The following is a 57,671-nucleotide window of genomic DNA, read 5'->3' as shown; positions in this document are numbered from 1 at the left end:
CCGCGGAGGCCCGCACCCCCGCCCGCGAGGCGGAGCTGCCGCGGTGGGAGAGCGTCTCGGCCACCCCCGACCCGCAGCTCGGACACCGTCCGCTCGATCCCGCCCTGGACATCGCCGGACGGACGCGCACCCTGACCACCCGGCTCCCCGCAGACTGGACGAAACCCCTGCTGACCACCGTCCCCGCCGCCTTCCACGCGGGGGTGGACGACGTCCTGCTCACCGGCTTCGCGCTGGCGGTCTCCTCCTGGCGCGCGGAACGGGCCGGCCGGGCCGGGGACACCGCCGTCCTGCTCGACCTGGAGGGCCACGGCCGCGAGCAGATCGCCGCCCACGTCGACCTGTCCCGCACGGTCGGCTGGTTCACCAGCCTCTACCCCGTGCGACTGGACGCCGGCCCCCTCGACGCCCGCGACCCCGGACGCTTCGACGCCGCACTCGTCGAAAGCGCACTCAAACGGGTCAAGGAACAACTGCGGACCGTCCCCGACCACGGCATCGGCCACGGCCTGCTGCGCCACCTCAACCCGGCGGCGCGCCACCGGCTCTCGCAGGCCCCCGACCCCCAGATCGGCTTCAACTACCTCGGCCGTTTCACCGGATCGCGCGAGGCCCGCGGGGGCGCGGGCGCCGACTGGGACGTCGTGCTCGACGCCGGAGGGCCGAGCGGCCAGGACCCGCGGATGCCCGTGCACCACGTGATCGACGTCAACGCCCACACCGAGGAACTGCCGGACGGACCGCACCTGGTCACCCGGTGGACCTGGCCCCCCGACCTCCTCGGCCACGAGGACGTGGAGGCGCTGTCCGAGGCGTTCACCCGCGCCCTGCGGGTGCTCGCCGAACACGCCGGGAACCACGGGGCGGGTGGCTGGACGCCCTCCGACCTCCCCCTGGTCCAGCTCGACCAGGCCCAGCTCGACCGACTGCAGAACAAGTGGGGTGGACGCAAGTGACCGGGTTCCGACTGGAAGACGTACTGCCGCTGACACCGCTCCAGGCGGGGATGCTGTTCCACGCGCTGTACGACTCCGAGGCGGTGGACGTCTACACCGCGCAGTTCGCCTTCGACCTCGAAGGGCACGTCGACGTCCCCGCGCTGCGGGCCGCCGTCGCCGCCCTGCTGGGGCGGCACGCGAACCTGCGGGCCGGGTTCCTCCACGAGGACCTGGACGAACCCGTGCAGGCGGTGGCCGCCGAGGTGCCCACGCCGCTGGAGGAGCGCGACCTGACCCGCGCGGACGGCGACGCCACGACCGGGCAGCGCCTCACCGCGTTCCTCGCCGCCGACCGGGTCCGGCGCTTCGACCTCACCACCCCGCCGCTGATGAGGTTCACCCTGCTGCGCACCGCGCCGCGGCGCGCCACGCTCGTCATGACGAGCCATCACCTGCTCCTCGACGGCTGGTCGATGCCCCTGCTCGTACGCGAACTCTTCGAGCTGTACGCCCGAGGGGGCGACGACGGCACCCTGCCGCGCGTCACCCCGTACCGCACCTATCTCGGGTGGCTGGCCCAGCAGGACCGCCCCGCCGCCCTGTCCGCCTGGCGCACCGCACTGGCGGGGATCGAAGGGCCGACCCTGCTGGCCGGCCGCGCCGCCGACGGAGCGGCACCCGGGGCAGGCGAACTGCCGGACACCCTCGTCCTCGAACTGGACGCGGCCACGACCGGCCGCCTGCGCGCGACGGCCCGCGCCCACCGCATCACCCTCAACACGGTGGTGCAGGGCGCCTGGGGGCTGCTGCTGGCCGCTCTCACCGGACGCCGGGACGTCGTGTTCGGAACCACCGTGTCCGGCCGGCCGCCGGAGATTCCCGGCATCGAGACGATGGTCGGCCTGTTCATCAACACCGTCCCGGTACGGCTGCGCCCGGAGCCCGGCGAGAGCGTGGCGGCACTCCTGACCCGGCTCCAGGAGGAACAGGGCCGGCTCCTCGGCAGCCAGCACGTCGGCCTGACCGAGATACGCGCCACCACCGGCCTGGACGAACTCTTCGACACCCTCACCGTGTTCGAGAACTACCCGATGGACGCCGAGGCCCTGCGCACCGCCCAGCAAGGGCTGCCCGGACTCGCCGTCACCGGATTCAGCGGCACGGACGCGGCCCACTACCCCCTCACCCTCACCGTCGCCCCCGGCGACACCCTGAAGATCACCTTCGGCTACCGGGCCTCCGTCTTCGACCGCGGCACCACGGCCGGCACGGCCGCCCGACTGCGCGGGCTGCTCACGGCGATGGCCGAGGACCTGGAGCGTCCGGCGGACACCGTTCCCGTGCTCCTGGAGGGGGAACAGGACACCCTTCTCGCCCTGGGGCGCGGCGCCGGACCGGCTCCGCACGGCACCAGCCTCCCGGAGACCGTCGCCCGGCGGGCGGCACGCCACCCCGACGCGGTGGCCGTCGCCGGACCGGCGCAGGTGCTGACGTACCGGCAACTGTGCGCGGCGTCGGACGCTCTGGCCGGGACGCTGGTCGGTGCGGGCGCGGGAGCCGAGGACGGAATCGGCATCCTGCTGGGCCGTTCGGCGGCCCAGGTCACCGCCCCCCTGGCGGCCCTGCGGGCGGGTGCGGCCTACGTGCCCCTCGATCCGAGCTGGCCCGCCGAGCGCCTCGACCGGGTCGCCGAAGCGGCCGCCCTCCGGGTGCTGATCGTCGACGCGACCACCCGGACGCACCCCTGGGTGCGCGCCCTCGGGCCCGGCACGTCCGTGGTGACCGTCGACACCGGGGGCCGGCCCCGCGAGGAGACCCCGCTCCCCGTCGGACCGCTGCCCGCCGTCACGGGCCAAGACCGTCTCGCGTACATCATGTTCACCTCCGGCTCCACCGGTCTGCCCAAGGCGGTCGGCGTCACCCACGCCGACGTCGCCGCCCTCGCCGCCGACCACCGGTGGGGCGACGGGGCGGCCGACACCGTGCTGATGCACTCCGCGTACGCCTTCGACGCCTCCACCTTCGAGATCTGGGCGCCCCTGTGCAACGGCGGCCGCGTCGTCGTCGCCCCCGAGGGCGCCCTGCAGCCCGCCGTGCTCCGCGACGCCGTCGCCCGCCACGGAGTGACGGCGGCGTTCCTGACGACCGGCCTGTTCAACGCCGTCGCCGAGACCGACCCCGACGCCCTCGGACTGCTGCGCCTGGTCGCCTCCGGCGGCGAGGCGGCCGCTCCCGACGTCCTCCAGCGCCTCGCCGCCGCCCACCCCGGCACCCGGTTCCTGAACGTCTACGGGCCCACCGAGACCACCACCTTCGCCACCGCCCACCACGTGCGGCCCGACGCCCCCGGCGGCGTGGCACCGCTGGGGGAGCCGCTCGACGGCGTGCGCGTGTACGTCCTGGACACGGCGCTGCGCCCGGCGCCCGCCGGCGCCGAGGGCGAGCTGTACGTCGCCGGGCCCGGTGTCGCACGCGGCTACCTGGGCCGTCCCGGCCTCACCGCGAGCCGCTTCGTCGCCGACCCCTTCGCGGGGGACGGGACGCGCATGTACCGCACCGGCGACCTGGTCCGCCGGGACGCCGACGGATCCCTGCACTACGTCGCACGGGCCGACCAGCAGATCAAACTGCGCGGCCACCGCATCGAGCCCGCCGAGATCGAGGCGGTGCTCCTCACCGACCCCTCCGTGCGCGCCGCCTGCGTCCTGGTCAGGGAGGACCTGCCCGGCGACCGCACCCTCACCGCCTACGTCGTCCCCGCACCCGGCCACACCCCGGACCCCGCCCGGCTGACCGCCCACGTCGGACGCCGGCTGCCCGCCCCCATGGTGCCGAGCCTCGTCCAGACGCTCGACGCGCTGCCGCTGACGCCCAACGGCAAAGTCGACCGGGCCGCCCTGCCCGCACCCGCCGGCCCCCGGCCCACCGGAGGCAGGCCGCCGCGCGACGGCCGCGAGGAGATCCTCGCCGGGCTGTTCGCCGACGTCCTCGGCGTGGCCCGGGTCGGCGTCGACGACAACTTCTTCGCCCTCGGCGGCCACTCCCTGCTCGCCACCCGCCTCGCCGGCCGCGTCCGCGCCGCGCTCGGCACCGAGACCGACATCCGCACCCTCTTCGACCACCCGACGGTCGCCTCGCTCGCCGCCGTCCTGGAGGGCGCCGCCCGGCCCGTGCGCCCCGCACTCGTCCCGCAGGAGCGGCCCTCCGCGCTGCCGCTGTCGCACGCCCAGCGGCGCCTGTGGTTCCTGCACCGGCTGGAAGGCCCCTCCGCCACCTACCACATCCCCTTCGCCGTACGCCTGGACGGCGCACTCGACACGGACGCGCTGCGCCGGGCCGTGCGGGACGTCGTCGACCGGCACGCCGCGCTGCGCACCGTGTTCCCCGAGACCGACGGCGGTCCGTGCCAGCACGTCACGGCGACCGACGACGTCCGCCTCCCCTTCGTCCTCGAAACCGTCGACGAGGACAAGCTGGCCGACCGGATCACCGCCGCCGCCACGGAGCCGATCGACGTCGAACAGCGCATCCCGCTCCGGGCGACCCTGCTGCGCACGGCCCCGCACACCCACGTCCTGGTCCTGGTGATCCACCACATCGCCGCGGACGGCTCGTCACTGGCGCCCCTCGGCCGGGACCTCGCCACCGCCTACCGCGCCCGTGCCGAGGGCCGGGCACCCACCTGGGCCCCCCTCCCCGTCGACTACGCCGACCACACGCTCTGGCAGCACCGCCTGCTCGGCGACGACCGCGACCCCGACAGTCTCCTGACGCGCCAACTCGCCCACTGGCGAACAGCGTTGCAAGGCCTCCCGGAGGTGATCGACCTGCCGTGGGACCGCCCGCGCCCCGCCGTGCCCCGGCACACCGGCGCCACCCACGACTTCGCCCTGGACCGCACCACCGCCCGCGGCGTCGCGGGCCTCGCCCGCGCCACCGGGAGCAGCGTCTTCATGGTCCTCCAGGCCGCGCTGGCGGTCGTGCTGCAACGGCACGGGGCCGGCGACGACATCCCCCTGGGCACCGCGGTCGCCGGCCGGACCGACGAGGCCGCCTCCGACCTGGTCGGTCTCTTCGTGAACACCCTCGTCCTGCGCACCGACCTGTCGGGTGATCCCACCTTCAGCGAACTCCTCGGCAGGGTGAAGGACTTCGACCTCTCCGCCTACGCCCACCAGGACGTCCCCTTCGAGCACCTGGTGGAACTCCTCAACCCCGCCCGCTCGCAGAACCACCATCCGCTCTTCCAGACCATGCTGGTGCTCCAGAACCACACACCCGCCACCGCCCTCGACCTCCCCGGCCTCACTGCCACCGGCCTCCCGGTCGACCCCCGCGTGGCCAAGTTCGACCTCTCGTTCACCTTCACCGAGACCTTCGACACCACCGGCGCGCCCGACGGCATGACCGCCTCGGTCGACTACGCGACGGAACTCTTCGACGCCGGGACCGTCCGCGACCTCGCGGGCAGGCTCGTCCTGCTGCTCGCCGCCGTCTGCGCCGACCCGGACCGCCCGCTGCACGGCCACGACGTGCTCACCGCCGCCGAACACACCCGTATCCGCGCGTGGGGGACCGGCCCGGCTCCGGAACAGGCCGCGGCGACCGTCCCGGCCCTCCTCGCGCAACGGGTCCGGCGGACGCCGGACGCCCCGGCGGTCCGCGACGCGACCACCACCCTCAGCTACGCGGAACTCGCCCGGCGCGCCGACGCCCTCGCCCGCCGGCTCACCGCGCTGGGGGCGGGCCCCGAGGACCGGATCGCCGTGGCGCTGCCCCGCACCCACGAACTCGTCGTCGCCCTCCTCGGCGTCCTCGCGGCCGGCGCGGCCTACGTACCGCTCGACCCCGACTACCCGGCGGAGCGGTTGTCGTACATGATCGAGGACGCCCGGCCGCGTCTCCTGCTGACCACGTCCGACGTCCACCGCCGCCTCCCCGGGACCGACGTGCCCCACCTCCACCTGGACGTCCCCGCAGACGCGTTCTCGCCCGGACCCGCGGCGGCCGTCCTTCCGGAGCATCCGGCGTACGTCATCTACACCTCGGGCTCCACCGGCCGCCCCAAGGGCGTCGTGGTCACCCACCGGGGCGTCGCCGCCATGGCAGGGACCCAGAGCGGCCGCCTGAGCGCCGGACCGGGAAGCCGTGTCCTGCACATGGCCTCGGTCAGCTTCGACGCCGCGTTCTGGGAGCTGTGCATGGGGGTGCTCTCGGGCGCCTGCCTGGAGATCGACGGGCGCGACGCCCTCATGCCCGGCCCCACCCTCGCCGCCCTGGTGCGCGAGCGGGGCGTCACCCACCTCACGCTGCCGCCCGCCGTCCTCGCCGTGATGCCGCCCGAGTCGCTCCCCGCCGGGACCACGATCGTCCTCGCCGGTGAGGCGTGCACCCCGGCCCTGGTCCGCGACTGGGCGCGCGACCGCGACGTCGTCAACGCCTACGGCCCCACCGAGACGACGGTCTGCGCCACCATGAGCGCCTTCCAGCACGCCGCCGGGCCCCTGGCCCCGGAGCGCACCGTGCCCATCGGCGTCCCCGTCGACGGCACCCGCGTCCAGGTCCTGGACGACCGGCTCGCCCCCGTCCCGCCCGGAGTCGTCGGCGAGCTGTACGTGTCCGGCGAGGGCGTCGCCCGCGGCTACCACGGCCGCCCCGGGCTGACCGCCTCCCGCTTCGTGGCCGACCCCTCCGACCGTGCCGGCGGCCGCATGTACCGCACCGGCGACCTGGCCCGGTGGACCCCGGACGGCGAACTCGTCTACGTCTCGCGCGTCGACGACCAGGTCAAACTGCGCGGCTTCCGGATCGAACCGGGCGAGATCGAGGCCCTGCTCACCGCCCTGCCGGGCATCGCCGCCGCGTGCGCCGTCGTCCGCGAGGACCGGCCCGGCGACCGCCGCCTGGTCGCCTACCTCGTTCCCGCGGAAGGCGCGACCGCCCCGGACGACACCGAGGTGCGGGCCCGGCTCGCCGCCGCCCTGCCCGCCCACATGGTCCCCGCCGTCCTCGTACGCCTGGGCGCCCTGCCCCTCACGCCCAACGGCAAGACCGACCGCCGCGCCCTGCCCGCACCCGGCCGGCCCGCGCCGTCCGGCGGCGTCGCACCGCGCACCGCCCGGGAGCGGACGCTGTGCGAGGTGTTCGCCCAGACCCTCGGCGTCCCGGAGGTGGGCGTCACCGACGACTTCTTCGCCCTCGGCGGCCACTCGCTGCTCGCCGTGACCCTGGCCCGCCGCATCGGCGAGCGGTGCGGCCGGCGCCCCTCGCTGCGCGCCCTGTTCGCCGCGCCGACGGTCCAGGGCGTCGACCGCCTCCTGCGCGGCACGCCGGGGCAGGAGCCCCTTCCGGACGCCGCCGGACCCGATCTCGCCGCCGAGGTCAGACTGGCACCCGAGATCTCCCGCCGGCACCACACGGTGCCGGAGCCCGCCCGGAGGCCCGCCCGACCCGCCCCCCGACCCTTCCTCACCGGGGCGTCGGGCTTCCTCGGCGCCTTCCTGCTGCGCGACCTCATCGAGGCCACCGGCGGCCCCGTCGACTGCCTCGTCCGGGCCGGGGACGCCCGGAGCGCGGCCGACCGGCTGCGCGCCAACCTGGAACGCTACGGCCTGTGGCACCCCCGGTACGCCGACCTGGTCCGGCCCGTCCCCGGCGACCTCGCCGCTCCCGGCCTCGGCCTGTCCCCCGAGGACCGGGCTGCCCTGGTCCGGCGCCTCGGCCCCGTCCTGCACAACGGCGCACGCGTCAACTTCGCGGCCGGATACGCGGAGTTGCGCGCCCCCAACGTGGCCGGCACCGAAGAGCTCCTGCGCCTGCTCGCCGAATCGGCTTCCCCCGGCATGCACTACGTCTCGACCACCAGCGTCTACGCCCCCGTCTCCGGTCCCGGTGCCGGGCCCGTCACCGAGCAGACCCCGACCGGACCGGCGCCCGACCTGCCCGACGGGTACGCCCGCAGCAAGTGGGTCGCCGAAGGGCTCGTGTCCCTGGCCCGCGAACGAGGCCTGCCGGTCACCGTCCACCGCCCCGGACGCATCAGCGGGGACACCACCACCGGAGCCTGCCAGGACCGCGACCTGCTGTGGCAGCTCGTCAAGGGCTGCCTCCAGGCCGGCGCCGTCCCGGACCTCCCGCACGGGTCGACGGACTGGGTCCCCGTGAACCACGTCTCCAGGGCGGTCGTGGCGCTCTTCACGTCCCGCCCGGCCGGATCGGAGACGTACCACTTCACCCACCCCGAGGCGCCGGGCCTGGACCGCGTGTTCGAGGTGGCCGCGCGGCTGGGCCACGACCTGCGCACCGTCCCGGCCGACCACTGGCGGACCCTCGTCGCGGCGCAGCGGGACAACGCCGCCCAGCTGTTCCTCGGCGACGCGTCGCCGGCCGCCCAGGGACCCGCACACCACCGGGCCTTCGACTCCAGCAGGACGGCCGCGGCCGTCGAAGCGCTGGGCGTGCGCCTGCCGCCACTGACCGACGACACCCTCACCCGCTACCTCACGTACTTCCACCGCACGGGCTTCCTGCCCGTGCCGGGGGGAGCCCGTGCCCGGACATAGCCCCCACCGGTCCCGGACGGCCCGCTCCGGCCGTCCGGGACCGGGTCACGGCACCGCGGGGGATCTGCCGGGAGGGGGACCGGATCACCCCTTGGCCGGCGCCCCGCCGTCCAGACCGACGCCCAGCCGTTCCGCCACCGCGGTCAGGGTCTTCCCCAGCGGGAGCGCGACGCGGGTGACGGCGTGCCGGTCGCCGCGAGTCGCGTCCCGGTTCACGATCAGCACCGGAGTGCCCGCCTGGTCCGCCTGGCGCACGAACCGCAACCCGGACATCACCGTCAGCGACGATCCGAGGACGAGCACCGAAGCCGCCCCCCGGACCAGCTCCCGGCACTCCTCGACCCGCGCCGGCGGCACCGACTCGCCGAAGAAGACCACGTCCGGCTTGAGGACGCCGCCACAGACCGTGCAGGGCACCACGTGGAAGTCCCCGACCTGCTCGTCGGTGAGGTCCGCGTCGCCGTCCGGATTGATCCCGGCGGCCACCGGCGAGAACCCCGGATTGGCCTCCTCCAGCCGCCCGGCCAGTTCCCGGCGCGCGCTGAACGTGCCGCAGGTCAAACAGACGACCCGGTCGAGGCTCCCGTGCAACTCCACCACGCCCTGACTGCCGGCGGCCTGGTGCAGCCCGTCGACGTTCTGCGTGATCACCCCCGACAGCAGCCCGTGCCGTCCGAACGCGGCCACCGCCCGGTGCCCCGCGTTCGGCCGGGCCCGGCCGAAGGTGCGCCACCCGAGGTGGCTGCGCGCCCAGTAACGCCGCCGGGCCCGCGCGCTCGTCGTGAAGTCCTGGTACGTCATCGGGGTGTGCCGGCTCAGGCTGCCGCCGTCGCCCCGGTAGTCGGGGATGCCCGACTCCGTGGAGATGCCCGCCCCGCTCAGCACCAGCACCCCGCCCACGGCCAGTGCTTCGGCGACCGGCTCCGGGTCGGTGGTGCCCGGCGGCAGGTCCGCGGGCGGGGTCCAGCTCAGGGTGGGGCGCATACGCATGCCCCCAGGGTACGGAAACCCGCCGCGCCCGCCCGGCCCGCGCCGCGTCACCCGCCCGACGGGCACCGGTGTGAGACTGGTGGCATGACGGACACCGGACGGCGGACCGGCCGACGGCTGGAACGCACCATCCTCGAACTGCTGGACGCCCGCGCCCCGACCGCGACGATCTGCCCCTCCGACGCCGCGCGCGCGGCGTACGACGGGGACGACGACGGCTGGCGGCACCTCATGGAGCCGGCCCGCGAGGCCGCCCGCCGGCTCGTGGCCGGCGGCGAGGTGGAGATCACGCAGGGCGGCCGTGCCGTCGACCCCCGCACCGCCCGGGGCCCGATCCGCATCCGCCGCGCCCGCTGACCGCCGCACGACCCGTCCCCACCCCACCGCATCGGGCACAGGATGTCGGGTCCGGCGGGCCGGGTCCTTTCTACCGTGAGGTCCGTAAGGGAAGGAGTCCGGGATGCTGGACGGGCTGAACCAGGCCATGGAGCACATCGAGTCGCACCTCGACCGACCGATCGACGTGCCCGCGCTCGCGCGCCTCGCGACGACGTCGGAGTACCACTTCCGCCGGATGTTCTCTGCACTGGCGGGTCTTCCGCTGTCGGAGTACGTCCGGCGCAGACGGCTGACCCTCGCGGGCGCCGAGGTGCTCGCCGGCGAGCGGACGCTGCTCGACATCGCGACGCGCTACGGCTACAGCTCGGGCGAGGCGTTCGCACGGGCGTTCCGCGCCATGCACGGCGTGGGCCCCGGCGAGGCCCGGCGGACGGGTGCGGCCCTGCACTCCCAGCAACGGATGTCCTTCCGCCTCGTCGTCGAAGGGAACAGCAGCATGCGCTACCGGATCGTGGACAAGGGAGCCTTCCGGGTGGTCGGCAGGAAGGCGCGGGTACCGCTCGTCCACGAGGGCGCGAACCCCGCGATCGGCGACTTCATCCGCGGTATCGGCAAGGACACGCTGCGACGCATCGCCGCCCTGGCCGACCAGGAACCGGCGGGCATCGTCGCGGTGAGCGACCAGCTCGACCCGAGCCGGGCCGAGGGAACCGAACTCGACTACTACCACGGGGCGGTGACGGGCGCCGAGGTGCCCGAGGACATGGACGCCCTGGACGTGCCGCCCGGCGCCTGGGCCGTGTTCGAGTACTCCGGCCCCTTCCCGCAGGCGCTCCAGTACCTGTGGCGGGACGTGTTCACCGAGTGGTTCCCGTCGAACCCCTACGCCACCAGGCCCGGACCCGAGATCCTGAGCGTGCGGCTGGACGCCGACGGGAAGCGGGCCGACGCCGAGCTGTGGATCCCGGTGGAGCGGTCCGCGGCCTGACGATCCGCGGCCTGACGAAGGGCCGCGCGGGGCGGCAGCCGGGGCCGGGCACGCGTACGCGTTGCGGGAGCGCACCGCCTCGCGGCGGGCGTTCCCCTACCGGGTCTCCGCCGCGGCCGGCGCGGGGGCGGGCGGCGCGGCGTCGGCCTGCCGGGCCGCGGCGGCGGGGGTGGCTTCGCCGTCGGCCTTCATGGCACGCGCCTCGCTCTTCAGGACGCGCAGCGACTGGCCCAGCGCACGCGCGGTGTCCGGCAGCTTCTTGGACCCGAACATCACGACGACCACGACCGCCACGATCAGCAGGTGCCACGGCTCGATTCCGTTGCGGAGCATCCGACGCCTCTTCTCCTCGTTCCGGCAGCGCCGGTCATGTGCGGGGGGAGGTCCCCGCCGACCGATCGCTGCATCATGCAACTGTATCGTCGGCGGTCCGGGCCTCCCCTCCCCGGGGCCCGCGCGGCACCGGGGGCGCGCGGGCGTACCCGCTCACTCCTTGCGCCGGTCTCCGCCCCACGGATGCCGCATCCGGATCCACACGTCGCGCGCCTGCCGCCCGGCCCGCGTCCTGCTGCGGGCGACGAGGACACGGGCCTGCTCCGCGGTCTCGACCATGGGCCCGGAGCCCCGCAGGGGCTTGCCCGCCGTCTCGTGCAGGAAGAAGGTCGAGACGAGCCCGACGACGCCCGCCACCATGAGGTAGTACGCCGGGATCATCTCGTCGTCGGTCGCTTCCACCAGGGCGGAGGTGACCAGCGGGGTGGTGCCGCCGAACAGTGACACGGAGATGTTGAACGCGATCGACAGCGCGCCGTAGCGGATGCGGGTCGGGAAGAGCGCCGGGAGCGTCGAGGCGGACGTACCCGCGAAGCAGACCAGCAGCAGTCCCAGCACCGCGCAGCCGATCGCCGGCAGCAGGATCCCGCCCTCGCGGATCAGCAGGAAGGCGGGGATCGCGAAGACGATGAGCGCCACGCTCCCGGCCATGAAGACGGGACGCCGGCCCCACCGGTCCGAGGACCTGCCGACCGTGGTGATGGTCAGCACCACGAGCAGCATCGTGCCCAGCACCAGAAGCTGCGCGCTGATGTCCGGTTCGCCCAGCGTCTCGGACATGTACGTCGGCAGGTAGGAGGTCACCATGTAGTTCGTGACGTTGTAGAGCAGCACCAGGCCCATGCAGATGAGCACCGCCTGCCAGTGCCCGGTGAAGATCTCCTTGAGCCGGCCGCCGCCGGACTGCCGCGCCTCCTCGACCGGGCCGGCCGAGGACCGGGCCTCCGCCCGTACCTCCTCCTCGCGCTGGAAGGCGGGCGTCTCCTCCAGTTTCAGCCGCATGTACAGACCGATCAGACCGAGCGGCCCCGCCACGTAGAACGGGATACGCCACCCCCAGTCGGTCATCCCGTCCGTGCCCAGCACCGCCGTCAGCACGGTCACCAGGCCGGAACCCAGCGAATATCCGACGAAGGTCCCGAAGTCCAGCCAACTGCCCAGGAAACCACGCCGCTTGTCCGGGGCGTACTCCGCGATGTACGTCGTGGCGCCCGCGTACTCCCCGCCGGTCGAGAAGCCCTGCACCAGCCGGCAGACCAGCAGCAGCAATGGAGCGGCGAAGCCGACCGCGGCGTACGACGGCAGGAAACCGACGGCGAAGGTGCTCGCCGCCATCATGATCATGGTGAGCGCCAGCACTTTCTGACGCCCCACCCGGTCGCCCAGCGGACCGAACACCAGCCCGCCGAGCGGGCGCACCAGGAACGCGGCGGCGAACGTCGCGAACGTCGACACCACCTGCGCTCCCGGCGAACTCGACGGGAAGAACACCTTGCCGAGGGTGCCCGCCAGATAGGCGTAGACGCCGAAGTCGAACCACTCCATGGTGTTGCCCAGCGCCGCCGCCGTCACCGCGCGCCGCACCTTCGGCGGATCGGTGACCATCACGTCCCCGGCGGCCAGCGCCTTCTTACGACGCCGCAGCAGCGTCCGCACCATCCGGTCCGTCGCCCCGCTGCCGCCCCGGCGGCCGGGTCGGCGGGGCTGTCGTGTCGGTCCCGGCATGCGTCGCCCGCTTTCCGCTGTAGCCCTGATCCGTCCGCCGCACACGCGGTGCGGCTCCCGGGTGCTCCCCAGCGGTCCACCCTCTCCGGCCCGGCGCCGATACACCGGGTGACTGTGCCGGAGGGGCGAGCCAGGGGACCCGTACGGGCGAATCCCGGCCGCACGGCGGTACGCCGCGCACCGGCCCGGCAGGCCTGGCGCGCGGCGGGCCCGCGGAACCGGAAACCGCCGCCGTGCGCACCCGCGCACGACGGCGGTCCCCGCTCACCCGGACCCGGCGGCGGGGCCGCCCGCCCGCCGGGCACAGGTGCGTCAGGACGGGCGTGCGGGGCTCACACCGCGGCGGGCGCGGGGCGTACCGCGGCGAGCGCGGCGACGATCTCGTCGCTCCGGGTCTTGGCGTCGCCGAAGAGCATCGCGGTGTTCTCCCGGAAGAACAGCGGGTTCTGCACGCCCGCGTAACCGCTGGCCATGGAGCGCTTGAAGACCACCACGTTCGCCGCCTCCCAGACCCGCAGGACCGGCATGCCGGCGATCGGACTGCCCGGGTCGTCCATGGCGGCCGGGTTCACGGTGTCGTTGGCCCCGATCACGAGGACGACGTCGGTGCCGGCGAGGTCGTCGTTGATCTCGTCCATCTCCAGCACGATGTCGTAGGGCACCTTCGCCTCGGCGAGCAGCACGTTCATGTGACCCGGCAGCCGCCCCGCCACGGGATGGATGGCGAAGCGGACGTCGACGCCCCGCTCCTTCAGCAGCCGGGTCAGCTCGGCGACCGGGTACTGCGCCTGCGCCACCGCCATGCCGTAACCGGGGGTGATCACCACGCGGGAGGCTCCGGCCAGCAGCTCCGCGGTCTCCTCCGTGGAGGTCTCCCGGTGCTCTCCCTGCTCGCCGCCCGCACCGGCCGCCGCCTCGATCCCGAACCCGCCCGCGATGACGGAGAAGAAGGAACGGTTCATGGCCTTGCACATGATGAAGGAGAGGTAGGCACCCGAGGACCCCACCAGCGCCCCGGTGACGATGAGCAGGTCGTTGTCGAGCAGGAAGCCGCTCGCGGCCGCCGCCCACCCGGAGTAGCTGTTCAGCATGGACACCACGACGGGCATGTCGCCGCCGCCGATCGAGGCCACCAGGTGCCAGCCGAACAGCAGCGCGACCGCCGTCACCGCGATCACCGGCCACAGGGCGGGGTCCCGCACGAACAGGACCGTGAGGACCACGAAGGCGACCAGCGCGGCCAGGTTCAGAAGGTTCTTCCCCGGCAGCACCAGCGGCGCCGACTTGACGCGCCCGCTGAGCTTGAGGTACGCGACGACCGAGCCGGTGAAGGTGACCGCCCCGATGAAGATCCCGATGGAGACCTCGGCGTGATGGATCTTCAACAGCGCACCGGAATAGCCGCCCAGGCCGTGGCGCTCGACCTCGATGTACGAGGCCCAGCCCACCAGCACCGCCGCCAGACCGACGAACGAGTGCAGCAGCGCGATGAGTTCGGGCATCCCGGTCATCTGCACGATCCGCGCGCGCCACAGCCCGATGACCCCGCCGACGACGAGCGCCGCGACGATGATGAGCACCGTCGTGGACCGCTCCGGGCTGTCGTGGACGGTCAGACCGATGGTGGCGGCGAGGGCGACGGCCATGCCGGCGACGCCGTACGTCCACCCCTGCCGGGCCGTCTCGTGCTTGCTCAGGCCCGCCAGGGAGAGGATGAACAGGAGCGCGGCGATCAGGTACGCCGCGGTGGAGATCGAGGCTGCGGTCATGTCAGTTCCCCTTGCTGAACATGGCGAGCATGCGGCGGGTCACCGCGAAGCCACCGAAGATGTTGACGGAGGCGAGCAGCACCGCGATCCCGGCCAGCACCTGGATCGGACGACCGCCGATACCCACCTGGATCAGCGCGCCCACCACGATGACCCCCGAGATGGCGTTGGTGACGCTCATCAGCGGGGTGTGCAGCGCGTGGTGGACCTTGCCGATCACGTAGTAGCCGATGACGATCGCCAGCGTCAGCACGGTGAAGTTCTGCGGGATCGGATCCGGGGCGTAGGCGATGACCAGCCACAGCAGCGCGACCCCGGTGAGGACCAGCCCGAGCTTCGTCGCGGCCGGCATCGGCCGCTTCTCCGGCTGCGCGACCGCCGCCGTGCTGGCAGGTGCGGCGACCGGGGCGGCGCTCACCTGTACCGGGGGCGGCGGCCACAGCTTCTCGCCCCGCCCGGTCCCGGTGGCACGCACCACCGTGATCCCGCGCTGGACGGGATCCTCCAGGTCCAGGACCACCTTGCCGTCCTTGTCCGGAGTGAGCAGCTTCATCAGGTTGACGAGGTTGGTTCCGTACAACTGGCTCGCCTGGGTGGGGAGCCGGCCGGCCAGATCGCTGTAACCGAGGATCGTGACGCCGTTGTCGGTCACGATCCGCTCGCCCGCCACGCTGTTCTCGACGTTGCCGCCCTGGGCCGCGGCCATGTCGACGATCACCGAACCGGCCTTCATCGACGCGACGTCGGCGGCCGTGATCAGCCGGGGCGCCGGCCGCCCGGGGATCAGCGCGGTGGTGATGACGATGTCGACGTCGGCCGCCTGCGCCGAGTACAGCTCCGCGGCCGCCTTGTCGTACGCCTCCGAGGTGGCCCTGGCGTACCCGTCGGACGACTGCTCGGCCTGTTCGTCCACGACGACCGGCAGGTACGCGCCGCCGAGCGACTTCACCTGGTCGGCGACCTCGGGGCGCGGGTCGGTGGCCCGCACGACCGCGCCGAGGCTGGACGCCGCGCCGATCGCCGCCAGACCCGCGACCCCGGCGCCGGCGACCAGCACCTTGGCCGGCGGGACCTTCCCGGCCGCGGTCACCTGGCCGGTGAAGAACCGGCCGAACTCGTGGGCCGCCTCGATCACCGCCCGGTACCCGGCGATGTTGGCCATGCTCGACAGGACGTCCAGGGACTGGGCCCGGCTGATGCGGGGCACCGCGTCCATCGCCAGCACGGTGATGTCCCGTTCGGCCAGGGCGTCCACGAGCTCCGGGTTGAGGGCCGGCGCCAGCGTGGAGACCAGCAAGGCGCCGTCCTTCGGCCGGTCGACGTCCTGCGGGGACGGGCCGTTGACACGCAGGACGATGTCCGCGCTCCACGCTTCTTCGGCGGTGCCGACGGTGGCTCCCGCCCCGGCGTACGCGGCGTCGGGGAAGGCGGACAACGCGCCCGCCCCCGCCTCGATCACCAGGTCGTACCCGAGGGCGACGAGCTTTTCGACGGTCGCGGGTGTCGCGGCCACCCGGGTTTCCCCGGACGGCTCGCGGGTCACTCCGATGAGCATGAAAGGGACTCCTTCATGGACCACTGTGCACGGACGATGACACGGCAGAGGTCTGGTGCGGCCCCCCGGATCTCTCCGGGGGGCCGCACCAGACCTCGTCCACAGGCGCGGATCAGTACATCAGGAACGGTCCCGACGATCACGCCTGCCGGGCGGTGGGTCGCCGTCGCGGCGGCGACCGCCGGGCCCGCCGCCGCGCCAGTCGCCTCCGGTCCGGCAAATCGCCGTACCGGCACGACAGTTGTCGACGGGCCCGTGCCCGGCCGAGTATCTGCGATTGTGCACCGGGAACGCTCCGGAGGGTGTGTTACGTGCGTCATGCAGGTCCCCGCGAACGTCCTGCGGATCGGGGCCGAAGGGACCGGGACGGTCCTCGGTCACGCCCCGCCCGTGCCTCCGGTCCCCCCGCCGCCGTGCCGGCCCCCGCGTGCGCTCAGACCGCGCCCAGGGCCTGACTGATGGCGTCGGCGGCCTCGATGACCTCGCGGATCAGCGCCGCGCGCTGGCCCTCGCCGCCGGTCTGGTCCCCGAGGAGGGAGGTCGGGCCCCACAGCGAGATGGCGGCCACCACGTCCCCGGAGGCGTCACGGACCGGTGCAGCCAGCGATGCGCGCCCCAGGGCGCGTTCCTCGGCCTCCACGGCGTAGCCGGAGCGGGCGACGGCGTCGATCTCGGCGTCCAGGAGGTCGTGGTCCGTGGTCGTGAAGTCGGTGTGGGCCGCGAGGGGTTCGGGGAGCAGTTCGCGGCGCTGACCGGGCGTGAGGCCGGTCAGCAGGCACTTGCCGATACTGGTGGCGTGCAGCGGCGCGGTGTGTCCGGCCTGCGTGTACGACTTGGGGGCGCGGGCTCCCTCGAAGTTGCACAGGAACATCAGCTCGGCGCCCCGGCGGACGGCCACGTTCGCCCCGAGTCCGGTCCGGGTGGCGAGGTCCTGGAGCACCATGCGCGCGGCCCGGTGGACCGGGTCGCGGTTGGCGGCGGTCGCGGCGAGCGGGAGGATGCCGAGGCTGAGCCGGTAGAGATTGCTGACCGGGTCGCGCTCCACCATGTCGAGCCGTTCGAGGGTGGACAGCAGCCGCGAGGTGGTGGAGGATCCGAGCCCCGTGAGTTCGGCGACGTCGGAAACGCGTAGCTCCGCGCGGCCGTTGTCCAGTGCGCGCAGGACCGACACCGCCCGTTCGACGCTCTGGTTCGTCCCGACGTCGGTCGCCCGCGTGGCCATGACCCTCCTCAGTTGCAAGTCGTTTGCACTATCTGCATCAGCATATCGCGTCGGTCCGCGGCCCTGCCCGACTTCCGCGGGCCGCCCGGCCCTGACGAGCGGGCCCGGCGGCCGGCTCTGATGCCCGGCCCTGACGAGCGGCCTTGACGCGCGGTCTGACGTACGGTCAGCGTGAGCGGCCCGGCCGGTGGGGCCCACCGGCCGGGCCGCTCACGCTCCCCGGCCGCTCGGACGGGGCGCGGATGTGCGGTCAGCGCAGGTGCCGGGCGAAGAAGCGGTTCGCTTCCTCGCCCGCGAACCGCGGGACACCGGTGTGCCCGCCCATGTTGGCGTGCAGGGTCTTCTCCGCGGAGCCGAAGGCGTCGAACAGGTCCAGGGCCGCCTGCCGGTCGTTACCTTCGTCGTCCCACTGCAGCAGCACGTGCAGCGGGACGGTGACGTGGCGGGCCTCCTCGAAGATGACGCGGGGGACGTGACTTCCCGCGAACAGGACGGCGGCCGAGATGCGCGGTTCCACCGCCGCCAGCCGGGTGCCGAGGGAGATCACGCCTCCCGAGTACCCGACCGGACCGCCGATCCCGGGCAGCGCCAGAAGAGCGTCCAGGGCGGCCCGCCACTCCGGGACCGCGTTCTCGACCAGCGGGAGGACGAGGGCGTCGACGATTCCGCCGGCCACCGGCTCGCCCGCCTCCACGGCGCGGCGCAGGTCGGCACGGGCCTGCTCGGCGCCGGGCAGCCGGGGCCGGTCGCCGCTTCCGGGGAGTTCGAGGGTGGCCGTGGCGAACCCCTCGGCCGCGGACTGCCGGGCCCGCCCCACCAGCCGTGGGTACGCGGTGCCCAGCCCGATCGGGGGAGGCCCCATCAGGATCAGCGGCGCCGGTGCGGACGGGGACGCGCAGGAGGGCGTCCAGAGGATGCCGGGGACGCCGTCGAGGGTGAAGGAGCGCTCGACGACACCGTCGTCGAGGCGTTGTTCAGCGGTGAGGTGCATGGTCGTGCCTTTCGGGAGTGCGCGGAACGGCGCTCCCGGACGACGACCTATCGCCCGACCGTGACCCCGGAGGAGAGCACCCACGTCGATACGTTCACGGGTACCACCTCCTCGATCTCTCGCACGGCCTCCGAGAGGCTAGCAGACCACCGCACCGCGCCGACCCGGCGGGTGACGCAGCCGCCGAGCACGACGGCGGCCCGTCGAACGGCGCGGACCCGCCGAACCCCCGCAGCGGCGCCCCCGCCGGACGCCACCTCGTCCGTCGGAGTGAGGGGGGAACGGTTCTGCGCGGGCCGCTGCGGAGCGTGGAGTGCCGAACCCGGCAGCGTGGACGGCACCAGCACCCGCACACACAGGGAACGGGATCTCATGAGCCTCCGCCACCACGCCGCTGCCGCCCTGAGCGCTTTCGCGCTCATCGTCGCCCTGCCCCACTCGGCCTCGGCGGCCACCGGGCAGTTCAGGTACAGCTACGAGACCGAGGAGGGCTACGAGGCCGTCGGATTCCTCAACAGCCCCCGCAGCGGGCAGTGCATCACCCTCCCCGCCGTCGACTCGGACGACGTGCCGCCCGCCCACACGCCGAGGAACCTCACGGACGCGCCGGTCACGGTCTTCCTGGACGCGGACTGCGAGGGAGAGGTCTCCTTCACCCTGCGTCCGGGCGGCGGTGCTTCGGAGCGCCTGAAGCTCCGCTCCGTGTTCTTCGGCTGAGCGAACGTGCCCGCCGGGCGCGCGCCCGGCGGGCACGGACTGCCACCGGCCACCGACCCCGGGACGGTCACCGACGCGGGCACGGTCGGTGGGACAGGCACGGCCCACGGCACCGGCGCGGCGGGGTCCCGCGGTCCGTCAGGGCAGGGACGGAAGGGACGGACCCGTGGTCAGGATCCGGGCGGCGGCGAGTTCCTCGCGGTCGGCCGGCTCCGCCGCTTCCAGGAAGGCGTACGCGTCCTCGCCGACCGGGATGCGCAGGGGCGTGGGCGAGGGGGCGGCGACGATGCCGAGCACCCGCGCGGCGAAGTCCTCGGGTCGTCCGGTGTCGGGATGGGCGGCCAGGCCGCGGGAGCCCTCCAGCATCGGGCGGTTCGTCCCGTCGTAGGCGGGGATCCGGCAGCCGGCCTCGGCCAGGGAGGCGCCGTAGCGCGTGGCGAACATGCCGGGTTCGAGCAGGGTGACGCGGATGTCGTGCGGGGCGGCCTCGGCGGCCAGGGCCTTGGCCATGCCCTCCAGCGCGTGCTTCCCGGCGGTGTAGGCGCCGAGCCCGGGGAACGCGGTCCGGCCGACGATCGAGGAGACATGGAGGATGTGGCCGTGGCCCTGGGCGCGCATCAGCGGCAGCACCAGGCGGGTGAGCCGCCAGGGGCCGACGACCAGGGTCTCCAACTGGTCCCGCAGCTCCGCGTCCGAGACCTCCTCCACGGCGCCGAACAGACCGGCCCCGGCGTTGTTGACGAGGATGTCGATGCCGCCGAGGCGGTCGGCCGCCGTACGCACGGCGTCCTCGCAGGAGGCCGCGTCGCGCAGTTCGAGGGGGACCGCGGTGATGCGGTCCGGCCAGGCCGCGGTGAGGTCCGCCAGGTCGGCGGCTTTCCGTGCGGTGACCACCAGTCGGTCCCCGGAGCGGGCCACCGCGGTGGCCAGGGCGTGACCGAGACCGGAGGAGCATCCCGTGACCAGCCAGCGTCGTCCGTGCATGTTTCCCCCTCGGTGGCCGCGACCCGGCCGGCCGCTGAGCCCGGACGGGCCATCGGCGCGCGGCCGGGGCGGGCGCGCGGCCGGTACACGGGCCGCACCGCCCGCCGGCACACCGGGACCGCCGGGACCACGACGGCCCCGCCGACCGCGCAGTTCATCGTCGGCGAGTCGGCGGACGGCCGTCATCACCCCCGCGAGGGCGTGCGGAAGCACCGGGCCGTAGGCTCGCGCGCCGTCGTCTCCGACACGCTCCCCGGCGCAGGTCGGGGCGCAGGGCGCACGACGAACGACGCGGGACCGCGCCGGGCGCCGGAGCCGGAGGGCGGCGCGGGAGGCGGACCCGGTGGGGCGTGCGCCGATCGTGCCGGGAGGCGGAGCCGCGCCTGCGGTGCCGCTCTGCTCCATGCCCCTGGGGAAGGTGCCGGCGAACCCCGCACCGCACTGTGCTCAGGGGCCGCGCCAGAGGTTGGCGAAGGCCGCGTTCTCGATGGTCCGACGCTGACGGACGGCCTCCAGCTCCCTCACCGCGTCGTGCACGGAGGCCAGCACGCTCGTCGCCGCCCCGTCGCCGCCCCGGTCGTCGTCGTCGGCCCGCCCCTCGTCCGTCCGCGCCCCGTCGTCCCCGCCGTCGCCGGACCGGCCGCCGTCCTCGGTCCGTCCGCCGTCGAAGCCCACGGCCGACGCGAGCTCGGCCAGCACGGGGTCCCCCTGCGCCCAGCGGTCCGCCGCTCGGCGACTCGCCGCCGTACCGACCGGTTCCACGCGTTCCGGGCCGAAAGGTGACCAGCCGCTCCGCTTACGCGTCAGCTCGCCGTCCTCCTCCAGGACCTGCTGGTAGCCGGCCGCGAGGTCCCGGCCCCGGCGCCACAGCCAGTCCTCGATCCGCTCGTACGGCTCCTGCGCGATGACGGCGGCGGCTGCCTCGCGCAGCAGCCGGTCGTCGCCCGGCACCCGCGCGCCGCCCGGAACGATGCGGTCGCCTTCCACGGTCACCGCCCCGGCCCCGACGAGATCGATCAACTCGGCCCCGGCGAGTGCCAGCGACAGGTCCCCCTGCCCCACGGGCTCGTGCGGTCCGGGACGCAGGGCGATGATGAACAGATCCTTCGCCGTGCTCATGAACGGCTCCCCTCACAGGCGTCGACGACGGCGCATCCCCGGCGGCCCCGGCCCACCCGGAGGCGGCGCGCCCGTCCCGGTCCAGTATCACCCCCACCCGCGACGGCGGTCCTGCGCCGGTGCCGCCCGCCGCGGAGCGCCCCCGCGCGCACGGGCGTCCAGAGCCGGGGCGCTCCGCGGGAGGGGCGCCGAGGGAGCACGGGCCGGGGCGCCCGCCCCCGGAACCCGTCCTGCCCGGACCTGCCCGTACCCCGGGAACCTTCCGTACCCGGCGATCGGCCGGGCCCCGATAGCTGCCGTACCCCGGACCGTCAGGTCCGTAGCGCGCTGATGGCCTGCTCGGTGGTCGGCTGCAGGGAGAAGACCTGGTCGAGCCCCACGATGTGGAACACCCGTAGCAGATCGGGGCTGGTCGCGGCCAGGGAGAACCGGGCGCCGATGGCCTCGGCCCGCTGGTAGGCGGTCACCAGCAGCGTGATGCCCGTCGAGTCGCAGTAGGTCAGGCCGGCCAGGTCGATCACCAGACCCGTGCCCGGGGCGAGGGGGACGTCGTCCAGCGCCTGATGAAGACGCGTCGAGGTGTGGTAGTCGAGCTCACCGGTCACGGTCAGCACGTGGGGGCCTGCCGGATGGGACCTGGCAGTCACGGTCAGGGTCTGATTGCTCACCGGGTCTCCAGTGCGGGTGCGGTGCGGGGGGTGGGGGCGGGCACAGCGGGTCGGGAGGTGTCGTCCCTGACGCCCGTGCCCAGGTCGTCGAGGACCATGCGGACGCCCGCCTGCGAACTGCCCGGACCGTGCCGCCCGCCGTCCGCGAGGGGCGCGCCGAACGGGGCAACGGGGGAGGGCCACCTCGTGGAGGGCCCCGTCCGGGAGGGTGCCGCGGACCCCGTACGGCGCACCGCGAGCGGGCGCCGGTACCAGGGTCGGCCGCACGACGTCCTCCGTCACCGCCACCCCTCGTTCCTTGATCCTCTGAAGCCGTCCCGCGTGCCCACCGGTGGGGGCGACTGTCATATCCTACGGATCGCGCCACCTCGTTCCGGCCGGGGCGCGTGGCCGCCTCCCGGCACGGTGTCCGGCCCGGATGATCGGGCGCCCGCCGACGGGGTACGAGCACGGCCAGCAGCACCGGCGGCTGCGCCAAGCCGCCGACGTGGACGAAGAGGTGTCGAGTGATGGGCAAGGAAGACGCCGCCGACGGGCCGGGGCCGACGGTCGACGTGTTCGCCGCGGACGGCGAGGTCGGTCAGGACCTCGCCGCGGTGGACTGGGACGCGCACCCGCTGGGACCGCCGGCCGGCTGGCCGCAGAGCCTGCGGACGGCGGTGAGCATCCTGCTGTCCTCGCGCTTCTCCATGTGGATGGCCTGGGGGCCGGAGCTGACGTTCTTCTGCAACGCCGCCTACCGGCGGGACACGCTGGGCGGCAAGTACCCGTGGGCGCTGGGACGGCCGGCGAGCGAGGTGTGGGCGGAGATCTGGAGCGACATCGGCCCCCGGATCGACACCGTGCTGGCGACCGGCCGGGCCACCTGGGACGAGGCCCTGCTGCTGTTCGTGGAGCGTTCCGGCTACCCGGAGGAGTCCTACCACACCTTCTCCTACAGCCCTCTGCGCGAGGACGCCGGCCGCGTCGTCGGCATGCTCTGCGTGGTGAGCGAGGACACCGAACGGGTCATCGGCGAGCGCCGGATGGCCACGCTGCGGGACCTGGGCTCGGACCCCAGCGTGGTGCGCACCGAGGAGGAGATGCTGTCCTTCTCCGCGCGCCAGCTCGGCCACAACCCCGCGGACCTGCCCTTCACGCTCACCTACCTCTACGAGGACGACGGCGTCGCCCGGCTGGCGAACGCGACCGGCATCGAGGCCGGGCACCCTGCCGCCCCCGCCACCCTGGGCCCCGACGGGACCGGGCCCTGGCCCGTGGTGGAGGCCGCGCGCGGGGAGTCGGTGCTCGTCCCGCTCGGCGCGGAACCGTTCACCGGACTGCCGACGGGGGAGTGGCCCGAACCCCCGACCCAGGCGCTCGTCGTGCCGCTGCCGCACCAGGGCGGAGCGCCCTACGGCTTCCTCGTCGCCGGCCTCAACCGGTACCGGCCGCTCGACGAGGCGTACCGGGGTTTCGTCGAGCTGGTCGCCGGCCACCTGGCCTCGGGCATCGCCAGCGCCCGCAGCTACCGGGCCCAGCAGCAGCGGGCCGAGGAACTCGCCGAACTGGACCGGGCGAAGACCGCCTTCTTCTCCAACATCAGCCACGAGTTCCGCACCCCGCTCACCCTGATCATGGGACCGGTCGAGGAACTGCGGGGCCGGCTGACCGACGAGGACCCGCAGATCCGGCAGGAGCTGGAGACCGTCCACCGCAACGGACTGCGGCTGGGCAAGCTCGTCAACGCGCTGCTGGACTTCTCCCGCATCGAAGCGGGCCGGATGGCGGCGGTGTACGAGCCCGTGGACCTGTCCGCGGTCACCGCGGAGCTGGCCAGCGTGTTCCGCTCGGCCTTCGACAAGGCCGGGCTCGCCTTCACCGTCGACTGCCCGCCCCTCGCCGGACCGGTCCGCATCGACCGGGGCATGTGGGAGAAGGTGGTGTTCAACCTCCTCAGCAACGCGCTGAAGTTCACCTTCGACGGGTCCGTCGCCGTCCGGGTCTCCGCCGAGGAAGGCGAGGCGGTGGTCACCGTCACCGACACCGGCATCGGCGTCCCGGCGCGGGAGATGCACCGGCTGTTCGAACGTTTCCACCGCATCGAGAACGCCCGGTCCCGGTCCAACGAGGGCAGCGGCATCGGCCTGGCCCTGGTCCAGGAACTCGTGGGCCTGCACGGCGGCACCATCAGCGCCGACAGCACCGAGGGGGAGGGCACCAGATTCACCGTCCGCCTCCCGCTCGGCTCCGCGCACCCGCCCGCCGACGCGAACACCCGACCGGCCGGCGCCACCTCGGCGCCCGTCGCCGCCGCCCCCTACGTGGAGGAGGCCCTGCGGTGGCTGCCCGACGGCGGCCGCGAGGACACCCCGCTCGTGCTGGACACCGCCGTCGGGTCCGTGAGCGGGCCGGCCGCCCCGGCCCAGGTGCTCGTCGCCGACGACAACGCCGACATGCGGGACTACCTCGTGCGGCTCCTGACCGGCGCCGGCTACCGGGTCCGGACCGCCGTCGACGGCGTGCAGGCGCTGGAGGCCGTCCGCACCCAGGCCCCCGACCTGGTGATCAGCGACGTGATGATGCCCCGCCTGGACGGCCTCTCCCTCGTCGCGGCCCTGCGCACCGACTCCCGAACCGCGGCCGTACCCGTGCTGCTGCTGTCCGCGCGGGCGGGCCAGGAAGCGTCGATCGAAGGCCTGCGGGCCGGCGCCGACGACTACCTCGTCAAGCCGTTCGCCGCCGCCGAATTCCTCGCCCGGGTCCGGGCCAACGTGGAGCTGGCCCGCCTGCGCAACCACCACGCCCGCTGGCGCACCGCACTCGTGGACTCCCTCCAGGAGGCGTTCTTCGTCTGCGACGAGGACGGCGCCGTCATCGAGATCAACACCGCCTTCACCGACATCCTCGGCTACGGCCCCGAGAACCTGCCCTACGCCCCCATCCACCCCTGGTGGCCCGACGCCGCCACCGACCTCGACGCCCACCAGCAGGTCGCCGAGGCGTTCTCGCTGCTCATGGGCCACCCACAGGGCACCTACACCATCCCGGTCAACCACCGTGACGGGCACCGGCTGTGGGTCAGCGCCTCCTTCAACCAGGCGCAGGACCCCGACAGCGGACGCACCGTCACCGTCGGAACGTTCCGCGACGCCACGGCCGACCACTACGCCATCCAGCGCGAGAGCGCCCTCGCCTCCCTCAGCACCTGCCTGACCCGGGCCGGCGACCTCCCGCAGGCACTGTCCGACGCGCTGTCCGAGCTCAGGGAACTGTGGCGCGCCCCCCTCGTCGTGGCCGCCGTGTTCGGCCAGGGCGACACCCCCGAACTGACCTGCACCGACCCGGACCTGACCTGGCGCCGCCTGCCCGCCGACCGCCGGCAGGCCCTGGTCGACCTGCGGGAGGGTCCCCTCCTGACGCCGACCGTGGACAGCACCGGAGCCGGCATCATCCTCGACCACCCCCACGGCCCGATGGCGCTGTGGGTCGACCTCGGCGGGCGGCGGCCGTTCACCGGCGAGGACCAACTGCTGCTGACGCTGCTGGCCGGGCACCTCGCACAGGGCCTGGCCCGCGCCCACCAGATCGACCAGCACCGGGAGACCGCCCTCGTCCTGCAACGCGCCATCCTCGGACCCTCCCAGCTCCCCAGGGGCTTCGCCGTCCGCTACGAACCGGCCACCCGCCCCCTGGAGGTCGGCGGCGACTGGTACGACACGGTGTCCCTGCCCGACGGGCGCATCGGGATCGTGGTCGGGGACTGCGTCGGCCGCGGTCTGGAAGCCGCCACCGTCATGGGGCAGCTCCGCAGCGCCTGCCGCGCCCTGCTGCTGCAGGACGCCGGCCCCGCCCGCGCGCTGATGGCCCTGGACCACTTCGCCGCCAGTGTGGCCGGCGCCCTGTGCACCACCGTGTTCTGCGGCGTACTCGATCCCGCGAGCGGGCGGCTGACGTACTCCAGCGCCGGACACCCGCCGGGCATCCTCGCGCACCCGGACGGCACGACGGTCCTGCTGGAAGGCGGCAGGTCCCTCCCGCTCGCGGTCCGGCCGGGGGCCGAACGCCCCGAGGCCGAGTGCGCCGTGCCCGCACGCGCCACTCTGCTGCTCTACACCGACGGGCTCGTCGAGCGCCGGAGGCGCCCGCTGACCGAAGGCATCGGCCAGGCCGGCGAAGCGGTGCAGGAGTACCGCGAGAGCAGCGTCGACGACGTGGCCACCCAGGTCATGGAACGTCTCGCGCCCGCCGGGGGCTACGACGACGACGTCGCCCTGCTGATATACCGTCACCCGGCGCCGCTGGAGATGTCCTTCCCCGCGGAGGCCGGGCAACTGGCTCCGGTCCGCAGGGCCCTGCGCACCTGGCTGGACCAGTGCGACCTGCCGCCGCGGACCGTGCAGAACGTGCTGGTCGCCGTCGGCGAGGCGTGCGCCAACGCCATCGAGCACGGCCACCGGCACAGCCCGGGGGAGACGATCCGTCTCCGCGCCGAGGCGCTCGTGGACGACCTGCACCTGTCCGTGGTCGACAGCGGCGTCTGGAAGCCGCCGCGGCCCGAGCTCAACGCCCACCGCGGGCGGGGCGTCACGCTGATGCGGGCGCTGATGCAGAAGGTCACCATCACCCCCGGCCCGGCCGGTACCACCGTCGGCCTGCACACGAGGATCGTCTGATGACCACACCGCTGACCCTCGCCACCCGGACCCTTCCGGACGGGAGAACGCTGCTCGAAGCGGTCGGTGAGATCGACATGAGCAACTCCGACGCCCTGGCCTCGGCCCTGGAGGCCACCACCGGGCCGCTGGTCATCGACCTCATGGCCGTCGAATACCTCGACAGCGCCGGCCTGAGCGTCCTGTTCGGCCATGCCGAGCGTCTGGAGATCCTGGCCGGCCCTCTGCTGGCCCCGGTCCTGACGATCTCCGGACTCGCCGGCCTCACCACGACCCGCGGCGCGTAGGGCCCCGGTCCGCAGGACCGGGGCCGGGCGGGTGCCGGACCCGGTCAGCGTCGGGAGGGGGCGGCCCCGGGGGTATCGGGCGCGCAGTAGCGGCGGATCAGGTCCCCGTGGTCCGGGTGGAGCCGCAGCAGAGGGTCCGCCCGGCCGAGCGTCATGTCGGCGTAGTCGAATCCGGGCGAGACGGCCTCGCTGATCAGCCCGTGGTCCCCGTGGGTGAGGTGGGACGCCTTCCAGATCCCGCCGGGGACGGCCAGGGTGAGGACCTGCCCCCGGTCGGGGTCCTGGCCCAGGACGGCGGTGCGGTGGCCGCCGTCGGGGAGCAGCAGATGGTAGGTGATCGGGTCGCCGTGGTGGTGGAAGTGCAGCACGTCGGACCGGTTGAGGTGCCAGTGGCCGACGGGCGAGCGCCGCGTCAGCAGGTAGAAGATGGACGTCAGGGTGTGGCGCTCGCCCGCCGGAGTGGCGACGCGGGGCCGGTGGTCGGCCTGGAACGTCCGGCGGAAGTACCCGCCCTCCACGTGTTCCTCCAGCCCCAGCGTCTCGATCCAGTGCTCCGCCGTGACCATGTCGCTCTCCCTCGGCCGGTCTCCCCGCGGGCCCTCCGCCGGGAGACTCCGGCCACCCACCCATACCCCGCACCCGCCGTCCCCGTCCACGCCGGCGGCGCGTCGGGCCCGGCGGCCCGCCGACGCGGACGCCGGGCCGCCGGGCCGGTGCGCAGGACACGGGCTCAGCCGTCGAGGGCGTCCAGGACCGTGCCGAGATCCACGAACTTGAAGTTGGTCGAGGGGCGGTCGCCGTCACCGGGGGAGTCGTGCCCGTCCTGGACGACCAGGAGTCCGCGCGGATACCTGGACCCCAGGGAGGCGTTCAGCGCCGCCGCGCCGTCGCACTCCTCGGAGCCGTCCACCGGGCCGCCCGCAACCGGCGCGACCCGGAAGCCTCCCCGGTAGGCGTTGCCGCCCTTCGCCCGCCGGTCGTACGCGGCGAAGGCGTCGTCGCCCTGGCTGGACGCGAGAAGATAACCGTCACCGCCGGCCTCTTCGACCAGCGTCAGCCCTTCGACGTCGGCGGTGATCCTGTCGCCCCCGAAGCCCGGGTCCGCTCCCGGTGCGCACTCCTCGGTCTCCTCGTCGTACGCACCGGCGACGCCGTACTCGCGGACCTTGTCGATCAGCCTCGGTGTCCCGGTGAGGTCGGCGCGCAGACGCCAGATGCCGACGTCCTCCTGCCCCGCGTACAGGGTGCCGGTCCTCGGGTCGACCACCATGCCCTCGACCTGGGGCAGTTCGCCCGGCTCGGCGCAGGGCGACCACGACGTGCCGTCGGGCAACCGGAAGGCGGAGGGGAGGTCCAGGGTGCGGACCGTGCGGTAGGTGACCTTTCCCCCGGCGGCCGGGAGCAGTTCCAGGAGCGCGATGCTGGTGCGCTCACGCCGGCTGACCAGGGCGTACGTCTTTCCGGAGGCACGGTCCGTCCAGGTCGCCAGGCCGTAGGCGGTGCGCTGCTCGTCCACCTCGGCCTGGTCGCGCGAGAACACGGCCGGTACGCCGGCAGCGGTGACGTCGGTCAGCGGACCGCCGGGCCGCTCGCGGTCGATGCGGTAGAAGCGCAGCCGGTCGTGGCCGCGGTCGCTGGTGACCGCGAGATCCGCGCGCCCGGACGACAGGCGCAGGCCGTGGACGAGGTCCACGTTGTTGAAGCGGCCCGGAGCCCCCTCCGGGCTCCCGGCGGGAGGCGCGGCGATCGACTGGACCGGTCGCGCGTCGAGGTCGTACACGCGCAGGCCGCCCTCCTTGGCGGTGGCGATCACCAGGCTCCGACCGGGAGCGGCGTCGTCGCGCCAGATGGCGGGATCGTCCGCGTCGGCGTTCGCGCCCTCGGCGTCGTCGTGCAGCACCGGCGTCTCCGAACGGGGCGTCACCACGGGCAGGGCCCCTTCCGCGGCCTGACGGTGTCCCCGGGCCTCGGCCGGTGCGACGAGGGCCACCGCCGCGAGAGCCGTCGTCAGGACCAGTACGGTCGAGCGGGTGGTGAGCGAGCGTGTCACGCGAGTCTCCTCTGCGGGGGGCCGGTCGGACCCGGCCGATCCTCGCCCCGCACGGTGTCGGCACGGCGGATTCCCGACGTGCGTTATCCCGAAGGCCGGATGTACGCGCGGTGAACGAGCGCCCGCCCGGGGGCCGGTGGCCGATCGCGGATCCTCTTCCCGGCCGCCTCGCCGCGGCTACGTGCCCGGCCGCGCCGGGGGATCAGTCCTGGGAGCCGTCCGGGTGACGCCGGGTGACGACCAGGATGGCCATGTCGTCCTGGTGCCCGTCGCCCGTCCAGTGCGACACGTCGGCGGTGAGCGCGTCCACGAGTTCCTGCGGGTCCGTGAACCGTCTGCCGCGGAGCCGCGACCGGATCGGGTCGTAGAAGACGCCGTGCCGGTTCCGCGCCTCCGTGACCCCGTCGGTGATGAGCATGAGCGAGGCGCCGTGGGGCAAGGTCGCGGTGTCGACCGGTGCGGCCTCCCCGGCGTCCTGCGGGGCGCCGAGCCCCATGCCCAGCGGAAGCCGGGGCGACGTCGCGTCCAGGCGCGCCCATCCGCCGTCGTGGACCAGGTAGGGGGCCGGGTGTCCCCGGTTGAGCAGAGTCAGCGTTTCCCCGTCGTGGGAGAGTTCCACCAGCAGAGCGGTGGTGAACTGCTCGGACGTCCCGCGGTCCGTGCGGGCGGCCTCCCTCGCGAGCGCGTCGTCGAGACGGCGCGCCAGCTCGCCCAGGGACGGCGCGTACTGCGCTTCCTGGCGGAACGCGCCGATCGCCACCGACACGGCGGCGATCGCCTGGAGTCCCTTGCCCCGTACGTCACCGATGACCATGCGGATGCCGTGCGGGGTCTCCTGCACCGCGTACAGGTCGCCTCCGATGCGCGTCTCGGCCTGCGCCGCGGTGTAGCCCGCCGCGACGGCGAGCGGACCGATGCGCCGCGGCGGCTCGGGCAGCACCGCCAACTGCACCGCCTCCGCCAGCTCCCGCACCCGGCGCGCGATGATCCGGTTGACCGCCAGCGCCATCATCCCGATCAGCCCGACCAGGGCCAGATCGACGGACAGCGCCACCGCCCCCCGCGCGTGCAGGACGTCCACCGACGCGGTGGCCGCACACGCCGCCACGGCCACCGCGGCGGTCGACCGCCGCGGAAGCGTGGCGCCGGCCACCAGCGGCGCGGCGGCGAGCAGGGGGAGCCCCGTATAGGGCTGCGGGCCGAAGGTGTCGAGCGCGACGCCGGTCAGCAGGCACACCACGGTGAGCAGCCACGCGGCGCCCGCCGACGCACCCCCGAACAACCTGTCCACCACTGCCGCTGGTCTCCCGCTGCCCGGTGCCGCGCCCTGCACGCCGCACACTGCGCGCCCACCGGGGCATCGCCACGGCTGTCCGGCCGGGTCTTCCGAGCGGCACGGTCGCGAGGCGACCCTACGTGAAAAGTCCCTTCTGTCCCGATCATGCGTGATCGGACGCGGCCGGAACCGCGTCCGGCCATCGTTCTATCCGGCCGCGATCCTGCCCGGACATGGCCCGATTCTTATGTTGTCAGGGACATGGAACGCCTTTACAGTCCGCTCCGACACGCGAAATGGGAGCGCTCCCACACCCTTGAGGAGCCCTCAGTTCCGTCGCACCGCACCCCCGCCCGGAGAGGCAGGCACCCCTCCGGCCCGGCACGACCCTCACGAAGGAGGCACAGGAGAATCATGGTGCTCAGCAAACTCGGAAGCGGAAGACGGCTCGTCGCCTCGCTGGCGGCACTGATGACCCTGCTGGGCGGCCTCGGCCTCGCCCTGCTGGGACAGGGCAAGGCCGAAGCGCACGGCGTCGCGATGACGCCCGGATCGCGCACGTACCTCTGTTACGTGGACGGCCGCACGGCCACCGGCTCGATGGATCCGACCAATCCGGCGTGCCGGGCCGCGCTGGCGGAGAGCGGCGCGTCGGCGCTGTACAACTGGTTCGCCGTGCTCGACTCGAACGCGGGCGGACGCGGCGAGGGTTACGTCCCGGACGGCACCCTGTGCAGTGCGGGCAACCGTTCCCCGTACAACTTCACCGGCTACAACGCCGCCCGGGACGACTGGCCGCGCACGCACCTCACCTCCGGATCGACGATGAAGGTCCGGTACAGCAACTGGGCGGCGCACCCCGGCTCCTTCCGGGTCTACCTGTCCAAGCCGGGCTACTCGCCCACCACCGCGCTGGGATGGGACGACCTGGACCTGATCCAGACGGTCGCCAACCCGCCGCAGACCGGTTCGCCGGGCACCGACGGCGGTTCGTACAACTGGGACCTGGCGCTGCCCTCCGGCCGCTCGGGCAACGCGGTGCTGTTCATCCAGTGGGTCCGGTCGGACAGTCAGGAGAACTTCTTCTCCTGCTCGGACATCGTGTTCGACGGCGGCAACGGCGAGGTGACCGGTATCCGGGACGCCGGCACCCCGACGCCGACCCCCACCCCGACGCCCACGCCGACCCCGACCCCCACACCCACGCCGACCCCGACCCCCACTCCCACTCCGTCGGATCCGCACACCGGCGACTGCATGGCGGTCTACACCGTGGTCTCGGCCTGGAGCGGCGGCTTCCAGGGCAGCGTGGAGGTCATGAACCACGGCACGGCCCCACGCGACGGCTGGGCCGTGGCATGGAAGCCGGGCGCCGGCACACGGTTGAACAACGTCTGGAACGGCGCGTACAGCACCGCCCCCGACGGCACGGTCACCGTCCGGAACGTCGATCACAACCGGACCGTCCCCGCCGACGGAAGCGTCACCTTCGGCTTCACCGCCACCTCGACCGGCAACGACTTCCCGGTCGGCACCCTCACCTGCGTCCGCTGACGGCCGCCGTCACCCCACACGCTGCACCCGCTCCCGCACCCGCACGCCCGAGACGAATGAGGACCCCACTGATGTCTGCTCCGCAGTCCATCCGCAGCGCCTCCCTCCGCGGAGCGCTCGCCCTCGTGGCGACGGGGGTGCTGGCCGTCGCCGCAACCCTCACCGCCGCCGGGCCCGCCCACGCCGCCGACAGCCTCGGGTCCGCGGCCGCCCAGCAGGGCCGCTACTTCGGCGCGGCCGTGGCCGCGAACCACCTCGGCGAGACGCCCTACGCCGCCACGCTCGACGCCGAATTCACCTCGGTGACACCGGAGAACGAGATGAAGTGGGACGCCGTCGAGCCGTCCCGGAACACCTTCGCCTTCGGCTCCGCCGACCGGATCGTGAACCACGCCCGGGACCGGGGGACGGAGGTGCGCGGGCACACCCTCGTCTGGCACCAGCAGTTGCCGGGGTGGGTCGGCCAACTCGCCGCCGCCGATCTGCGCACCGCGATGAACCACCACATCACCCAGGTGATGACCCACTACCAGGGGAAGATCCGCTCCTGGGACGTCGTCAACGAGGCGTTCCAGGACGGCTCCGGCGGTGCCCGGCGCAGTTCGCCCTTCCAGGACAAGCTCGGCAACGGCTACATCGAGGAGGCCTTCCGGACCGCCCGCTCCGCCGACCCCGACGCCGAACTCTGCTACAACGACTACAACACCGACGGCGCCAACGCGAAGAGCGATGCCGTCTACGCCATGGTAAAGGACTTCACCTCCCGCGGTGTCCCCATCGACTGCGTCGGCTTCCAGTCCCACTTCAACAGCGCCTCCCCGGTCCCCGCCGACTACCGCGCCAACCTCCAGCGCTTCGCCGACCTCGGCGTCGACGTGCAGATCACCGAACTTGACGTCGAAGGCTCCGGCCCGGCGCAGGCGACCAGCTACGCCAACGTCGTCAAGGCGTGCCTCGCCGTCACCCGGTGCACCGGCATCACCGTGTGGGGCATCACCGACATGTACTCCTGGCGCGCGGCCGGCACCCCGCTCCTCTTCGACGACGCGTACGCGAAGAAGCCCGCGTACGCCGCCGTCCTCGACGCGCTCGGTGGGACTTCCACCGAACCCGGGACGCCCACGCCCACGCCGGGAACCGGCTCGTGCACCGCCGTATACAGCACCAGCCAGGCATGGAACGGCGGTTACAACGGCCAGGTGACCATCTCCGCGGGCAACGCCCCCGTCAGCGGCTGGTCGGTGACGCTCACCCTGCCGGAACCGCAGAGGGCGACCTCGCTGTGGAACGCCGTCGCGTCCTGGAACGGCGCCGGCTCGGTGGCGACGGTGCGCAACGCCTCCTACAACGGCACCCTGGCCGCCGGTGCCTCCACCACCTTCGGCTTCACGGTCACCACCCACGGCAATCCCGCGCCGCCCGCCGTAGCGGACTGCACCGCCGCCTGACCTGCTTCCGGCCCGGCCCGCTTCCGGCCCGTGCACCGGTACCTGCGGCGGCGGGACGAGCCGGTCGCACCCGGAACCGCCGTCGCCCGCGCGCACGCCTCCCCGCGCCCCGGGTCTCAACCCCGGGGGACCCGCAGGCTGCCCGCAGCGAGCTTCAGCTCAGCCTCCGCGAGGGTGCGGGCCAGGTCGGCGAGGGGGGCCGTGCGCCGGTTCGCGCTGGTGTTGACGTAGGCGCCGGCGCCGTCCACGACGGCAAGAATGCGTACGGCCGCGGCCCAGGGGTCGTCGCAGGTGAAGTCCCCTTCCCGTACGCCCTCACCGATGATCTCCGCGAGGCGGTGGCACCAGCGCAGTTCCTGGCGTACGACCTGGTCGTGGAGGACGGGCCGGTAGCGGGCGAGGTGCCGGGCGTTCAGCCAGAGCTTGCTGATGTCGTCGAACTCGGCGCCGGAGCTCAGCGTGAAGAACCGCCGCAGAGTGCGCAGGGCTCCGGCCCCGTCGGGCTCGGGTGCCGGCTCCGGGAGGAGGCCGTCGAGCTCGGCCAGCGTGGCGCCGGCGAACGCCTCCGCCACGAGCTCCTCGACGACCGGGAAGTAGTGGTGGATGAGTCCGGGCTGCACCTGGAGGTCGTCGGCGATCCGCTGCCGTGTGACGCACTCCAGTCCCTCGTGGAGCGCGATCCGCGTGGCCGCCGAGACGATCTCACGGTGCCGCTCCGCCGCCGATTTGCGGACTTGCTTCCCAGAAACTCTTGACGTCATGGCGGCGATGCTATTGGCTAAGCAGCCAATGATCAATTGGCTGTGTAGCCAATTAGAGGCCGACCGCCTGTACGGCAGCCGCCCCACGCCCCCGCGGGGGAGGGGGCGGGGCTCCGGAAACCGACTCCCCGCTCCGTGCGGTCGGAGCCGCCCGGCGCATGTCGAGCCCGTAGCGACGCCAGGAGACGAACGTGAACCACACCCGCGCCGACGCCGGTGAGCTGGCGGAATACGGATACGCACAGGAGCTGAGACGCACCCTGTCCCCGTGGGCCGTCTTCGCGCTCGGCTTCGCCACGATCTCGCCCGTCGTCGGCATCTACGCCGTCGTCCAGCTCGGGTTCGTCTCCGCCGGCCCGGCCTGGATCTGGGCGGTCGTCATCGCCTTCCTGGGGCAACTGCTGGTCGCCACGGTGTACGCCGAACTGTCCTCGCAGTTCCCGGTCACCGGAGGCGTCTACCAGTGGGTCCGCCGGCTCGCCGGACCGCGCCTCGGCTGGCTGGTGGGCTGGATCTACCTCGCCTCCGCCATCGCGTCTCTGACCACCGTGGCCTACCTCGGCGCGACCTGGCTGCACATGCTCGTCAGCGACGCGCCCCTGTCGCCGGGGGCCCACGTCCTGCTGGGCGTCGTCTTCATCGCCGTCGCCCTCGGTATCAACCTGCTGGGCGTCAACCCGGTCAAGCACTTCCTCAACGCGGGCATCATCGCCGAAGGCGTCGCGTCGATCGCCGTCAGCGTCGTCCTGCTGGTCTTCGCCCGCAACAACGGATTCGGCATCCTCTTCGACACCCTGGGCGCCGGGTCCGGCGGTTCCACCGCGGCCGGGTTCGTCACGTGCCTGGCCGTGGCCGGCTGGGCGTTCCTCGGCTTCGACGCGACCACGCAGGTCGCCGAGGAAACCGAGCAGCCCCGCCGCAGCGTGCCCCGAGCCCTGCTGCGCTCCTACCTGTTCGTCGCCTTCACGGTCCTGCTCACCTCGGTCGCCGTCACCCTGTCGCTGCGCAGCCCCGACGACGCCGTCTCCGGGAAGATCGTGGACCCGGTCTTCGAAGCGGTGACCCAGGGCCTGGGCGGCTGGAGCGAGAAGCCCTTCGTCCTCGTCGTCCTGATCGCCTTCTTCGCCTGCGCCATCTCGATCCAGACCTACATCGGCCGGGCCGTGTACGCCCTCGCCCGCGACCGCCAGCTGCCCTTCTCCACCCGGCTCGCCGTCGTCGGGCAGCGCCAGATCCCCTGGGTCTCGCTCATCGTGACGGCCGTCCTCGCCGGCCTCGGTCTCGTGCTCGGCCTCAACGGCAACGCCGCTGCCACCTTGATCTCCTTCGGTTCCGGCGGCTTCTACTTCATCTTCCTCACGGTGGCCGTCGTCGCGCTCGTCGCGCGCCTGCGCGGCCGCTGGAACCCGTCGGCGGGCGAACTGCGCCTGGGCCGGACCGGGCTGGTGATCAACGTGCTCGCCGTCGTGTGGCTGCTGTTCGAATCGGCCAACATCGCCTGGCCCCGCACCGAACTCGCGCCGCCGGGCGGCAGCTGGATCCAGATCTGGGCCGTGGTCCTGGTCTTCTCCGTCCTGCTCGTCCTCGGCCTGGCGTACGTGCTCGTCGCCAAGCCGCACACCCGGCTGCCCGCCCACCCCGCCCACCCCGTCACCGAAGAAGTCGAGGCGTCCTGATGTCCGCGCGCACCTGTCCCGCCATCACCTACGACCCCGTGGAAGGGCTGCGGACCCGGCAGGTCTCCCACCGGCCCGCCGGGCCGGGCGAGGTCGAGATCGATGTCCGTGCCGCCGGAGTCTGCCACTCCGACCTGCACATCCTCAGTGGGGACTGGCCCAGTGACCGCCCTCTGGTGCTCGGTCACGAGGCCGCCGGTGTGGTCAGCGCCGTGGGAGCGGGCGTCACCGGTCTCGCGGTGGGCGACCACGTCGTCATGTCCTGGTTCGCGCCCTGCCGTAGCTGCCGCAAGTGTCTGGCCGGGATGGCATGGCTGTGCACCGGCACCAAGGCCGTCGCGAACACGCTGCCCGACGGCACGACGCCCTTCACGGACGAACAGGGCGAGGAAATCTGGCCCTACCTCGGCCTCGGCGCCTTCACGAACCGGCTGGTCGTCCCCGAAACGGCCGCCGTCAAGGTCCCCGACGAGCTGCCGTTCGGCATCGGAGCCCTGCTGGGCTGCTCCATCTCGACCGGCATCGGCGCGGTCATGAACACCGCGAACGTCCGGCCCGGAGAGTCCGCGGTCGTCGTCGGAGCGGGCGGGGTCGGCCTGTCGGTGGTGATGGGCCTGCGCCTGGTGGGCGCCGACCCCGTCGTCGCCGTCGACCTCTCTCCCGAGCGACTCGCCGCTGCCGAGCGCTTCGGGGCCACCCACACCCTGGACGGTGCCGCGACCGATGTCGCCGCCTGGTGCCAGGAGAACCTCGGTGGCGCCGACTACGCCTTCGAGGCCATCGGCAGCCCCAGGGTCATCGAAACGCTCCCCGGCATGCTCACCTCCGGCGGGGCCGCCGTCCTGGTCGGCATGGCCGCCGTCGGCGCGACCGGCGCGTTCAACCTCTTCGACCTCGCCGACCAGGGCAAGCGCGTCCTCGGCTGCAACTACGGCTCCAGCGTCGGCGCGATCGACATCCCGAAGCTGGCCCGCCTCTACCTCGCGGGCCGGCTGCCCCTCGACGAGCTGATCGGAACCGTACGCCCCATGGAGCAGGCGGCCGCCGCCTTCGAGGACCTGCGGTCGGCCGTCGGAACCCGCACCATCCTCGAACCTTAGGCTTGACGGAAGACGACCCGCGGCACACCGCCGCCGCGGCCCCGGACCGCCTCACGACCCTGCTGCTTGGAGACCCGATGTACGCCGTCACCGATCCCGCCACCGGAACGACCACGGACACCCGTCCCACCGCCACCGACGCCGAGATCACGGCGGCCGTCGACGCCGCCCACGCGGCCACCGCCTGGGGCCGCGAGAGCACGGTGGCCGAGCGCGCCGCGCTGCTGCGCCGCCTCGGAGACCTGCACGCCGAGCACCGTGACGAGCTCGCGGCCGGCATCGTCCGGGAGATGGGCAAGCCGCTCCCGGAGGCGGAGGGCGAGGTCGACTTCTGCGTCGACATCTACCACTACTACGCCGACCACGCCGAGGAGTTCCTCGCCGACGAAGAGCTGAAGGTCACCTCCGGCCCCGGCCGCGCGGTGATCCGCCGCCGCCCGGTCGGTGTGCTGCTCGGCATCATGCCGTGGAACTTCCCCGCCTACCAGGTCGCACGGTTCGCCGCCCCGAACCTCGCCCTCGGGAACACCATCGTTCTCAAGCACGCCCCGCAGTGCCCGGTCACGGCCGCCCTGCTGGAGAAGCTGTGTGCCGAGGCGGGCTTCCCCGCCGGGGCCTACGTCAACGTCTACGCCACCAACGAGCAGATCGCCGACGTGATCGCCGACCCGCGCGTCCAGGGAGTCTCGCTCACCGGCTCGGAGCGGGCCGGCGCGGCCGTCGCCGAGATCGCCGGGCGCAACCTGAAGAAGGTCGTCCTGGAGCTCGGTGGCTCCGACCCCTTCGTCGTGCTGTCCACCGACGACCTCGACGCCGTCGTGGAGGCCGCCGTCGCGGCGCGCCTGGACAACACCGGCCAGGCCTGCAACGCGGCCAAGCGCTTCGTCGTCGTCGCCGATCTCTACGACGCGTTCGTGGAGAAGCTGACCGCCCAACTCCTCGCGGGGCAGTCCGGTGCTCCGCTGTCCTCGGTCACCGCCGCCGAGACCCTGGCCCGCCAGGTGGACGCCGCCGTGGCGGAAGGTGCGACCCTGCACACCGAGGGCGAGCGCAAGGGCGCCTACTTCCCCGCGGGCGTCCTCACCGGCCTCACCACCGATCACGCCGCCGCACGCCAGGAACTCTTTGGCCCGGTCGCCATGGTCTTCTCCGCGGCCGACGAGGAGGACGCCGTGCGCATCGCCAACGACACGCCCTTCGGGCTCGGTTCCTACGTCTTCACCACGGACCCCGCGCAGGCCGAGCGCGTCGCTGACCGCATCGAGGCCGGGATGGTCTTCGTCAACGGCGTCGGCGCGGAGGGCGCGGAGCTTCCCTTCGGCGGCATCAAGCGTTCCGGTTTCGGCCGGGAGCTGGGCCGGCCGGGCATCGAGGAGTTCGTGAACAAGAAGCTCGTCCGCACGGTGAAGTAGGGGAGACGGGCCCGCCCCCTGGTACGCGACCTCCCCGCGGCGGCCCCCGGCCCCCGCGGGAAGGCCCGCGCGGGAGGGCCCCGCGGGAAGGCCCGGTCACGGGGGCGGCGGTACTGGCCGGGCCCGCGTGTAGCCCCGCACGCACCGCCTCGCCGGGCCCACGGCACGCCGGCCCTTCCAGGAAGAGGGCCGGCGTGCCGTGGCGTGCAGGCGGCGCTGCGCGGATGCTGGAACCATGATCGACAACCCCACCATGCTCGCGATCAGCCAAGACAGCTACGGAACCCCCGACGTACTCCGGCTGACCCGGGTCCCGAGGCCCGTGCCGGGGCCCAGCCAGATCCTGGTCGCCGTGAAGGCGGCCGGACTCAATCCGACGGACTGGAAGCACCGCTCGGGCCCGCTCTTCCTGAACCGCCTGCCCCTCGTCCTCGGCTGGGACGTCTCCGGCGTCGTGGAGGCGGTCGGCTACGGAGTCACGATCTTCAAGCCCGGCGACGAGGTCTTCGGTATGCTCCCCTACCCGCACGGGGCCGGCTCGCATGCCGAGTTCGTCGCCGCACCCGCCCGCTCTTTCGTCCACAAGCCCGCGGGCATCGACCACGTACAGGCCGGCGCCCTGCCGCTCGCGGCGCTCACCGCGTACCAGGCGCTCGTCGACACGGCCGGGGTCACCACGGGACAGCGCGTGCTCGTCCACGCGGCCGCCGGCGGCGTCGGCCACCTCGCCGTCCAGATCGCCAAGTCCCTCGGCGCCCACGTCGTCGGCACCGCAAGCGCCCCCAAACACGACTTCGTCCGCTCCCTGGGCGCGGACGAGGTGATCGACTACCGCACCACCGACTTCAGGGACGCGGTCCGGGACGTCGACATGGTCTTCGACCCCATCGCCGGGGACACCAGGACCCGGTCGCTGGAGATCGTGCGACCCGGCGGCACCCTGGTCTCGCTCCTCGCGGTGACCGATCCCGCCGAAGCGAAGAAGGCCGCCGAGCACCGCGTCCGTATGGAGACCATGCTGGTCGAGGCCGATCACGCCGGCATGCGGGCGGTCGCCGACCTGGTGGTCTCCGGTGCGCTGCGAGCCCGTGTCGACGCGGTCTTCCCGCTCACCGAGGCCGCCGCGGCCCACGCCGCAGGGGAAACCAACCGCACCACGGGAAAGATCGTCCTGCTGGTGGAGGGGACGACTCCGCAGGCGTAGTCGCCGGCTTCGCCGCCGTCGCCCGTCCGCTTCTCGCGCGCCCCGGGTGACGTGCCCCGCACGCGTCGCCCTCGAACGGCCCCCGGTGAACACCGAGTCCACCGGGGGCCGAGTCATGGAGCAAGTTCATATACATATTCAAAAGACATGTCCGTGAATCTTGACGGGTGCATGCCATGCGCCTACGGTCCAGCGGAGAACAGAAAGAGAGCGCTTTCCATCCGTTGGCTCATGGTGCGCGATCGGCCCTCCGTGTTCATGCACACGAACCGGCCATCTTCCGCACCGCGCAGCCGCCCCGCACCCGACGTACGGAGAAACCGAACCATGGCACTGAAACCTCTCGTCGCCTCCCTCGGCCTGCTGGCCGGCACACTCGTCGCCCTCACTCCGGGAGCCTCGGCACAAGCCGCCGCGCAGGCGTCCACCACGCTCTACGTGGCGCCCTCCGGAACCGACTCTGCGGCCGGCACCCTGGACGCGCCGACGACGCTGAGCTCGGCGATCAGCCGTATCGCGGCAGGCGGCACCATCTATCTGCGCGGCGGGACGTACGCGTACGCCCAGACCGTCACCGTGCCCGACGCGAGCGACGGCACCGCCGCCGCGCGCACCACCCTGACCGCCTACCAGAGTGAGAAGCCCGTCCTCAACTTCTCCGCTCAGGCCGAGAGTTCGACCAACCGGGGGCTCCAGCTCTTCGCCTCGTACTGGCACGTCAAGGGCCTCGTCGTGGAGCATGCCGGGGACAACGGCATCTACGTCGGCGGCAGCGGCAACATCGTCGAGCGCACCGTCACCCGCTTCAACCACGACACCGGGCTGCAACTCGGACGGATCGCCTCTACCACGCCCAAGAGCGCCTGGCCGGCGAACAACCTGATCCTGAGCGCCGAGTCGCACGACAACGCCGACTCCGACGGCGAGGACGCCGACGGGTTCGCCGCGAAGCTCACCACCGGAACCGGCAACGTCTTCCGGTACGCCGTCTCCCACCACAACATCGACGACGGCTGGGACCTGTACACCAAGACCGACACCGGAGCCATCGGCCCGGTCACGATCGAGGACTCGCTGGCGTACTCCAACGGCACGCTCAGCGACGGAACCGTGAACAACAACGGCGACCGCAACGGCTACAAGCTCGGCGGCGACGACATCGCCGTGAACCATGTCGTGCGGCGATCCATCGCCTTCGGCAACGGCCACCACGGGTTCACGTACAACTCGAACCCGGGCTCGATGGCGATCTCGAACAACCTCAGCATCGACAACGCCGAGCGCAACTACTCCTTCGACAAGGGGACATCGGTGTACAAGAGCAACACCTCGTGCCGTTTCGCCGTCGACGGCTCGAACGACAAGACCATCGGCACCGCCGACAGTTCGAACCAGTTCTGGACCGGCACCAACGGCTCCCGCTGCTCCTCCTACAGCGGTGCCCTGAAGTGGTCGTACGCCTCGGACGGCAAGCTCGTCACGACCCTCGGCGGCAAGGTCGTGACCCTGTAGGCCCTCGCGCACGGTCGCACCGCCCGTCCGGCGGCGGGCCGCCGCCCCAGCGCTGTGCGGCGGCCCGTGGCCACGGTGGCGGCCGAGCACCACGGCCGGCCGGCTCCGTACACGTGGCCGGCCGGCCGTCCCCTTCCGGCGGGATGCCGAGCCGGGACATGACGGCGGAAACCCGGCCACGGGTGCGGAAACGAGCGGTTCGCGCCGCCGCTCATGCGCTGCCGTCACGGTTGAGCCTCACGCTCCGGGGTTCTTCCGCTGGTTGCAGCGCCACCCACCGGCCGACCGCCATCCGCTGCACCGCCGCCGTGTCCGAGTCCCCGTGCACGGCGGTCCGGGAGCCGGCCCCGCCGTCCCGGCAGCGCGCGACCGCGGGGTGACCCGCGTTCCGGAATCCGTCGGGAGTGGGTGCCGGCGGGGCGGGGGAGCCGGCCACCGACCGCAGGGGACGGGTCCGTCGGTACCTCCCGCTCTCCTCCCGTCCGGACCGCCGCGCCCGGCTCCGGGCCCCCGTGCCCGGCACCGGGCGCGGCGGTCCGAGGACGACGCCCCCGGCGACGACCAGAGCGCCGATCACGTCCGCCCGGCCCACCTCGCCGAGCCCGAGCACGGCGGTGGTGAGCAGCGCGCCCACCGGCACGAGTCCGGCGAAGAGCCCCGCACGGTCGGTGCCGAGCCGGGACAGCGCCGCGTACCAGAGGAGGAACGCGGCGGCTGTGACCAGCGCGCCGAGGTAGCCGAAAGCCGCCGCTTCGGTGGGGCTCGGCAGGCGCAGGGCGTTGGTGCCGTCCACCACGACGCTCGCGGCCAGCAGGACGGGAACGGACAGCGCGGCGGGGTAGGCGGCGACCCTCAGGGGGCCGAGTTTGGGCAGCAGAGGAAGAGCGAGGAGGGAGAAGGCGACTTCGCCGGCGAGCGCCCCCAGCGACAGCAGCAGGCCGCGCGGGCTGCCTCCGCCGAACCCGGCGGCGAGAGCGGCTCCGAGCGTCACGACGGCTGCGGCGGCGACGGTGCGTGCGCAGGGGCGCCGGCGTTGTGTCATCGGCCCGACGAGGGCGAGGACGATCGGGAGGGCTCCGACCACGGTGCCGATCATGGCAGGGCTCGCGACCCGGGTCGCTTCGACCAGGAAGATGTTGAAACCGACCAGGCCGGTGGCTGCCAGGGACGCCAGGAGCAGGAAGTCACGGGGCGTCAGGCCGGCCCGGGGTAAGCGCCGGCTGCGTACGACGGTGAGCAGGATCGCCGCGGCGAGTGCGTAGCGCAAGGCCTGGCCGCTGAGGACGGGGTAGTCGGCGATCGTCGCCGACACCGCCGTCGACGTGCCGACGAGCAGCATCGCGGCCGCGGCGCCCGCGGCCGGTGTGGCGGAGGAGCTCATGCCGCGTACCCCCGCAGCCGGGGGGAGGCGCCCGACGGCTCGAGGACCGCACGGGTGACGCGTTCGGCCACGGCGGCCACCAGCGTGCGCGGCCTGCGCGGCAGCAGATGCGCGGCCAGGGCGTTGCCGAGTCCGGGGGCCACGTAGCCGCGGTCGCGGTCGAGCGCGCGCAATGCGGCCCGCACCACGGGTTCCGGCGTGGTCATGGAGCCGTTGACGGCCGCCCTGCGGGTGCCGATGACGTCGAAGAAGGGCGTGTCGACCGGACCGGGGCACAGGGTCAGCACGCGGATCCCGCGCCCGCGGTACTCCTGGCGCAGGGCGAGCCCGAAGTTCAGCACGAAGCCCTTGGCCGCGCTGTAGACGGCGAAGTAGGGGGAGGGCTGGAAGGCCGCGGTGGAAGCGACGTTCACGACCGCGCCCGTGCCGCGCTCCAGCATGCCGGGGAGCAGCGTGTGCGTCAGGTCGACGAGCGCGACGACGTTGACCATCAGCTGGTCGTGGTCGCGCTCCCGTGCGATGTCCTCGAAGCGGCCGCACGTGCCGAACCCCGCGTTGTTGACCAGCAGGTCGACGCGCAGCCCGCGGGCGGCGATCCGGCCGGCGATCCGCTGGGCGGCATCGGGCTCGGCGAGGTCCTGGACCAGGACGTGCGCGCGGATACCGTGCTCCGCGCTCAGACGCTCCGCGACGGAGCTGAGCTTGTCCTCGGAGCGTGCCACCAGGATCAGATCGTGTCCGCGGGCGGCGAGTTGGGCGGCGAACTCCGCGCCGAGGCCGGACGAGGCACCCGTGATGAGCGCTGTGCCGTGCATGGGAAGGCTCCTTCGTTCGGTGACCATCTGAGACGAAAGAGTAGCTGATTCTCTAGTAACTGCAACAGTGGTGACGCAGATCTCGCGGAACTGGGTCAGTCGCGTATCGTTTCCATGGAAGGGCGAGTGGAGAGAGTGGGAGGCGCCATGGGCGAGAGGGCGGCACGACCGCTGCGGGCGGACGCCGAGCGCAGTGTGCGCGCGATCATCGAGGCGGCCGAGGGCGTGCTGTCCAAGGACCCCGGCGCGTCGATGGAGCAGATCGCGGCCGCGGCGGGGGTGGCCAGGACGACGATCCACCGGAGATTCGCCAGCAGGCAGTCGCTGATCGACGCGTTGGCCGCGTCCGCCGCCCGGCAGCTCGCCCGCGCCGTGGAAGACGGCCGCCCGGACACCGCTCCTCCGCTCGTGGCACTGCACCGGATCACGGCGAACGTGCTCGAGGTGAAGAGCGCCTGGGCGTTCGCCCTGGAGCTGCCGGCCGATCCCGGCAGTGAGGCGGCCGCCGTCCACGAGGACATCGGCCGCACGTGCATCAGCGTGCTGGAACGAGCGCGGGCGGACGGACTCGTCGACGAGGCGGCCGACCTCCTCTGGCTGCGACGGGTCTACTACGCGCTTCTCGGAGAGTCCCTGCGCGGGCACCCGGACGACAACGGCGCCGACCCCGACACCCTGGCCTCCCGCGTCATCGACACGCTGCTGCACGGGGCCGGACCGCGCACCTGAGCACGGCCGCGGGCACGGACTGCTTCAGCTCATCGAGTTCGAACGGGCAGGACGCGGTGTCCTCCTCTCTGGACGTGCCCACGGTCACGGTGCGGTACCGACCGGCTCGCGGAGTGCGGGGGGACGCGGTTGCAACCGCGTCCCCCCACATCTACGTCCGAACGTGTAGTCGTCGTCCACCGGGGGATCCGCGTGCCGCTGCACTTCAGGGACTGCTCTTTCGCCTACCGGGCCGGTACCCCCGTGCTCGACCGCCTGACGACGGAACTCCCGCGGGGGTGCACCGTCCTGCTCGGACCGAACGGTGCGGGGAAGTCGACGCTGCTCTCGCTGGGGGCGTCCTCGCTCACCCCGGTGTCGGGCCACGTCACTCTGGGTGGCCTGGACAGCGTCCGGCGCAAGGACCGGCGGGCGTTCCGGCAGAAGGTGGGCTGGCTGCCGCAGGAAGTGCATGCCGTCCCGGCCCTGACGGTCCGGGAGCAGGCCGCGTACGTGGGCTGGTTGAAGGGCCTGTCCAAGCGTGAGGCCTGGGACCGCTCCGCCGGTGCGCTGGAGCGCGTACGGCTCACCGAACTGGGCGGCCGCAAGAGCCATGAACTGTCCGGGGGCCAGATGCGGCGCCTCGGGATCGCCCAGACGCTGGTCCACCGGGCCGAGGTCGTGCTCCTGGACGAGCCGACCGCCGGCCTCGACCCCGTCCAGCGCGGCGTCTTCCGGGAATTGCTGGCCGAGCTCAGCGAGGCGGTGCACTTCGTCGTCTCCACCCACCAGACCGAGGACCTCGCCGACATCTACGAGACCGTCATCGTGTTCGACCGGGGTCGGCCCGTGTTCCGGGGGACGGTGAACGAGTTCTTCGCCACCGCCCCCGCCGGGACCGCGTACGAACGGCGCGCGGAGAGCGCCTACCGCGGCCTGGTCCGGGGGGAGGTCTGAACCATGCGCCTTGCGACACTCCTGCGCTCGGGTCCCGCCGCGTGGACCGCCCTGATCCTGGTTCCCGTGCTGGTGTGGTTCAGCTCCCGGAACACCGCCTCGACCATCGCCTACTGGCCCTCCATCAGCTCCCGGACCACGATCGTCGTCGGCTTCATCAGCGCCGCGTGCGGCGCGGGAGCCGCCTGGGAATCAGCCCGGATCGAGCAGGGCGGCATCTCCGCGCTGGCCCCGGCCCGCAGAGCATCGAGCGTGGTCCTTGTGCACCTCGGCCCCCTGGCCTTGCTCGGCCTGACCGCGATGGCCGCACCGTTCCTGGTCGTCCTGGCCTCGGTGCCGTCCCCGTCCGGCCTCCCGAACCCGGCCATCCTCGCCGTCTCCTACAGCGTGGTCCTGGCCCACATCGTTCTGGGCTGGTTCGTCGGCGCCCGCATGCCCCGGCTCATCGGCGCAGCCACCATGCTGATCTTCGGATACCTCTGGGGGTTCTGGCCGGCCGCGATCGGCGCCCTGCCCTGGCTGCGCCACCTGAACGGACAGGGCGTCACCGAGTGCTGCGGCCTCGATCAGGAGCCGTCCGTCCGCAGCCTGGCCGCCACCCTCACCTTCTCCCTCGCCGTCGTCACAGCCGTCGTCCTCGCCTCGGCCCTGCGCAACTACCGCCGCCTCATCTCCCTGACCGTGTTCACCGCGACCACCGCGGTCGCGCTTCACCTGGCCGTACCGCTCGGCTTCCAGGGCACCCATGCCCGCGACACGACGCTGCGCACCTGCGCCGGGCAGACGCCGCAGATCTGCCTGTGGCCGGAGCAGAACGTCCACAGGGCGGACATCGCCCACTGGGCCGACGAGACCACCGCCCGCCTGGCAACCGTCGGCGTCACCCCGGCGCGGCGGGTGGAGTTCGGCGACCCCCGGCCCGACAAGGCCCACGTCGCCTCGAACGTCGCCACCAGCCCACTGCCCCATGAGATGCCCGCCTGCGCCCTGCGCCAGGGCGCCGCCTACCCCGGCGACGAAGCCGCGGTCGCCCTCTACGCCTGGCTCGCCCTCACCGGCGGCGTCCCCAAGAGCGACCTCGCACAGCGCTGGCCCATCGAAGCGATCAACCTCGCCGAACGCATCCGCGCCCTCCCCGCACAAGCCCAGCACGCCTGGTACGAACGCAACACGCGCTCCGTCCACGACTGCGCCGTCCTTCCCGATCTCGACCCCGCCTCCTACACCAGGGCGGTCGCACAATGAACTGGTGGCACCGCGCACACACCACACCCCTCACGGCAGCAGTCCTCACCGTCACCATGCTGCTCGTCCCGCTCCTCGCAGGCTCCAGCGTGCCGATCCCCTCGCTCCTCGCCGGGGCGAGCGCGACCCTTCCCGTCCCCCTCGTGCTCCCCGCCGTCCCGGCGGCGCTCACCCTCTACGCCCTGAACCGGGCGCCCCCGGTCTACGACACCACCGCGGTCCGCCCCGTAGCCCAGTACCGGGCAGCCACCCTGGCCGCAACCGGCCTTCTGGCCACCGCCCTCGGACTCGCCGCCGCCTACGCGACCGACACCGCCGCACCGCTCGCCGCGGCAAGGAACCTCCTCGGGTACCTGGGCACCGGCCTCCTCGTCCAGTATCTAGCCGGCCACCTGTACGGCCCTCTCGCCATCGCCCTCGTGCCCGTCCTCTGCGCACTCGTCGGCCTCGGCCCAGGCGGACGTCCCTACCCGTGGACCTGGCCGCTGCATCCGGCGAACTCCCCGCCCGCCGCAGCCGCTTCGCTGTTCCTGTTCACCGTCGGCATCGCGGCGACGACACTCCTCGCCCCGCGCCGCCGGCAGTTCCCCACCACCTCGGCCTGACCAGGCGCGCACCGGGGGCGGGGCAGTGTTCCCAGGAGTCGCCGGGGCCCGCCCGCGCTGGTTCCCCGAGGCGCCGGTCCCAGCCGGTTCGCGGCGGCTCGGTGCGGCAGCGAGATCCGGGGTTGGCATTTGAACGTGTTCAACATATGGTCGGCGACGTCGGGCGGCGGGGGGAGGCGTGCGGGGAGGCATGGGGTGCGCCCGGCCGGGCCTGTCGGCGGCAGGAGGACTGTCGGCGCGGGCCGCCGCACTTGACGGGGTGGGACGTGCGCGCGGACGCCAGCACTTTGGAGAGTATCGACATGCTGTTCGGACCACTCCTCCTGGGCGCGGTCCTCGCCGCTCTCGCCCTCCAGGTCTTCCTGGCCACCGTGGGGATACGCGCGATCGCGCTCGGACGGGTTCCCGGGAAACGACTGCGGCGCGCGGTGGAACGCCCCAGGGTGTGGGGCGCGGGAGCGCTTTCCCTCGCGCTCACCATGTACACGCATTCGCCGTCGCACCTCGCTCTGAGCCTCGGTCTCGTCGCGATCGGGTACATGGTTCACGAGGACCGCTGAAGCCGGGGGCTGGCACCGTCGGCGACGGGTGGTCCGAGGACGAGTCGGCCGGCCGTTCCGGTCGTCTCGTTGGACAGGACCCGCCAGGTCATCGTTTCCGGCCGGTCGGCCTCCGCGGAACCCGCCGCGAGCGGCTTCTCCCCGGTACCCGTCACCCGGGCCCGGCCGCTGCGCCTGATGGGACGGGCGTAGGGACGACTTCGGGATTCACCGGGGACGGAGCGGCCTCGGACGGGCCGCGCCGGGCCTCAGCGTTCGGCCGGGGCCCCCGCCGTGACCAGCGCGTCGGCGTGGGCGAGACCGCTCTCGGCGGCGAGTTCGTCGAGCGTCTGAGGTGCGCGGACCGTGACCAGTCGGACTCCGGCGTCGGACCCGGTGGTGAAGCCGTGGACCGCGGGCCTCGGCAGGCTGTTGTACGCCCAGTGCGTCGAGAAGTAGTAGGCCCCGGTGTCGTACAGCACGACGAGGTCGCCCTCGCTCAGCTCGGGCAGTTCGCGTCCGCGGGCGACGACGTCCCCGGCGAAGCAGCAGGGGCCGGCGACGTCCTGGGGCATCGCTGCCCGGGTCAGTGGGTTGCCCCCGCCGTCGAGTGCGCCGATCCTCAGCGGCCACGCCTCGGGCATCAGGACCGTGCGGGTGGCCGTCTGCGCTCCCGCGTGGGTGACGGCGATGCGCCTGCCGCCGGCGTCCTTCACGTACTCCACGCGCGCCGCGATGAAACCGTTCTTGGCGAGCAGGGAACGGCCGAACTCCGTGACGAGCCCGTAACGGCCGTCGAACAGGTCCGGGACGGCCCGGGTGAGTGCCTCGGTGTACGCGGCGAAGGTCGGCCGGATCCCGTCGTCCTCGAAGTTGACGGGCAGTCCGCCACCGATGTCGAGACTCGTGACCTGCTGTCGGCCCAACGTGCGGTTGATCTCCTCGGCCAGTCCGTACGTCTCGGCGACACCTTCGGCGATGAGCTCCAGAGGACACCCCTGGGAACCGACGTGCGCGTGGAGCCGGGTCAGCCACGGGTGCTCGGCGAAGGCGCGGACCACTCGCTCACGCGCGCCTGGGTCGCGCAGTGCCACTCCGAACTTCGACGTCGCGGTGGCGGTGCTCATCGCCCCGATGGAACCTCCGCCGACCTGCGGGTTGACCCGCAGTCCCACCACCGAAGTGCTGTGCGCCGGCCTGAGTGCGGCGATACGGTCGAGCTCGTCCAGGTTGTCGGCGTTCACCGCCACTCCGAGGGTGAGCGCCTCGCGGATCTCCTGCCGGGACTTGGCGGGCGAGTCCAGGACGATGCGTGCGGGCGCGACCCCTGCGTCGAGGGCGATCCGCAGCTCCCCAGGGCTCGCCACCTCGCAGCCCATACCGAGCGTGCCGAGCAGCCGGAGCACGGGGACCAGGGACGCGGCCTTCACCGCGAACGTGTGCAGCACGTCGGGAGCGTGCGCGAAGGCGGCGTGCAGGTCCGTGACGGAGGACCGGATTCCGTCGACGTCGAGGAAGCCCGCGACCGGTTGCTCCTCGGAGACGAGTCCGGTGGCGACGGCCCGGCGCACCACCGCGACGACGTGCGGCGCCGGGGGAGGGGTGGACCCGACCGGGGACGGTCGCGGGGAGAGGTCGCTTTCAGACGTCATGGCGGGACTTTCTGGTGCGGCTGTGCCACGGACGCGCGAGCACCGCGGCGGGATGGTGAAAGACTGGGCCGCCCGCCCCCCACTCGTCTCCGTCGTCCGGAACAAAACGGGTCCGGTCTTTTGGCCGCACGGACGAAGACCATCCGGAACCCCCTCAAACTACCCCGGTCAATCGGACCGCGAGCGCCAGGACGAGCCGTGTGTCCGGGTCGTCGAGGTCGACGCCGAAGCGTTCGCGCACCCGCCGCAGCCGGTACCGGAGCGTGTTCGGGTGCAGGACCAGGCGCTTGGCCGCCCGCGGGACGTCGCCCGCGGCTTCCAGATAGGCGGCCAGCGAACGCACCAGTTCCCCGCCCGCCGCGAGGTCCGCGCTGATCAGATCGTGCACGCGACCGTTGCCCGCCTCCCACACGGGGCGTACCGCGTCGAGCATGAGCAGGACGTCGATCGTCGCCCCCACGTCTGCGGGAGCGCCGTACCGTACGGGGCGCGCGTCACGCCCCCTCGCCTCCCGCTCGCGCAGGGCGCGTACGACCAGCAGAGCTTTCGTGTGGGACGACGCCGCGTCGAGTCCCGAGGGGACGGCCGGTCCCGCGCCGATCCACACCGGCACCGCCTCCGGGACGCTGGTCGCCAACGAGTCCAGCTCACGGGCGAGGACGGTCGCCTCACGTCCTTCACCGTCGCCGGTCAAGGGCAGCAGCACCGTCAGCCGGTCCTGCTCGCGCAGGACCCGGGCGGCCGGCCGCGAGGCGGTCGCCTGGACGGCGAGCGCCTCCAGCGTGCGATCGGCCGACCCCGACCCCGCCCCCGCCTCCTCGGCGTCGCCGCGCACGGCGACGACGACGGCACACGGCGCATCCGGTGGCAGCCCCAGCGACCACAGGTGGGCCCGCCGGTCACCTTCGCCGTGCAGCAGACCGCGCAGCGCGTACGCCTCGCGCCGCACCGTTCCGCTCTCGCGCAACCGGTGGCGCAGCAGGTGCGGCACGGCGAGAACGGCGGCCCGGCGCAGCACCTGCGGTGCCTCGGGCGAAAGCCGCTGTCCGTCGGCGGCCGCCCAGAGCGAGCCCAGCATCTCGCCGCCGCTGCGCACGGCGACGACCAACCGTTCGGGGTTCTCACCGTCGGCCGCCCGGTGGATGACGTCGGGTGAGGTCCACAGCGCGCGCAGCAGACCGCTGCGGCGCAGTTCGGCGACGCGCCCCTCGGGGACCCGGCCGTTCAGAATGGTCGTGCGGCGCACACCGTCCGCGTCCGGGCCCGTCGCGGAGTGGGCGAGGACGCGGAACTGGGTGTCCTCCACGGTGATGGAGCCGCGGCAGGACCGGGCGGTCTCCGTCGCGAGAGCGGCCAGCCCTCCGGCCCCTGAATCCGTCACGCCGTCGCCGTGACCGGCCGAGGCGAAGGCCGTGGCGGAGCGCAGCAGCGCGAAGGTGTCGCCCCAGTCCGCCCACGCGGCGCGGACGAGCAGGGCGACGCCGCACTCCTCGGCGGCGGCCAGGGCCGGGTCCGGTACGGACGCGGCCTCCCGGAGTACCACCGCCGCGGCGCCCCGGCGAGCGGCCTCCCGCACGAAGCCGTCGGCGGCGGTCAGGTCCGGCGGGAGTCCCGTCGCCAGCACGACGTGCCCCTCGTGCGGACGTGCCGCCCCTTCGTCGCCGATGAGTACGCCGTGGACCGCAACATCCTGCCCGGCGGGAGCGATCAGGACGCGCAGGACGCCGTCTTCGTCATGGGCGAGGATCTGACGGAGCGTGACGTGGCCCGGACCGTGCCGGGGGGTGCCTGACATGGGCCGAGGATACGAGCCGTGCCGAGCCCGACCTGCGCGGCAGGGCGCCGGCCGGAGTCCTCCGGAGTCCTGCGGCGGCCACAGGCCCCCGAGAGCCGCGCCGGCCTCTTCACCTCCCGCACCCTCGGAGCCGACCAGGCGCGTCCCCCGCGCGGGGTGCCGGTGGTGATCCGCGTCCTGAGCGTTTTATGCAGGAGTGCCGGCGCCCCGAGGGTGCTATCGTCGGCGCCGCAGCGGAGACCGGTCCGCTCATGGAGATCCAAGGAGGTGTGTTGATGACTGTCGTGGAGACGCCTGCCGTGTGCGGCGCCCGGATCATCCTCACCTCCCGGGCCTCGTCCTGACCTTCGCCTGCCTTCCTCCTTCGTAGGAGTGTTCCCGGCACGCCTGTCGTCCGGCGAGGCCCCCGATCAAGGGTCTCCACCTTGTTTCATCAACCCACTTCACACCCACCTGCTTTCTCCTCCTTCGCGCACGTCCTGACTCCCGCCGACTACGGCTGGGACGGCGAACGCGAGCGTGCGTTCGCCCCGCTGCGGGCGGACGGACTGGTTCCGGGCCGCGTGGTGCGGGCCGAACGCGGCCGGTGCGACGTCGTCGCCGAAACCGGCCCCGTCCGCGCGGTGCTCGTACCCCCCTCGGGCGCCGGTGACCGGCCGACGCCGTGCACCGGCGACTGGGTGGCCCTGCGGCCCTCCGGCCCGGCGGCCTCCGCCACCGTGGCGGAGGTGCTGGAGCGCCGGACCGCCGTGATCCGCTCCACCGCCTCGCGTACCCCACGGGCCCAGGCACTGGCCGCGAACGTCGACACCGTGGCGGTGACCGTGTCCCTCGCCGATCCGCTCAAGCACGGACGGATCGAGCGGATGCTCACCCTGGCCTGGGAGAGCGGCGCCACCCCTGTGGTGGTGCTCACCAAGGCCGACCGGTGCGCCGACCCCACCTCGGCGGCGGCCGAGGTGTCCGAGGTCGCCCCGGGGGTGGAGGTACTGGTTACCAGCGCCGCCACCGGCGAGGGCGTGGACGTCCTGACCGCCGTCCTGTCCGGCACGGTCGTCCTGCTCGGTCCCTCGGGCGCGGGCAAGTCCACCCTCGGCAACCGCCTGCTGGGCGAAGACCTCCTGGCCACCGGCACGGTGCGCGGCAGCGACGGCAAGGGCCGGCACACCACTGCATGGCGGGAACTGCTGCCGTTGCCCCACGGCGGGGTTCTGCTGGACACCCCGGGCCTGCGCGGCGTGGGCCTGCCCGATGCCGGCGAGGGTCTGGAGCAGACCTTCGCCGAGATCACCGAGTGGGCGGACGGCTGCCGCTTCACCGACTGCGCCCACACCGGCGAGCCGGACTGCGCGGTGCTGGCCGCCGTGGAGGACGGCCGGCTCACCCGGCGGCGCCTCGACAGCTACCACCGGCTCCAGCGCGAGAACGCCCACGCAGCCTCCCGCACCGACGCGCGGCTGCGCGCGGAGCTGGAAAGGCCGAGGAAACAGATCGCACGCCACGTGCGCGCCCTCAAGCAGTCCCCGAACTTCAAGGCATGACGGAAAGGAATCTGGTCATGGACCTTCCCCGCATCTTCACCATCCGCGAGAGCGGCCACCGGATCCACAACCCGCTCACACCGGACAAGCTCGCCGCCCTGGGCGCATCACTGCGCCTTCCCGCCGGGACGCGGGTGCTCGACCTGGCTAGCGGCTCCGGCGAGATGCTGTGCACCTGGGCGCGCGACCTGGGCTTCACCGGCACCGGGGTCGACATCAGCACGCTCTTCACCCAGCAGGCAAGGGCCCGCGCCGCCGAACTCGGCGTCGCCGACCGGGTCGAGTTCGTCCACGGTGACGCCGCCGGCCATGTCGCGGAGCAGCCGGTCGACCTGGCCGCCTGCGTCGGTGCCACCTGGATCGGCAACGGCGTCGCCGGAACGGCCGAACTCCTCGACCGCAGCCTCCGCCCCGGAGGACTGATGCTGGTCGGCGAGCCGTTCTGGCGGCAGACCCCGCCCGACGAGGAGACCGCCAAGGCGTGCCACGCCACCTCCGTCGCCGATTTCCTGCTACTCCCGGAGCTGATCGGGCAGTTCCAGCACCTCGGTTACGACGTCGTGGAGATGATGCTCGCCGACCAGGACAGCTGGGACCGCTACGCCGCGGCCCAGTGGCTCAGCATGCACCGCTGGCTGGACCGGAACCCGGACGACGAACTCGCCCCCGTCGTACGGGAGGAACTCACCTCCGAGCCCGCCCGCTACGCGCGCTGCGGCCGTGAGTACCTCGGCTGGGGAGTCTTCGCCCTCATGAAGCGCTGACACTCCCGTCCCGTGCGGGGCCGGACGCTGTGCGACCGGCCCCGCACGGGGACACCACGTCACCCCGCCACCCCGTCGCCCCGGCGGTCGGCCGGTCGGGTGGAGGGGATGGCGGCACCGGCACCGCGTCCGGAGCGGCGACCGGGGAACCGACGAGGCACCCGCGCTGCGCGTACGGAGGCCGGCACTCGGGCGGCATCGACCCGGGCCTCGGGCTCGGGCCGGGGGAGTGCAACCGGCCCGGCGATGATCGAGCACAAGGCGGCGAGCACGCTCAGACGGCGGGCGACGGGCGGCTCGGCGTGTGAGGCCTCCGGGTATCCCCCCGTGGCGGTGTGGCGTACATGGACAGTCCCTTGGGCGTCGGGGTGAGTTCCAGGCTCACGCCGATCTTGCGGCCCGGCCGCGCCGGGCGCAGCGTGCGCGAGCCGGCCAGGGTCGCCAGGGCGACGGGCAGCATGGCATCGGCCGCGGCGGCACCGGGGCAGTACCGGGGGCCCAGGCCGTAGGCGAGCAGGGCACCGGGGGCCGGTGCCGGCTCGGCGCGGGAGAGCCAGCGCCGCGGGTCGAACACGTCCGGGTCGGGGTAGCGGTTCCTGTCGCGGCGCAGGGCGCCCAGGGGCAGGGTGACCACGGATCCGGCCGGGATCCGCACACCGCCCAGGCAGGTCCGGTGGCGGGTGCGGCGGACCAGGAACGGGATGCCGTGGAGGCGGGTGACTTCCTGGACGAAGGCGGTCGCGAGCGGGAGCTGGTGTGCGTGGAGGCGGTTCGAGTCGGGCGCGGCGTCGGCTTCGTCCTGGAGCGCTTGCTGGTAGTGCGGGTGGCGGCCCAGTTCGTAGCAGGCCCAGGCGAGGGTGGAGGCGCTGGTCTCCATGCCGGCGATCAGCAGGGCGCGAACGTCGCGCTGCACCACGTGGGGGTTCCCGGGGGCGGCGGCTTCGAGCAAGGACACCAGGTCCTGGCCGTCCGGGTCGGGCCGGTGACGGGCTCGCACCTGGGAGACGGCTTCGTCCAGTTCGGCCAGCGCGCGGCGGCAGGCGCGGCGCCGGGGCACCGGCACCCAGGGCCAGGGTGCGAGGGCGTAACGCCAGAACGTGCCCCCGGACAGGGTGGCGCGGGCCGCCGCGATCCTGGACAGGGTGCCGGGAGTGAGCTCGCTGTTGAGAACACAGCTGACGACCAGACCGCAGGCGAGCCGGCTCATCTCCACCCGCATGTCGAGCGGTCGGTCCGTCGGCAGGTCGGCGAGCAGCCGTTGGGTGACGGCCTGGACGCTGGGCCCGAAAGCGGTGAGCCGGGACGCGGCGAACGCGGGCCTCATCACGGCGCGCCGCTTCCGATGGGCCGCGCCCTCGATGCCGACCACCCCGTCCCCGTTGAAGTCACGCAGGCTCGGGTCCGGGCCCCAGAACCCGAAGGTGTCCTCGTCCGTGCCGACCTTGCGCAGCAGCGCCGGGTCATTGACCTGGAAGGCGGTCGCCGGGCCGGTCCTGGTCCGCACGACCGGGCCCGCCTGGGCGAGTCGGGCCGCGAGATTGGCCGGGTCCAGCCAGAACCGCAGGGCGCGGGAGTGGGTGAGTGCTCCCGGTCCGGGCGTCGCGGGTGGTTGTCCGGGGCAGGCTGTCCTGTCCACGCTCATCGGCTTCGCTGTCCTGTCCACGTTCGTCGGCCTCTGCGGCTCCGGCCGCCGGTACGGGTAGGAAACGAGCAACTGTGGGAGCGGTCACGGGTGGGCCTGCCCCGTCCGTGACGGTGTCCTCGCGTCGCCATGCTGCTGGTCAGGGGCACCGATACCCGGTCCTGCGGCCCCTGAGCGCGGTGCCGCCCTGCGGCCGTGTCCGGTCAGGAGCCCGTACCGGGCGATGTTCGCGGACCGTACCTCACCTTCAAGATCGTGAAAATCTGCATTGGCGGGAGTAGACATTGGCTGATCGTGTGGGTATGTTTCCTGTCGTAGCCCAGAGAGACAGCAGGGCCCGGCAGGGACGAACTGCCGGGCAGCAGTACCGGTAGTTGCAGTGCGCAGGACGGTGCGGTGGTGGAGTTCCGGAGCCATGAGCAGGTGCAGGACGGTGACGGGACTGGCGACTGGACCGGGTGGCCCGCGGTGATCAGGGGCCGCCACCAGCAGGACCGCGGCGCAGTAGAGGTGGTATCCCGGTGAAGGCGTCGGCTGCGGGCGCGCGCACCGGGAGGTCCGGCAGTGGGGTTCCAAGCCAAGAGCGTTGTGCAAGGCGGGCGACGGGGCTGGCTGCCGGGAAGGGTGACGCTCGGCTCAGGTCACCAGCAGTCCGCAGTACCAGCAGTACCGGTAAGAGATCGAACACAGAGGGAAGAACGGAGGAGTTGAGGCGCCATCAGGATCGCCCGGACGCACCAGCAAGGTCCGGGTACCGCAGGACATCGACAGTGAGGTGGTCTCCGGTCAAGCAACCGCGATCCCCGCACACACCCCCGTCCCCCCGTGGGTGAATGCGGAACACGAAGCCCGGCCCCGCACAGGGCCCGGCGGATGGTGTAGCAGTTCCTTCGGGGCCCTGGTGCCGCACGGCACCAGGGCCCCTCCACGCGTCCCACCACAGGAAGGTGCCGATGACCGCAGACACCCCGCACGCCCGGCTCGATGACGACGACTACCCCGCCTACACCATGGGCCGGGCCGCCGACATGATCGGCACCACCCCGAGCTTCCTCCGCACGCTCGGCGAGGCCCGCCTCATCACCCCGCTACGCTCCCCGGGCGGACACCGCCGCTACTCCCGCTACCAGCTGCGCATCGCCGCCCGCGCCCGCGAACTCGTCGACCGGGGTACCCCTATCGAGGCCGCCTGCCGCATCATCATCCTTGAGGACCAGCTCGAAGAAGCCCAGCGGATCAACGCCGAACACCGCCGCACCACCGCACCCGCGGACCCGACCGCCGCGGCCTGAGCAGCCGGACACCGGCATCCGCCGGCGCACCCCGGCCGACGCACCAGCACCCCCTCGTCAGCCCCGCCGCCCACCGCCGTCCTGCCGCGCAACGCCGGATGACGGGCCCCGCACCGCCTTGCTCGCCCCGCCCGCGCCCCTACGGACGCGGGTGAGGGTGGGACGGTCTCGGAGGCGAGGTGGCTGGTGTCCCGTGTCATCGAACCTTGACCGTTTGCCAACGAACCTTGATGGGTAGCTCCGAGCAAGAACGTGCCCAGACCGCAGCGCTCGCCCCGGACATGTCCACATCGCTTCCGCTGAGATCGCCCGAGAGGCTTTCGGAACAGCCCTGGGCCGCAGGGCCATGTGAGCGGCGCTCTACAGGCCGAGCCAGCCGAAAAGGCGCGGGTGCTGGGTCTGCGTCCCGCACCGGTCGTGGTCGCCCGAGCCGATGGCGGCGTCAGCGCTCGCGCCGGGACTGGGGTCTCGGCCCTCGAGCGGCACGTACCGGCCCTCGTACTCGACGTCGCCCTGCCCCTTGTCGTTGGCAGGGTTGTAAGTGGACCCGTACGGGTCGGAGGACAGGGTCAGGCCTTCGTCGGGGCAGTCGCCGCCGACGGGCTGTACGGCCCACCAAGCGAGCAGGCACAGGCCGGCGGCGGTGCCGAAGGTGGCGAGCGGGCGGTGCCGGAACGATATGAGAGGCGAGGTCACCCCGGGATGATACGGACCGTCGCCCAGCCGTGCCGGGAGCCCTGGCGCGGGCCTCCGACCCGTGGTGATCAAGATCCAAGAACACACACTCGCGTCCCCCGGAGTTCGGTGGCACACCGTCAAGGCTCGCTGCCGCAGGACATGTGACCTCCCGCAACGAAGGTTGAGCGATTCTCGTAGAAGGTCGAGTGACTGCTCTTGGGCATCGTCGTTCGTGGACTGCTGACAGAGCCGCTCCTCCTTGTGCAGGGGGCCAGTCTCAGAACTCAGTCGGCGGCACGTAGCTGCTCGCGCAGGATGTCGGCGTGCCCGCAGTGGTGGGCCAGCTCGCGTAGGACTTGCAGATACACCCAGCGCAGCGTGCGCGGCCCGGCACGGTGACCGGTCACGACGGTGTCCAGCGGCAGGTCGGCCACCACAGCCCGGGCCGTCGCGCAGGCCTCCCGGTGGGCTGCCGTGACGGAGGCGACGGTGTCGTCCGCGGCGAGCCGGAAGGACTCGTCCGGGCTCTGAACCATGCCGAGCTCCTGACGTGATGTGCCGCCGACGCACTCCTCGAACCACACCCGCTGCATCCACGTGACGTGCTTGAGCAGCCCGAGCAAGGTGGTCGCCGACGAGACGAGTCGGCGGCGGTTCTGCTCCTCGGTGAGGCCGACGAGGCTTACCTCAAGAGCGTTCCGATACTCCTCGACGAACGCATCGAGCTGGGTGCGTTCGTCATCCAACGGCACGTCGAACGAGCCCATCAGAGTCCCCCTCACGGGCGCTGAGCACGGGTCCGCCGTACGCGCGTACCGGTTCCCCACCGTCTCCCCGGACAGCCAGCCCTCAACGATCACTCAACCTTCAGTGAGAAAAACCTAGCGGTCACCAACCTTCGATGACAACGCTCAACCTTCCCTGCGAGAGATCGACTTGGTTGCAGGTCTTCGGGTTCCGGTTGCCCGCAGCGACAGACAGTTGATCCAGTCGAGTTAAAGAGAAGGGCTAAAAAGCAGGGTAAAAATTGCTAGTGTTCGGGTGGAGGTAGACCCCATGGCATCGCAGGAAGAGCTGTTCGCGAACATCGACGCCCTGTTGGAGGAGGAGCCGCAGCTCCCGCCTCCGGCGGAGCGTGCTCGGCTGCGGGAGGCTGCCGGTATCACCCAGGCACGTCTCGCGGCCGCGTTGAAGTCGACCGTGCAGACGGTGAAGAACTACG

44 protein-coding genes (2 of these 44 cut by a window edge) are annotated in these 57,671 nt (G+C 73.1%); 23 read left to right on the top strand and 21 right to left on the bottom strand.

Annotated elements, in window-relative coordinates; all coding sequences use genetic code 11:
* A protein-coding gene (locus Q0994_RS18015; protein WP_299535912.1) for a non-ribosomal peptide synthetase crosses the window boundary here: on the top strand, nucleotides 1–956 show its 3' end. The gene continues 13,525 nt to the left of window position 1, outside the view; only the last 956 of its 14,481 coding nucleotides appear in the window; its start codon lies off the left edge, out of view; it ends in the stop codon at nucleotides 954–956.
* Nucleotides 953–8,500: a non-ribosomal peptide synthetase gene (locus Q0994_RS18010; protein ID WP_299535910.1), complete on the top strand. Its 7,548-nt coding sequence runs from the start codon at nucleotides 953–955 to the stop codon at nucleotides 8,498–8,500. Before Q0994_RS18015 ends, Q0994_RS18010 begins: the two co-directional genes overlap by 4 nt.
* An 84-nt stretch (nucleotides 8,501–8,584) precedes the next feature.
* On the opposite strand, the gene Q0994_RS18005 is transcribed toward Q0994_RS18010, so the two are convergent.
* A complete protein-coding gene (locus tag Q0994_RS18005; RefSeq protein WP_299535908.1) occupies nucleotides 8,585–9,490 on the bottom strand; it encodes an NAD-dependent protein deacetylase in 906 nt (301 codons plus the stop codon).
* Between the two features lie 84 nt (nucleotides 9,491–9,574).
* Between Q0994_RS18005 and Q0994_RS18000 the strand changes: the two genes are divergently transcribed.
* Nucleotides 9,575–9,847: a DUF3253 domain-containing protein gene (locus Q0994_RS18000; RefSeq protein WP_299535905.1), complete on the top strand. Its 273-nt coding sequence runs from the start codon at nucleotides 9,575–9,577 to the stop codon at nucleotides 9,845–9,847.
* A gap of 103 nt (nucleotides 9,848–9,950) precedes the next feature.
* Nucleotides 9,951–10,817, top strand: coding sequence for an AraC family transcriptional regulator (locus Q0994_RS17995; RefSeq protein ID WP_299535903.1), 867 nt, complete (start codon nucleotides 9,951–9,953; stop codon nucleotides 10,815–10,817).
* Between the two features lie 96 nt (nucleotides 10,818–10,913).
* On the opposite strand, the gene tatA is transcribed toward Q0994_RS17995, so the two are convergent.
* The 6 genes from tatA to Q0994_RS17965 form a co-directional block, all read right to left on the bottom strand.
* Nucleotides 10,914–11,150, bottom strand: coding sequence for a Sec-independent protein translocase subunit TatA (tatA, locus tag Q0994_RS17990; protein WP_299535900.1), 237 nt, complete (start codon nucleotides 11,148–11,150; stop codon nucleotides 10,914–10,916).
* A 153-nt stretch (nucleotides 11,151–11,303) separates the two neighbouring features.
* Nucleotides 11,304–12,809 (bottom strand): glycine betaine/L-proline transporter ProP, encoded by a 1,506-nt coding sequence (gene proP / locus Q0994_RS17985; protein WP_299536226.1) that lies wholly within the window; start codon nucleotides 12,807–12,809, stop codon nucleotides 11,304–11,306.
* A gap of 398 nt (nucleotides 12,810–13,207) precedes the next feature.
* The gene (gene pntB, locus Q0994_RS17980) at nucleotides 13,208–14,644 is read right to left on the bottom strand and encodes a Re/Si-specific NAD(P)(+) transhydrogenase subunit beta (RefSeq protein WP_299535897.1); all 1,437 of its coding nucleotides are present in this window, start codon (nucleotides 14,642–14,644) and stop codon (nucleotides 13,208–13,210) included.
* 1 nt (nucleotide 14,645) lies between these two features.
* Nucleotides 14,646–16,199 carry a Re/Si-specific NAD(P)(+) transhydrogenase subunit alpha gene (locus Q0994_RS17975; protein WP_299535894.1) on the bottom strand — a complete coding sequence of 518 codons (1,554 nt, stop codon included), beginning with the start codon at nucleotides 16,197–16,199 and terminating at the stop codon, nucleotides 14,646–14,648.
* Between the two features lie 433 nt (nucleotides 16,200–16,632).
* Nucleotides 16,633–17,421 carry an IclR family transcriptional regulator gene (locus Q0994_RS17970; protein WP_299535891.1) on the bottom strand — a complete coding sequence of 263 codons (789 nt, stop codon included), beginning with the start codon at nucleotides 17,419–17,421 and terminating at the stop codon, nucleotides 16,633–16,635.
* 250 nt (nucleotides 17,422–17,671) lie between these two features.
* The gene (locus tag Q0994_RS17965) at nucleotides 17,672–18,412 is read right to left on the bottom strand and encodes an alpha/beta hydrolase (protein ID WP_299535888.1); all 741 of its coding nucleotides are present in this window, start codon (nucleotides 18,410–18,412) and stop codon (nucleotides 17,672–17,674) included.
* 372 nt (nucleotides 18,413–18,784) lie between these two features.
* Here Q0994_RS17965 and Q0994_RS17960 point away from each other — a divergent pair, with 372 nt between their 5' ends.
* Nucleotides 18,785–19,129, top strand: coding sequence for a hypothetical protein (locus tag Q0994_RS17960; protein ID WP_299535886.1), 345 nt, complete (start codon nucleotides 18,785–18,787; stop codon nucleotides 19,127–19,129).
* Between the two features lie 138 nt (nucleotides 19,130–19,267).
* Here the strand turns inward: Q0994_RS17960 and Q0994_RS17955 are convergent, their stop codons facing one another.
* The 3 genes from Q0994_RS17955 to Q0994_RS17945 form a co-directional block, all read right to left on the bottom strand.
* On the bottom strand, nucleotides 19,268–20,113 hold the full coding sequence (locus Q0994_RS17955) for an SDR family oxidoreductase (RefSeq protein ID WP_299535884.1): 846 nt from the start codon (nucleotides 20,111–20,113) through the stop codon (nucleotides 19,268–19,270).
* 447 nt (nucleotides 20,114–20,560) lie between these two features.
* Entirely contained in the window at nucleotides 20,561–21,232 is a 672-nt protein-coding gene (locus tag Q0994_RS17950) for a GPP34 family phosphoprotein (protein ID WP_299535882.1), read from the bottom strand.
* A 311-nt stretch (nucleotides 21,233–21,543) separates the two neighbouring features.
* Nucleotides 21,544–21,900, bottom strand: a complete 357-nt coding sequence (locus Q0994_RS17945) for an STAS domain-containing protein (protein ID WP_299535880.1) — start codon at nucleotides 21,898–21,900, stop codon at nucleotides 21,544–21,546.
* A 509-nt stretch (nucleotides 21,901–22,409) separates the two neighbouring features.
* On the opposite strand from Q0994_RS17945, the gene Q0994_RS17940 reads away from it, so the two are divergent.
* Together Q0994_RS17940 and Q0994_RS17935 are read left to right on the top strand one after the other, a co-directional pair.
* Nucleotides 22,410–26,555, top strand: coding sequence for a SpoIIE family protein phosphatase (locus Q0994_RS17940; RefSeq protein ID WP_299535878.1), 4,146 nt, complete (start codon nucleotides 22,410–22,412; stop codon nucleotides 26,553–26,555).
* Nucleotides 26,555–26,842, top strand: a complete 288-nt coding sequence (locus Q0994_RS17935) for an STAS domain-containing protein (protein ID WP_299535875.1) — start codon at nucleotides 26,555–26,557, stop codon at nucleotides 26,840–26,842. The genes Q0994_RS17940 and Q0994_RS17935 overlap by 1 nt, the downstream gene beginning before the upstream one ends.
* Before the next feature lie 44 nt (nucleotides 26,843–26,886).
* Here the strand turns inward: Q0994_RS17935 and Q0994_RS17930 are convergent, their stop codons facing one another.
* From Q0994_RS17930 to Q0994_RS17920, 3 genes are all read right to left on the bottom strand, one after another.
* A complete protein-coding gene (locus Q0994_RS17930; RefSeq protein ID WP_299535873.1) occupies nucleotides 26,887–27,408 on the bottom strand; it encodes a cupin domain-containing protein in 522 nt (173 codons plus the stop codon).
* Nucleotides 27,409–27,572: 164 nt separating this feature from the next.
* Complete coding sequence (locus Q0994_RS17925; RefSeq protein ID WP_299535871.1) at nucleotides 27,573–28,892, bottom strand: phytase; 1,320 nt, start codon at nucleotides 28,890–28,892, stop codon at nucleotides 27,573–27,575.
* Between the two features lie 202 nt (nucleotides 28,893–29,094).
* On the bottom strand, nucleotides 29,095–30,132 hold the full coding sequence (locus tag Q0994_RS17920; protein ID WP_299536223.1) for a PP2C family protein-serine/threonine phosphatase: 1,038 nt from the start codon (nucleotides 30,130–30,132) through the stop codon (nucleotides 29,095–29,097).
* Between the two features lie 450 nt (nucleotides 30,133–30,582).
* Here Q0994_RS17920 and Q0994_RS17915 point away from each other — a divergent pair, with 450 nt between their 5' ends.
* Together Q0994_RS17915 and Q0994_RS17910 are read left to right on the top strand one after the other, a co-directional pair.
* Entirely contained in the window at nucleotides 30,583–31,722 is a 1,140-nt protein-coding gene (locus Q0994_RS17915) for a lytic polysaccharide monooxygenase (RefSeq protein ID WP_299535869.1), read from the top strand.
* A 71-nt stretch (nucleotides 31,723–31,793) separates the two neighbouring features.
* Nucleotides 31,794–33,170: an endo-1,4-beta-xylanase gene (locus Q0994_RS17910; RefSeq protein ID WP_299535867.1), complete on the top strand. Its 1,377-nt coding sequence runs from the start codon at nucleotides 31,794–31,796 to the stop codon at nucleotides 33,168–33,170.
* A gap of 116 nt (nucleotides 33,171–33,286) precedes the next feature.
* Here Q0994_RS17910 and Q0994_RS17905 read toward each other — a convergent pair whose 3' ends face one another.
* Nucleotides 33,287–33,931 carry a TetR/AcrR family transcriptional regulator gene (locus Q0994_RS17905; RefSeq protein WP_299535865.1) on the bottom strand — a complete coding sequence of 215 codons (645 nt, stop codon included), beginning with the start codon at nucleotides 33,929–33,931 and terminating at the stop codon, nucleotides 33,287–33,289.
* A 191-nt stretch (nucleotides 33,932–34,122) separates the two neighbouring features.
* Between Q0994_RS17905 and Q0994_RS17900 the strand changes: the two genes are divergently transcribed.
* The 5 genes from Q0994_RS17900 (at nucleotide 34,123) to Q0994_RS17880 (ending at nucleotide 40,835) form a co-directional block, all read left to right on the top strand.
* Nucleotides 34,123–35,607 (top strand): APC family permease, encoded by a 1,485-nt coding sequence (locus Q0994_RS17900; protein WP_299535863.1) that lies wholly within the window; start codon nucleotides 34,123–34,125, stop codon nucleotides 35,605–35,607.
* On the top strand, nucleotides 35,607–36,707 hold the full coding sequence (locus Q0994_RS17895; RefSeq protein WP_299535860.1) for an alcohol dehydrogenase catalytic domain-containing protein: 1,101 nt from the start codon (nucleotides 35,607–35,609) through the stop codon (nucleotides 36,705–36,707). The genes Q0994_RS17900 and Q0994_RS17895 overlap by 1 nt, the downstream gene beginning before the upstream one ends.
* 77 nt (nucleotides 36,708–36,784) lie before the next feature.
* Nucleotides 36,785–38,119, top strand: a complete 1,335-nt coding sequence (locus tag Q0994_RS17890; RefSeq protein ID WP_299536221.1) for an NAD-dependent succinate-semialdehyde dehydrogenase — start codon at nucleotides 36,785–36,787, stop codon at nucleotides 38,117–38,119.
* Between the two features lie 253 nt (nucleotides 38,120–38,372).
* Entirely contained in the window at nucleotides 38,373–39,323 is a 951-nt protein-coding gene (locus Q0994_RS17885; protein ID WP_299536218.1) for an NADP-dependent oxidoreductase, read from the top strand.
* Nucleotides 39,324–39,581: 258 nt separating this feature from the next.
* The gene (locus Q0994_RS17880) at nucleotides 39,582–40,835 is read left to right on the top strand and encodes a right-handed parallel beta-helix repeat-containing protein (protein ID WP_299536216.1); all 1,254 of its coding nucleotides are present in this window, start codon (nucleotides 39,582–39,584) and stop codon (nucleotides 40,833–40,835) included.
* Between the two features lie 211 nt (nucleotides 40,836–41,046).
* On the opposite strand, the gene Q0994_RS17875 is transcribed toward Q0994_RS17880, so the two are convergent.
* Together Q0994_RS17875 and Q0994_RS17870 are read right to left on the bottom strand one after the other, a co-directional pair.
* Nucleotides 41,047–42,216, bottom strand: a complete 1,170-nt coding sequence (locus tag Q0994_RS17875) for a DMT family transporter (protein WP_299535858.1) — start codon at nucleotides 42,214–42,216, stop codon at nucleotides 41,047–41,049.
* Entirely contained in the window at nucleotides 42,213–43,031 is an 819-nt protein-coding gene (locus tag Q0994_RS17870) for an SDR family oxidoreductase (protein WP_299535856.1), read from the bottom strand. Before Q0994_RS17870 ends, Q0994_RS17875 begins: the two co-directional genes overlap by 4 nt.
* 147 nt (nucleotides 43,032–43,178) lie before the next feature.
* Here Q0994_RS17870 and Q0994_RS17865 point away from each other — a divergent pair, with 147 nt between their 5' ends.
* From Q0994_RS17865 to Q0994_RS17845, 5 genes are all read left to right on the top strand, one after another.
* On the top strand, nucleotides 43,179–43,760 hold the full coding sequence (locus Q0994_RS17865; RefSeq protein ID WP_299536213.1) for a TetR/AcrR family transcriptional regulator: 582 nt from the start codon (nucleotides 43,179–43,181) through the stop codon (nucleotides 43,758–43,760).
* 192 nt (nucleotides 43,761–43,952) lie between these two features.
* Nucleotides 43,953–44,696, top strand: coding sequence for an ATP-binding cassette domain-containing protein (locus Q0994_RS17860; protein ID WP_299535854.1), 744 nt, complete (start codon nucleotides 43,953–43,955; stop codon nucleotides 44,694–44,696).
* Nucleotides 44,697–44,699: 3 nt separating this feature from the next.
* Nucleotides 44,700–45,941: a hypothetical protein gene (locus tag Q0994_RS17855; RefSeq protein ID WP_299535852.1), complete on the top strand. Its 1,242-nt coding sequence runs from the start codon at nucleotides 44,700–44,702 to the stop codon at nucleotides 45,939–45,941.
* Nucleotides 45,938–46,546, top strand: coding sequence for a hypothetical protein (locus Q0994_RS17850; protein ID WP_299535848.1), 609 nt, complete (start codon nucleotides 45,938–45,940; stop codon nucleotides 46,544–46,546). Before Q0994_RS17855 ends, Q0994_RS17850 begins: the two co-directional genes overlap by 4 nt.
* A 302-nt stretch (nucleotides 46,547–46,848) precedes the next feature.
* Nucleotides 46,849–47,106 carry a hypothetical protein gene (locus tag Q0994_RS17845; RefSeq protein WP_299535846.1) on the top strand — a complete coding sequence of 86 codons (258 nt, stop codon included), beginning with the start codon at nucleotides 46,849–46,851 and terminating at the stop codon, nucleotides 47,104–47,106.
* A 248-nt stretch (nucleotides 47,107–47,354) separates the two neighbouring features.
* Here Q0994_RS17845 and Q0994_RS17840 read toward each other — a convergent pair whose 3' ends face one another.
* Both Q0994_RS17840 and Q0994_RS17835 read right to left on the bottom strand, forming a co-directional pair.
* Nucleotides 47,355–48,737: a diaminopimelate decarboxylase gene (locus Q0994_RS17840; protein ID WP_299535844.1), complete on the bottom strand. Its 1,383-nt coding sequence runs from the start codon at nucleotides 48,735–48,737 to the stop codon at nucleotides 47,355–47,357.
* A gap of 154 nt (nucleotides 48,738–48,891) precedes the next feature.
* Entirely contained in the window at nucleotides 48,892–50,532 is a 1,641-nt protein-coding gene (locus tag Q0994_RS17835) for a CdaR family transcriptional regulator (RefSeq protein ID WP_299535842.1), read from the bottom strand.
* 425 nt (nucleotides 50,533–50,957) lie between these two features.
* Between Q0994_RS17835 and rsgA the strand changes: the two genes are divergently transcribed.
* Complete coding sequence (rsgA, locus tag Q0994_RS17830; RefSeq protein WP_299535840.1) at nucleotides 50,958–52,073, top strand: ribosome small subunit-dependent GTPase A; 1,116 nt, start codon at nucleotides 50,958–50,960, stop codon at nucleotides 52,071–52,073.
* A gap of 17 nt (nucleotides 52,074–52,090) precedes the next feature.
* Complete coding sequence (locus Q0994_RS17825) at nucleotides 52,091–52,837, top strand: cyclopropane-fatty-acyl-phospholipid synthase family protein (protein WP_299535838.1); 747 nt, start codon at nucleotides 52,091–52,093, stop codon at nucleotides 52,835–52,837.
* A 274-nt stretch (nucleotides 52,838–53,111) separates the two neighbouring features.
* Here Q0994_RS17825 and Q0994_RS17820 read toward each other — a convergent pair whose 3' ends face one another.
* The gene (locus tag Q0994_RS17820; RefSeq protein ID WP_299535836.1) at nucleotides 53,112–54,479 is read right to left on the bottom strand and encodes a cytochrome P450; all 1,368 of its coding nucleotides are present in this window, start codon (nucleotides 54,477–54,479) and stop codon (nucleotides 53,112–53,114) included.
* A gap of 953 nt (nucleotides 54,480–55,432) precedes the next feature.
* Between Q0994_RS17820 and Q0994_RS17815 the strand changes: the two genes are divergently transcribed.
* Nucleotides 55,433–55,771, top strand: a complete 339-nt coding sequence (locus Q0994_RS17815; RefSeq protein ID WP_299535834.1) for a MerR family transcriptional regulator — start codon at nucleotides 55,433–55,435, stop codon at nucleotides 55,769–55,771.
* 360 nt (nucleotides 55,772–56,131) lie between these two features.
* Here Q0994_RS17815 and Q0994_RS17810 read toward each other — a convergent pair whose 3' ends face one another.
* Both Q0994_RS17810 and Q0994_RS17805 read right to left on the bottom strand, forming a co-directional pair.
* Nucleotides 56,132–56,467 carry a hypothetical protein gene (locus tag Q0994_RS17810; protein ID WP_299535832.1) on the bottom strand — a complete coding sequence of 112 codons (336 nt, stop codon included), beginning with the start codon at nucleotides 56,465–56,467 and terminating at the stop codon, nucleotides 56,132–56,134.
* 266 nt (nucleotides 56,468–56,733) lie between these two features.
* Nucleotides 56,734–57,216 carry a DinB family protein gene (locus Q0994_RS17805; protein WP_299535830.1) on the bottom strand — a complete coding sequence of 161 codons (483 nt, stop codon included), beginning with the start codon at nucleotides 57,214–57,216 and terminating at the stop codon, nucleotides 56,734–56,736.
* A gap of 289 nt (nucleotides 57,217–57,505) precedes the next feature.
* Here Q0994_RS17805 and Q0994_RS17800 point away from each other — a divergent pair, with 289 nt between their 5' ends.
* On the top strand, nucleotides 57,506–57,671 hold the start of the coding sequence (locus Q0994_RS17800) for a telomere-associated protein Tap (protein ID WP_299535828.1). Its footprint extends 1,988 nt past the window's final position; 166 of the gene's 2,154 nt are visible here — the first part of the coding sequence; its start codon is at nucleotides 57,506–57,508; its stop codon lies off the right edge, out of view.

This window comes from uncultured Streptomyces sp. (assembly GCF_947488945.1).
Lineage (GTDB): Bacteria > Actinomycetota > Actinomycetes > Streptomycetales > Streptomycetaceae > Streptomyces.
The sequence above is the reverse complement of the archived record's forward strand: the minus strand, read 5'-3'. Positions and strand labels throughout refer to the sequence as shown.

What these genes read in the sequence shown, in the direction of transcription:
- Q0994_RS18005 (WP_299535908.1), bottom strand. Translation starts at nt 9,490, where the DNA reads ATGCGTATGCGCCCCACCCTGAGCTGGACCCCGCCCGCGGACCTGCCG.
- Q0994_RS18000 (WP_299535905.1), top strand. Translation starts at nt 9,575, where the DNA reads ATGACGGACACCGGACGGCGGACCGGCCGACGGCTGGAACGCACCATC.
- Q0994_RS17995 (WP_299535903.1), top strand. Translation starts at nt 9,951, where the DNA reads ATGCTGGACGGGCTGAACCAGGCCATGGAGCACATCGAGTCGCACCTC.
- tatA (WP_299535900.1), bottom strand. Translation starts at nt 11,150, where the DNA reads ATGCTCCGCAACGGAATCGAGCCGTGGCACCTGCTGATCGTGGCGGTC.
- proP (WP_299536226.1), bottom strand. Translation starts at nt 12,809, where the DNA reads ATGGTGCGGACGCTGCTGCGGCGTCGTAAGAAGGCGCTGGCCGCCGGG.
- pntB (WP_299535897.1), bottom strand. Translation starts at nt 14,644, where the DNA reads ATGACCGCAGCCTCGATCTCCACCGCGGCGTACCTGATCGCCGCGCTC.
- Q0994_RS17975 (WP_299535894.1), bottom strand. Translation starts at nt 16,199, where the DNA reads ATGCTCATCGGAGTGACCCGCGAGCCGTCCGGGGAAACCCGGGTGGCC.
- Q0994_RS17970 (WP_299535891.1), bottom strand. Translation starts at nt 17,421, where the DNA reads ATGGCCACGCGGGCGACCGACGTCGGGACGAACCAGAGCGTCGAACGG.
- Q0994_RS17965 (WP_299535888.1), bottom strand. Translation starts at nt 18,412, where the DNA reads ATGCACCTCACCGCTGAACAACGCCTCGACGACGGTGTCGTCGAGCGC.
- Q0994_RS17960 (WP_299535886.1), top strand. Translation starts at nt 18,785, where the DNA reads ATGAGCCTCCGCCACCACGCCGCTGCCGCCCTGAGCGCTTTCGCGCTC.
- Q0994_RS17955 (WP_299535884.1), bottom strand. Translation starts at nt 20,113, where the DNA reads ATGCACGGACGACGCTGGCTGGTCACGGGATGCTCCTCCGGTCTCGGT.
- Q0994_RS17950 (WP_299535882.1), bottom strand. Translation starts at nt 21,232, where the DNA reads ATGAGCACGGCGAAGGATCTGTTCATCATCGCCCTGCGTCCCGGACCG.
- Q0994_RS17940 (WP_299535878.1), top strand. Translation starts at nt 22,410, where the DNA reads ATGGGCAAGGAAGACGCCGCCGACGGGCCGGGGCCGACGGTCGACGTG.
- Q0994_RS17935 (WP_299535875.1), top strand. Translation starts at nt 26,555, where the DNA reads ATGACCACACCGCTGACCCTCGCCACCCGGACCCTTCCGGACGGGAGA.
- Q0994_RS17930 (WP_299535873.1), bottom strand. Translation starts at nt 27,408, where the DNA reads ATGGTCACGGCGGAGCACTGGATCGAGACGCTGGGGCTGGAGGAACAC.
- Q0994_RS17915 (WP_299535869.1), top strand. Translation starts at nt 30,583, where the DNA reads ATGGTGCTCAGCAAACTCGGAAGCGGAAGACGGCTCGTCGCCTCGCTG.
- Q0994_RS17910 (WP_299535867.1), top strand. Translation starts at nt 31,794, where the DNA reads ATGTCTGCTCCGCAGTCCATCCGCAGCGCCTCCCTCCGCGGAGCGCTC.
- Q0994_RS17905 (WP_299535865.1), bottom strand. Translation starts at nt 33,931, where the DNA reads ATGACGTCAAGAGTTTCTGGGAAGCAAGTCCGCAAATCGGCGGCGGAG.
- Q0994_RS17895 (WP_299535860.1), top strand. Translation starts at nt 35,607, where the DNA reads ATGTCCGCGCGCACCTGTCCCGCCATCACCTACGACCCCGTGGAAGGG.
- Q0994_RS17890 (WP_299536221.1), top strand. Translation starts at nt 36,785, where the DNA reads ATGTACGCCGTCACCGATCCCGCCACCGGAACGACCACGGACACCCGT.
- Q0994_RS17885 (WP_299536218.1), top strand. Translation starts at nt 38,373, where the DNA reads ATGCTCGCGATCAGCCAAGACAGCTACGGAACCCCCGACGTACTCCGG.
- Q0994_RS17880 (WP_299536216.1), top strand. Translation starts at nt 39,582, where the DNA reads ATGCACACGAACCGGCCATCTTCCGCACCGCGCAGCCGCCCCGCACCC.
- Q0994_RS17875 (WP_299535858.1), bottom strand. Translation starts at nt 42,216, where the DNA reads ATGAGCTCCTCCGCCACACCGGCCGCGGGCGCCGCGGCCGCGATGCTG.
- Q0994_RS17870 (WP_299535856.1), bottom strand. Translation starts at nt 43,031, where the DNA reads ATGCACGGCACAGCGCTCATCACGGGTGCCTCGTCCGGCCTCGGCGCG.
- Q0994_RS17865 (WP_299536213.1), top strand. Translation starts at nt 43,179, where the DNA reads ATGGGCGAGAGGGCGGCACGACCGCTGCGGGCGGACGCCGAGCGCAGT.
- Q0994_RS17855 (WP_299535852.1), top strand. Translation starts at nt 44,700, where the DNA reads ATGCGCCTTGCGACACTCCTGCGCTCGGGTCCCGCCGCGTGGACCGCC.
- Q0994_RS17850 (WP_299535848.1), top strand. Translation starts at nt 45,938, where the DNA reads ATGAACTGGTGGCACCGCGCACACACCACACCCCTCACGGCAGCAGTC.
- Q0994_RS17845 (WP_299535846.1), top strand. Translation starts at nt 46,849, where the DNA reads ATGCTGTTCGGACCACTCCTCCTGGGCGCGGTCCTCGCCGCTCTCGCC.
- Q0994_RS17840 (WP_299535844.1), bottom strand. Translation starts at nt 48,737, where the DNA reads ATGACGTCTGAAAGCGACCTCTCCCCGCGACCGTCCCCGGTCGGGTCC.
- Q0994_RS17835 (WP_299535842.1), bottom strand. Translation starts at nt 50,532, where the DNA reads ATGTCAGGCACCCCCCGGCACGGTCCGGGCCACGTCACGCTCCGTCAG.
- Q0994_RS17825 (WP_299535838.1), top strand. Translation starts at nt 52,091, where the DNA reads ATGGACCTTCCCCGCATCTTCACCATCCGCGAGAGCGGCCACCGGATC.
- Q0994_RS17820 (WP_299535836.1), bottom strand. Translation starts at nt 54,479, where the DNA reads ATGAGCGTGGACAGGACAGCCTGCCCCGGACAACCACCCGCGACGCCC.
- Q0994_RS17815 (WP_299535834.1), top strand. Translation starts at nt 55,433, where the DNA reads ATGACCGCAGACACCCCGCACGCCCGGCTCGATGACGACGACTACCCC.
- Q0994_RS17805 (WP_299535830.1), bottom strand. Translation starts at nt 57,216, where the DNA reads ATGGGCTCGTTCGACGTGCCGTTGGATGACGAACGCACCCAGCTCGAT.